General features: G+C 71.8%; 57 protein-coding genes. 35 read left to right on the plus strand and 22 right to left on the minus strand.

Features of this window, described 5'->3' with window-relative positions:
* Nucleotides 1-97: 97 nt before the first annotated feature.
* Together HD595_RS46420 and HD595_RS40260 are read left to right on the plus strand one after the other, a co-directional pair.
* Nucleotides 98-223 carry a hypothetical protein gene (locus HD595_RS46420; RefSeq protein WP_301309725.1) on the plus strand — a complete coding sequence of 42 codons (126 nt, stop codon included), beginning with the start codon at nt 98-100 and terminating at the stop codon, nt 221-223.
* A 73-nt stretch (nt 224-296) separates the two neighbouring features.
* Nucleotides 297-3,437, plus strand: a complete 3,141-nt coding sequence (locus HD595_RS40260) for an AfsR/SARP family transcriptional regulator (RefSeq protein WP_253778731.1) — start codon at nt 297-299, stop codon at nt 3,435-3,437.
* 136 nt (nt 3,438-3,573) lie between these two features.
* Here HD595_RS40260 and HD595_RS40265 read toward each other — a convergent pair whose 3' ends face one another.
* The gene (locus HD595_RS40265) at nt 3,574-4,431 is read right to left on the minus strand and encodes a helix-turn-helix transcriptional regulator (protein ID WP_253778733.1); all 858 of its coding nucleotides are present in this window, start codon (nt 4,429-4,431) and stop codon (nt 3,574-3,576) included.
* 169 nt (nt 4,432-4,600) lie between these two features.
* On the opposite strand from HD595_RS40265, the gene HD595_RS40270 reads away from it, so the two are divergent.
* The 5 genes from HD595_RS40270 to HD595_RS40295 all read left to right on the plus strand — a co-directional run bounded on the left by HD595_RS40270 (nt 4,601) and on the right by HD595_RS40295 (nt 10,021).
* A complete protein-coding gene (locus HD595_RS40270; protein ID WP_253778735.1) occupies nt 4,601-5,662 on the plus strand; it encodes an aldo/keto reductase in 1,062 nt (353 codons plus the stop codon).
* A 20-nt stretch (nt 5,663-5,682) separates the two neighbouring features.
* Nucleotides 5,683-6,015, plus strand: a complete 333-nt coding sequence (locus HD595_RS40275; RefSeq protein ID WP_253778736.1) for a putative quinol monooxygenase — start codon at nt 5,683-5,685, stop codon at nt 6,013-6,015.
* 324 nt (nt 6,016-6,339) lie between these two features.
* Nucleotides 6,340-8,922 (plus strand): helix-turn-helix transcriptional regulator, encoded by a 2,583-nt coding sequence (locus tag HD595_RS46425; RefSeq protein ID WP_301309726.1) that lies wholly within the window; start codon nt 6,340-6,342, stop codon nt 8,920-8,922.
* Nucleotides 8,923-9,067: 145 nt separating this feature from the next.
* Complete coding sequence (locus HD595_RS40290) at nt 9,068-9,319, plus strand: DUF4242 domain-containing protein (RefSeq protein ID WP_253778737.1); 252 nt, start codon at nt 9,068-9,070, stop codon at nt 9,317-9,319.
* A 60-nt stretch (nt 9,320-9,379) separates the two neighbouring features.
* A complete protein-coding gene (locus HD595_RS40295; RefSeq protein WP_253778739.1) occupies nt 9,380-10,021 on the plus strand; it encodes an RICIN domain-containing protein in 642 nt (213 codons plus the stop codon).
* A gap of 126 nt (nt 10,022-10,147) precedes the next feature.
* On the opposite strand, the gene HD595_RS40300 is transcribed toward HD595_RS40295, so the two are convergent.
* The 5 genes from HD595_RS40300 to HD595_RS40320 all read right to left on the minus strand — a co-directional run bounded on the left by HD595_RS40300 (nt 10,148) and on the right by HD595_RS40320 (nt 15,843).
* On the minus strand, nt 10,148-10,660 hold the full coding sequence (locus tag HD595_RS40300) for a GNAT family N-acetyltransferase (protein ID WP_253778741.1): 513 nt from the start codon (nt 10,658-10,660) through the stop codon (nt 10,148-10,150).
* A gap of 234 nt (nt 10,661-10,894) precedes the next feature.
* Nucleotides 10,895-12,271 (minus strand): hypothetical protein, encoded by a 1,377-nt coding sequence (locus HD595_RS40305; protein ID WP_253778743.1) that lies wholly within the window; start codon nt 12,269-12,271, stop codon nt 10,895-10,897.
* A gap of 218 nt (nt 12,272-12,489) precedes the next feature.
* Nucleotides 12,490-13,467 carry a radical SAM protein gene (locus HD595_RS46430; protein WP_301309728.1) on the minus strand — a complete coding sequence of 326 codons (978 nt, stop codon included), beginning with the start codon at nt 13,465-13,467 and terminating at the stop codon, nt 12,490-12,492.
* Between the two features lie 12 nt (nt 13,468-13,479).
* Nucleotides 13,480-14,850: an FAD-binding oxidoreductase gene (locus tag HD595_RS40315; RefSeq protein WP_253778745.1), complete on the minus strand. Its 1,371-nt coding sequence runs from the start codon at nt 14,848-14,850 to the stop codon at nt 13,480-13,482.
* 33 nt (nt 14,851-14,883) lie between these two features.
* Nucleotides 14,884-15,843: an antibiotic biosynthesis monooxygenase gene (locus HD595_RS40320; protein ID WP_253778748.1), complete on the minus strand. Its 960-nt coding sequence runs from the start codon at nt 15,841-15,843 to the stop codon at nt 14,884-14,886.
* Nucleotides 15,844-15,971: 128 nt separating this feature from the next.
* Between HD595_RS40320 and HD595_RS40325 the strand changes: the two genes are divergently transcribed.
* From HD595_RS40325 to HD595_RS40365, 9 genes are all read left to right on the plus strand, one after another.
* The gene (locus HD595_RS40325; protein ID WP_253778750.1) at nt 15,972-16,520 is read left to right on the plus strand and encodes a nucleoside deaminase; all 549 of its coding nucleotides are present in this window, start codon (nt 15,972-15,974) and stop codon (nt 16,518-16,520) included.
* Nucleotides 16,521-16,612: 92 nt separating this feature from the next.
* Nucleotides 16,613-17,167 carry a GNAT family N-acetyltransferase gene (locus HD595_RS40330; RefSeq protein ID WP_253778753.1) on the plus strand — a complete coding sequence of 185 codons (555 nt, stop codon included), beginning with the start codon at nt 16,613-16,615 and terminating at the stop codon, nt 17,165-17,167.
* Complete coding sequence (locus HD595_RS40335) at nt 17,164-17,481, plus strand: DUF952 domain-containing protein (RefSeq protein WP_253778756.1); 318 nt, start codon at nt 17,164-17,166, stop codon at nt 17,479-17,481. The genes HD595_RS40330 and HD595_RS40335 overlap by 4 nt, the downstream gene beginning before the upstream one ends.
* A 491-nt stretch (nt 17,482-17,972) precedes the next feature.
* The gene (locus tag HD595_RS40340; protein WP_253778760.1) at nt 17,973-18,911 is read left to right on the plus strand and encodes a polyprenyl synthetase family protein; all 939 of its coding nucleotides are present in this window, start codon (nt 17,973-17,975) and stop codon (nt 18,909-18,911) included.
* Nucleotides 18,912-19,297: 386 nt separating this feature from the next.
* A complete protein-coding gene (locus HD595_RS40345) occupies nt 19,298-20,065 on the plus strand; it encodes a glucose 1-dehydrogenase (protein WP_253778763.1) in 768 nt (255 codons plus the stop codon).
* A 39-nt stretch (nt 20,066-20,104) separates the two neighbouring features.
* On the plus strand, nt 20,105-21,469 hold the full coding sequence (locus tag HD595_RS40350) for a cytochrome P450 (protein ID WP_253778766.1): 1,365 nt from the start codon (nt 20,105-20,107) through the stop codon (nt 21,467-21,469).
* A gap of 6 nt (nt 21,470-21,475) precedes the next feature.
* Entirely contained in the window at nt 21,476-22,576 is a 1,101-nt protein-coding gene (locus HD595_RS40355) for a terpene synthase family protein (protein WP_253778768.1), read from the plus strand.
* 324 nt (nt 22,577-22,900) lie between these two features.
* Nucleotides 22,901-23,968, plus strand: coding sequence for a lytic polysaccharide monooxygenase auxiliary activity family 9 protein (locus HD595_RS40360; protein ID WP_253778771.1), 1,068 nt, complete (start codon nt 22,901-22,903; stop codon nt 23,966-23,968).
* 422 nt (nt 23,969-24,390) lie between these two features.
* On the plus strand, nt 24,391-24,582 hold the full coding sequence (locus tag HD595_RS40365) for a hypothetical protein (RefSeq protein ID WP_253778774.1): 192 nt from the start codon (nt 24,391-24,393) through the stop codon (nt 24,580-24,582).
* Nucleotides 24,583-24,693: 111 nt separating this feature from the next.
* On the opposite strand, the gene HD595_RS40370 is transcribed toward HD595_RS40365, so the two are convergent.
* Nucleotides 24,694-24,864, minus strand: coding sequence for a hypothetical protein (locus tag HD595_RS40370; RefSeq protein ID WP_253778777.1), 171 nt, complete (start codon nt 24,862-24,864; stop codon nt 24,694-24,696).
* A gap of 427 nt (nt 24,865-25,291) precedes the next feature.
* Here HD595_RS40370 and HD595_RS40375 point away from each other — a divergent pair, with 427 nt between their 5' ends.
* The gene (locus HD595_RS40375; protein WP_253778779.1) at nt 25,292-25,666 is read left to right on the plus strand and encodes a nuclear transport factor 2 family protein; all 375 of its coding nucleotides are present in this window, start codon (nt 25,292-25,294) and stop codon (nt 25,664-25,666) included.
* 64 nt (nt 25,667-25,730) lie between these two features.
* Here the strand turns inward: HD595_RS40375 and HD595_RS40380 are convergent, their stop codons facing one another.
* Nucleotides 25,731-25,871: a hypothetical protein gene (locus tag HD595_RS40380; protein ID WP_253778781.1), complete on the minus strand. Its 141-nt coding sequence runs from the start codon at nt 25,869-25,871 to the stop codon at nt 25,731-25,733.
* A 443-nt stretch (nt 25,872-26,314) separates the two neighbouring features.
* On the opposite strand from HD595_RS40380, the gene HD595_RS40385 reads away from it, so the two are divergent.
* The gene (locus HD595_RS40385; RefSeq protein WP_253778783.1) at nt 26,315-26,809 is read left to right on the plus strand and encodes a ribosomal protein L7/L12; all 495 of its coding nucleotides are present in this window, start codon (nt 26,315-26,317) and stop codon (nt 26,807-26,809) included.
* A 74-nt stretch (nt 26,810-26,883) separates the two neighbouring features.
* Nucleotides 26,884-27,138: a hypothetical protein gene (locus HD595_RS40390; RefSeq protein ID WP_253778784.1), complete on the plus strand. Its 255-nt coding sequence runs from the start codon at nt 26,884-26,886 to the stop codon at nt 27,136-27,138.
* A gap of 117 nt (nt 27,139-27,255) precedes the next feature.
* Here HD595_RS40390 and HD595_RS40395 read toward each other — a convergent pair whose 3' ends face one another.
* Both HD595_RS40395 and HD595_RS40400 read right to left on the minus strand, forming a co-directional pair.
* On the minus strand, nt 27,256-27,669 hold the full coding sequence (locus HD595_RS40395; RefSeq protein ID WP_253778785.1) for an RNA-binding S4 domain-containing protein: 414 nt from the start codon (nt 27,667-27,669) through the stop codon (nt 27,256-27,258).
* An 87-nt stretch (nt 27,670-27,756) separates the two neighbouring features.
* Entirely contained in the window at nt 27,757-28,296 is a 540-nt protein-coding gene (locus tag HD595_RS40400) for an LOG family protein (protein WP_253778786.1), read from the minus strand.
* Nucleotides 28,297-28,690: 394 nt separating this feature from the next.
* Between HD595_RS40400 and HD595_RS40405 the strand changes: the two genes are divergently transcribed.
* The 4 genes from HD595_RS40405 to HD595_RS40420 all read left to right on the plus strand — a co-directional run bounded on the left by HD595_RS40405 (nt 28,691) and on the right by HD595_RS40420 (nt 33,517).
* Nucleotides 28,691-30,394, plus strand: coding sequence for an enoyl-CoA hydratase-related protein (locus HD595_RS40405; RefSeq protein WP_253778787.1), 1,704 nt, complete (start codon nt 28,691-28,693; stop codon nt 30,392-30,394).
* Nucleotides 30,395-30,410: 16 nt separating this feature from the next.
* Nucleotides 30,411-31,940 carry a helix-turn-helix domain-containing protein gene (locus tag HD595_RS40410; protein ID WP_253778788.1) on the plus strand — a complete coding sequence of 510 codons (1,530 nt, stop codon included), beginning with the start codon at nt 30,411-30,413 and terminating at the stop codon, nt 31,938-31,940.
* A 105-nt stretch (nt 31,941-32,045) separates the two neighbouring features.
* A complete protein-coding gene (locus HD595_RS40415; RefSeq protein WP_253778789.1) occupies nt 32,046-33,089 on the plus strand; it encodes a tyrosine-type recombinase/integrase in 1,044 nt (347 codons plus the stop codon).
* 191 nt (nt 33,090-33,280) lie between these two features.
* On the plus strand, nt 33,281-33,517 hold the full coding sequence (locus HD595_RS40420; protein ID WP_253778791.1) for a DUF6289 family protein: 237 nt from the start codon (nt 33,281-33,283) through the stop codon (nt 33,515-33,517).
* 61 nt (nt 33,518-33,578) lie between these two features.
* On the opposite strand, the gene HD595_RS40425 is transcribed toward HD595_RS40420, so the two are convergent.
* On the minus strand, nt 33,579-34,166 hold the full coding sequence (locus HD595_RS40425; RefSeq protein ID WP_253778793.1) for a TetR/AcrR family transcriptional regulator: 588 nt from the start codon (nt 34,164-34,166) through the stop codon (nt 33,579-33,581).
* 91 nt (nt 34,167-34,257) lie between these two features.
* On the opposite strand from HD595_RS40425, the gene HD595_RS40430 reads away from it, so the two are divergent.
* The gene (locus HD595_RS40430; protein ID WP_253778795.1) at nt 34,258-35,202 is read left to right on the plus strand and encodes an SDR family NAD(P)-dependent oxidoreductase; all 945 of its coding nucleotides are present in this window, start codon (nt 34,258-34,260) and stop codon (nt 35,200-35,202) included.
* Between the two features lie 62 nt (nt 35,203-35,264).
* On the opposite strand, the gene HD595_RS40435 is transcribed toward HD595_RS40430, so the two are convergent.
* From HD595_RS40435 to HD595_RS40445, 3 genes are all read right to left on the minus strand, one after another.
* Complete coding sequence (locus HD595_RS40435; RefSeq protein WP_253778798.1) at nt 35,265-35,435, minus strand: hypothetical protein; 171 nt, start codon at nt 35,433-35,435, stop codon at nt 35,265-35,267.
* A 63-nt stretch (nt 35,436-35,498) separates the two neighbouring features.
* A complete protein-coding gene (locus tag HD595_RS40440; RefSeq protein ID WP_253778801.1) occupies nt 35,499-35,996 on the minus strand; it encodes a GNAT family N-acetyltransferase in 498 nt (165 codons plus the stop codon).
* A gap of 195 nt (nt 35,997-36,191) precedes the next feature.
* Nucleotides 36,192-37,169: a GlxA family transcriptional regulator gene (locus HD595_RS40445; protein WP_253778804.1), complete on the minus strand. Its 978-nt coding sequence runs from the start codon at nt 37,167-37,169 to the stop codon at nt 36,192-36,194.
* A gap of 103 nt (nt 37,170-37,272) precedes the next feature.
* Between HD595_RS40445 and HD595_RS40450 the strand changes: the two genes are divergently transcribed.
* A complete protein-coding gene (locus HD595_RS40450; protein ID WP_253778807.1) occupies nt 37,273-38,112 on the plus strand; it encodes a dienelactone hydrolase family protein in 840 nt (279 codons plus the stop codon).
* 79 nt (nt 38,113-38,191) lie between these two features.
* Here the strand turns inward: HD595_RS40450 and rox are convergent, their stop codons facing one another.
* Both rox and HD595_RS40460 read right to left on the minus strand, forming a co-directional pair.
* On the minus strand, nt 38,192-39,688 hold the full coding sequence (rox, locus tag HD595_RS40455) for a rifampin monooxygenase (protein ID WP_301309730.1): 1,497 nt from the start codon (nt 39,686-39,688) through the stop codon (nt 38,192-38,194).
* A 415-nt stretch (nt 39,689-40,103) separates the two neighbouring features.
* The gene (locus HD595_RS40460; RefSeq protein WP_175598220.1) at nt 40,104-40,358 is read right to left on the minus strand and encodes a helix-turn-helix domain-containing protein; all 255 of its coding nucleotides are present in this window, start codon (nt 40,356-40,358) and stop codon (nt 40,104-40,106) included.
* 47 nt (nt 40,359-40,405) lie between these two features.
* Between HD595_RS40460 and map the strand changes: the two genes are divergently transcribed.
* Entirely contained in the window at nt 40,406-41,173 is a 768-nt protein-coding gene (map, locus tag HD595_RS40465) for a type I methionyl aminopeptidase (RefSeq protein ID WP_253778810.1), read from the plus strand.
* An 86-nt stretch (nt 41,174-41,259) separates the two neighbouring features.
* Here the strand turns inward: map and HD595_RS47335 are convergent, their stop codons facing one another.
* The 3 genes from HD595_RS47335 to HD595_RS40480 form a co-directional block, all read right to left on the minus strand.
* Nucleotides 41,260-42,189 (minus strand): MarR family transcriptional regulator, encoded by a 930-nt coding sequence (locus HD595_RS47335; RefSeq protein WP_420540768.1) that lies wholly within the window; start codon nt 42,187-42,189, stop codon nt 41,260-41,262.
* A 210-nt stretch (nt 42,190-42,399) separates the two neighbouring features.
* Nucleotides 42,400-42,912 (minus strand): hypothetical protein, encoded by a 513-nt coding sequence (locus HD595_RS40475; RefSeq protein WP_253778816.1) that lies wholly within the window; start codon nt 42,910-42,912, stop codon nt 42,400-42,402.
* Nucleotides 42,903-43,760, minus strand: a complete 858-nt coding sequence (locus HD595_RS40480; RefSeq protein ID WP_253778818.1) for a MerR family transcriptional regulator — start codon at nt 43,758-43,760, stop codon at nt 42,903-42,905. The genes HD595_RS40475 and HD595_RS40480 overlap by 10 nt, the downstream gene beginning before the upstream one ends.
* A gap of 90 nt (nt 43,761-43,850) precedes the next feature.
* Between HD595_RS40480 and HD595_RS40485 the strand changes: the two genes are divergently transcribed.
* A complete protein-coding gene (locus tag HD595_RS40485; protein WP_253778821.1) occupies nt 43,851-44,612 on the plus strand; it encodes a MerR family transcriptional regulator in 762 nt (253 codons plus the stop codon).
* A gap of 56 nt (nt 44,613-44,668) precedes the next feature.
* A complete protein-coding gene (locus HD595_RS40490) occupies nt 44,669-45,136 on the plus strand; it encodes a pyridoxamine 5'-phosphate oxidase family protein (protein ID WP_253778823.1) in 468 nt (155 codons plus the stop codon).
* Between the two features lie 82 nt (nt 45,137-45,218).
* On the opposite strand, the gene HD595_RS40495 is transcribed toward HD595_RS40490, so the two are convergent.
* Entirely contained in the window at nt 45,219-45,851 is a 633-nt protein-coding gene (locus HD595_RS40495) for a response regulator (protein ID WP_253778826.1), read from the minus strand.
* On the minus strand, nt 45,848-46,966 hold the full coding sequence (locus HD595_RS40500; RefSeq protein ID WP_253778829.1) for a sensor histidine kinase: 1,119 nt from the start codon (nt 46,964-46,966) through the stop codon (nt 45,848-45,850). Before HD595_RS40500 ends, HD595_RS40495 begins: the two co-directional genes overlap by 4 nt.
* A gap of 279 nt (nt 46,967-47,245) precedes the next feature.
* Here HD595_RS40500 and HD595_RS40505 point away from each other — a divergent pair, with 279 nt between their 5' ends.
* Nucleotides 47,246-50,326 carry a Tn3 family transposase gene (locus HD595_RS40505; RefSeq protein WP_253778831.1) on the plus strand — a complete coding sequence of 1,027 codons (3,081 nt, stop codon included), beginning with the start codon at nt 47,246-47,248 and terminating at the stop codon, nt 50,324-50,326.
* Nucleotides 50,327-50,412: 86 nt separating this feature from the next.
* Nucleotides 50,413-51,345 (plus strand): MerR family transcriptional regulator, encoded by a 933-nt coding sequence (locus HD595_RS40510; RefSeq protein ID WP_253778834.1) that lies wholly within the window; start codon nt 50,413-50,415, stop codon nt 51,343-51,345.
* Nucleotides 51,346-51,447: 102 nt separating this feature from the next.
* Here the strand turns inward: HD595_RS40510 and HD595_RS40515 are convergent, their stop codons facing one another.
* Nucleotides 51,448-52,059, minus strand: a complete 612-nt coding sequence (locus tag HD595_RS40515) for a TetR/AcrR family transcriptional regulator (protein WP_253778836.1) — start codon at nt 52,057-52,059, stop codon at nt 51,448-51,450.
* Nucleotides 52,060-52,195: 136 nt separating this feature from the next.
* Here HD595_RS40515 and HD595_RS40520 point away from each other — a divergent pair, with 136 nt between their 5' ends.
* The 5 genes from HD595_RS40520 to HD595_RS40540 all read left to right on the plus strand — a co-directional run bounded on the left by HD595_RS40520 (nt 52,196) and on the right by HD595_RS40540 (nt 56,516).
* Nucleotides 52,196-52,417, plus strand: a complete 222-nt coding sequence (locus HD595_RS40520; protein WP_253778838.1) for a hypothetical protein — start codon at nt 52,196-52,198, stop codon at nt 52,415-52,417.
* Between the two features lie 59 nt (nt 52,418-52,476).
* A complete protein-coding gene (locus HD595_RS40525; RefSeq protein ID WP_253778840.1) occupies nt 52,477-53,979 on the plus strand; it encodes a carboxylesterase/lipase family protein in 1,503 nt (500 codons plus the stop codon).
* Nucleotides 53,980-54,055: 76 nt separating this feature from the next.
* Nucleotides 54,056-55,048: a tyrosine-type recombinase/integrase gene (locus HD595_RS40530; RefSeq protein ID WP_253778842.1), complete on the plus strand. Its 993-nt coding sequence runs from the start codon at nt 54,056-54,058 to the stop codon at nt 55,046-55,048.
* A gap of 306 nt (nt 55,049-55,354) precedes the next feature.
* A complete protein-coding gene (locus HD595_RS40535) occupies nt 55,355-55,891 on the plus strand; it encodes a GlcG/HbpS family heme-binding protein (RefSeq protein WP_253778844.1) in 537 nt (178 codons plus the stop codon).
* A 31-nt stretch (nt 55,892-55,922) separates the two neighbouring features.
* The gene (locus HD595_RS40540) at nt 55,923-56,516 is read left to right on the plus strand and encodes an ankyrin repeat domain-containing protein (protein WP_253778845.1); all 594 of its coding nucleotides are present in this window, start codon (nt 55,923-55,925) and stop codon (nt 56,514-56,516) included.
* Nucleotides 56,517-56,566 lie beyond the last annotated feature (50 nt).

Below are 56,566 nucleotides of genomic sequence, written 5' to 3' on the forward strand. Positions count from 1 at the left end.
GGGAGTACCCCACAAAATTATGCTTGACACAGACTTATGTTTGTCATAATTTTGGACTCGTCGCAAGACGAACAACCACCGACAGAAAGGAGCCCGCATGAACCTGCGCATCACGCCACCGGCGGCGACCCGCGAGAACCAGCGACCCCAGGCAGGCAAACAGCCGCGCCACCACCCCCGCCCCGTCCTGCCCAGATCGCCGCGCGGCACGAAGGGCCGCTGAGCAGAGCCGCTCCCGCACCCGCCCGCCGCCCGGCGGGTCCCGGGGGTGTCCGGGCCACGGCACAATTGCTGTCGTGAAAGTCGCCTTGCTCGGACCGTTCGAGGTCAGGAACCACGATGGGGCTCTGGTGGAGGTTCCCGGGGCCCGGCTACGCGCCCTGCTGGCCGCCCTCGCCCTCGAACCAGGCCGCGTCGTCACCCGCGGCCGGCTGGTCGACTGGATCTGGGGCGAACAGCCGCCCGCCGACGAGGCGAACGCCCTGCAAGCACTGGTGTCCAGGCTGCGGAGGGCCCTGCCCGACGGGGTGATCGAGGCCGACTCCGGCGGCTACCGGCTCGCCGCGGCCCCCGACGCCGTGGACGTGCACCGCTTCGAGCAGCTCGTCGGCCAGGCCCGCGCCGCCGAGCCCGCCGAGCGCGCCGACCTGCTGCGCTCGGCGCTGGCCCTGTGGCGCGGCCCGGCCATGGCCGACATCGCCCTGCAGGGCAGCGACGCCTTCGACGCCGCCGTCACCCGGCTGGACGACCTCCACCTCGCCGCGCTCGGCGACCGGGTGGACGCCGACATCCGCCTCGGCCGCGGCTCGGAGCTGATCTCCGAGCTGACCGAGCTGGTCGCCACCCACCCCCTGCGCGAGGGCTTCGTGGCCGCGCTGATGCGGGCGCTGGCCGAGGCCGGCCGCGGCAACGAGGCGCTGACCCTCTACCAGCGCACCCGCGAAAGGCTCGCCGACGAGCTGGGCGCCGACCCGTCGGCCGAACTGTCCGCGCTGCACACCGCGCTGCTGCGGGGCGAGCTGGGCGAACGCGCCGACACCCGCAGGACCAACCTGCGCGCCGCCCTGACGAGCTTCGTCGGCAAGGACGACGACATCGCCGCGGTCGCCGTCCTGGCCGTCGGGCACCGGCTGGTCACCCTGACCGGGCCGGGCGGCTCCGGCAAGACGCGGCTGGCCACCGAGACCGCCCGCACCATGCTCACCGAGCTACCCGACGGGGCGTGGCTGGTCGAGCTGGCCTCGGTACGGGCGGGCGGTGAGCTGGCACAGGCCGCCCTGACCGCCATCGGCCTGCGCGACCAGGCCCTGCTCGGCGGCGCCCGGGGCGGAGAGCCGATGGAGCGGCTCATCACCGCGCTGCGCGACCGCACGATGCTGCTGGTCCTGGACAACTGCGAGCACGTGATCGAGGAGGCCGCGGCCTTCGCCGACCGGCTGCTGGGGGAGTGCCGCACCCTGCGCATCCTGGCCACGAGCCGCGAACCGCTCGGCATCATCGGCGAAGTCCTGTGGGCGGTCGAGCCCCTCGCGCTGCCCGCCGCGGGAGCCGCCCCCGCCGAGGCCGGCTCCTCAGCCGCGGTGCGGCTGCTGCGCGACCGCGCGGAGCTGGTGCGCAAGGACATCGGCGCCGACCCCGACACCCTGGCGGCCATGACGCGCATCTGCCGGGCGCTCGACGGCATCCCGCTGGCGATCGAACTGGCCGCGGCCCGGCTGCGCACCATGTCCGTCGACCAGCTCGCCCGCCGGCTCGACGACCGCTTCCGCCTGCTGACCAGCGGCAGCCGCACGGCGCTGGCCCACCACAAGACGCTGCGCGCGGTCGTCGACTGGAGCTGGGACCTGCTCAGCGAGGCCGAACGCGGCGTGCTGCGCCGGCTGTCGGTCTTCTCCGGCGGGGCGAGCCTGGAGGCGGCCGAACGGGTGTGCGGCGACGAGACGGCGGGGGAGCAGGTCTTCGACGTGCTCACCGCGCTGGCCGAGAAGTCGCTGCTGATCGCCGACGGCCAGGGCGCGCCGCGCTACCGCATGCTCAACACCATCAGGGAGTACGCGGCGCACCGGCTCGCCGAGGCCGGGGAGAGCGAGACGACGCGCCGGGCGCACCTGGCCTACTTCACCGAGCTGGCCGAGCAGGCCGAGCCGCACCTGCGCCGGGCCGAGCAGCTGAGCTGGCTGGCCACGCTCGAGGCCGAGCACGACAACATCACCGCCGCCCTGCGCGGGGCGATCGCCGAGGCACAGGCCCCGGAGGCGATGCGGCTGGTCGCGGCCGCCGGCTGGTTCTGGTACCTCGGCGGCCACCGCGCCGAGGGCGCCGAGCTGAGCATCGCTGCGGCCTCACTGCCCGGCGAGGTCCCCGACGACGTGCGGGCGATGGCGTACCTCGTGGTGACGATCTTCCTGACCTCCGGGATCGGCGGCGACCAGTACCAGGCACGCGAGTGGATCGAGCAGGCCCACCGGCTCGCCCGCACCAGCGAGTCGCGCCACCCGCTGCTCGGCTTCGTCGAGCTGCTGGCGCGGACACTGCAGGGCCCGATGGACTACCTGCCCGTCTTCGAGCCGCTCATCGCCGACGCCGACCCGTGGGTACGCGCGCAGGCCAGGCTCACCCGCGGCCGCTTCCGGCTCACCCTCGGCGGCGACGAGACCGACGTGGACCTCGACGCCGAGACCGCCCTGGCCGAGTTCCGCGCGCTCGGCGACCGGATGGGCATCTTCTACGCGCTGACCTTCCTGGCCGACCGGCTGGCCATGCGCGGCGAGTTCGCCCGCGCGTGCGAGCACTACGAACAGGCGGCCGTGGCGGTGACCGAGGTGGGCGCGAGCGAGGACGTCGTCGGCGTCCGGGCCCGGCTGGCCCAGCTGTACTGGCTGGCCGGCGACGAGCCGGCCAGCGCCCGCGCCATGGCCGAGGCGCAGCGCAGCGCGGGCGGGATCGTCTGGCCGGACTCGCTCGCCGAGCTGGCGCTGGCCAAGGCCGCGCTGGCGCGCTGGCGCGGCGAACCGGAGCAGGCGCTCGAACACCTGGCCACGGCCCGGGCGGTGCTCGGCGACGGGCAACGAGCCGGCACCGTGCACACCGAGACCATCACCCTGTACGGCTACCTCACCGACGACCTGGAGGAGTCGCGCGCCTACCGGGCCGAGGCGTTCCGCGCGGCCGTCGACCAGGCCTTTCCACCGGCGATCGCCGGCGCGCTGGTCGGCATCGCGGATCTGGCGCTGCGCCAGGGACACTACGAGCAGGCCGTACGCCTGCTCGCGGCCGGCGACGGCGTGCGCGGCACCCCCGACCGTTCGCAGCCGGACGTCGCCAGGATCGCCGCCCAGGCACGCCGGCACCTCGGCGACACCGCGTTCGCCGAGGCGACCAGCGACGGGCAGCGGCGCGACTGGCGCGAGCTGGCCGAGACCACCCTCGCCTCCTGAACGACCCGCGCGCCCCCGCCTGGCCGATCACCGACTGCCGGCGCCGGGGGCGGCAGCGCGGTCAGCACGTCGACCGTCATGGTCCTGCCGGCGCCGTGGCCCCGGCCCGCCCCGCTCCGGCCCGGCCCGCGACGGGTCAGCCGGCGGGCGTCTCCTGCCCGGCCCAGGCCACCAGCAGCCGCAGCGCCGTGTCCGACGGCGACCCCTCCTCGGCGGTGTGCATCACCAGCGCCAGCCCGGGGTCGTCCGGCAGGCGCAGGGCCTCGTAGGCCAGGTCCAGCTCGCCCACCACAGGATGACGGTACACATACCGTCCGTGCCGCTTGTCCTTCACCTCGTGCTCGGCCCACAACGCCCGGAACTGCGCGCTGGCCGCCGACAGCTCCTCCACCAGCTCCGCCGTGGACGGGTCGGCCGGCCGGCGACCGGAGTCCAGCCGCAGGAAACCGACGATGTCCCGGGCCCGCTGCGGCCAGTCGGCGTACAGGCGGCGGACGCCCTCGTCCAGGAAGGTCAGCCGCGCCATGTTGCGCTCCCGCGCGGGCAGCGCGCCGAAGTCGGTGATCAGCGCCGCGGCCGGCCGGTTCCACGCCAGCACCGTGGTGTTGCGGTCGACCAGATAGGCCGGCACGTCATGGATCGAGGCCACCAGCCGCGCGATCCCCGCCCGCAACGGCGCACGCCCGGCCGGCTCCGCCTCTCCCACCGGGGCGGGCCGGGCCAGACGGTGCAGATGCGCGCGTTCGGCCTCGTCCAGCCGCAAAGCCCGCGCCACCGCGTCCAGCACCTCGGCCGAGAAGTGCAGGCTGCGCCCCTGCTCCAGCCGGATGTAGTGGTCGACACTCACCCCGGCCAGCTGCGCCAGCTCCTCGCGCCGCAGCCCCGGCACGCGCCGCCGCTGCCCGTACGCCGACAGGCCGAACTCCTCCGGACGCAGCCGGGCCCGCCGAGAACGCAGGAACTCGCCCAGCTCGGCACGTCGATCCACCACCATGCCCCCAGTATCGCGCCCGCCCGCCGCACGTGCCTGGTCACGGCGTGCCCAGGCAGCGCCTGGCCCTGGCCCGCCCGCGACCGGCCGCCCCACAGTGGACGGCGCCGGAACGCTTCCGGCACCGCCCCGGGGCCAACGCCGCCCCGAGGCGCGCATCGAAGGAGCACACGTGACCACCACGTCATCCCCCCTGCCCACCCGGCGGCTCGGCCGCACCGACATGACCATCACCCGCGTCGGGTTCGGGTCGTGGGCGGTGTCGGGCTCGGGCTGGCGCTTCGGCTGGGGCGCCACCGACGACGCCGAGTCGATCTCCGCGATCCACCACGCGCTGGAGGCGGGAGTCAACTGGATCGACACCGCCGCCGTGTACGGCCTGGGCCACTCCGAGGAACTGGTCGGCAAGGCCGTGGCCGCCCTGCCGCAGGCCGAGCGCCCCTACCTGTTCACCAAGGCCGGCCTGGTCTGGGACCCCGACAACCCGTCCGCCGCCCCCCGGCGGATCATGAAGCCGGCCAGCGTCCGCCGCGAGCTCGAGGACTCGCTGCGCCGGCTGGGCGTCGACCACATCGACCTGTACCAGGTGCACTACCCCGACACCGGCGAGTCGCTGGAGTACGCCGGCGGCGGATTCGGGGCGACCTCGCCCAACGCCACGCCGCTGGAGGAGTACTGGCAGGTCATGGCCGAGCTGAAGGCCGAAGGCAAGGTCCGGGCGATCGGCCTGTCCAACCACACCCCCGACCTGCTCGAAGCGGCCGAACGGATCGCCCACGTCGATGTGATCCAGCCGCCGTTCTCGGCGATCAACCGCTCGTCGGCCGCCGAGATCGCCTGGGCCCACGCCCACGACACCGGCGTCATCGTCTACTCGCCGCTGCAGTCCGGGCTGCTGACCGGCGCCTTCTCCGCCGAACGCGTCGCGGCCCTGCCCGCCGACGACTGGCGCCGAGCCCACCACGACTTCACCACCGGCCTGCCCGCCAACCTCGCCCTCGCCGAGGCGCTGCGCCCCGTCGCCGCACGCCACGGCGTGAGCGTGGCCGAGGTGGCCATCGCCTGGGTGCTGGCCTGGCCCGGCATCACCGGCGCCATCGTGGGCGCGCGCAGGGCCGACCAGGTCGACGGCTGGATCGGCGCCGCCTCGGTGGAGCTGACCGGCGCCGACCTCGACGAGATCGCCGCCGCGATCACCGGCTCCGGCGCCGGCGACGGCCCCGCCCGCCCCTGACCCCGAAGGGAGAGCACGCCATGTCCGTCTGGGTCATCGCCGAATGCCAGGCCGCGCCCGGCCGGCACGACCGACTGCGCACGGCCCTGGAAGCCATGATCGAACCCTCGCTGGAGGAGCCGGGCTGCCTGGCCTACCAGCCCTACGTCGACCCCAACGACGGCGCCCACATGCTGCTGGTGGGGCAGTGGACGGGCCCGGACGCGCTGGCCGAGCACCTGGCCGGCGCGTACTTCCGGCACGCCGACCAGGTGATGCGGCACGTCCTGGCCCGGCCGGCCAGCGTCCGCCGGCTGGTCGCGGCGCCCTTCCTGGACACCGGCCTGCCCTTTGCGGGCCGCCCCTCCACCTGAGGGGCTACCTACCCCTTTGCGGGCCGCCCCTCCATGCGAGGGGCCGCCCACCCTGCGAAGCCGTCCCCCCGCCCAAGGGCCGGTCCGCCTCTGGAGGCCCTCCACCTGGGCCGCCCTCTGGAGGCCCTCCACCTGGGCGGCCCCCTGAAGGCCGTCCCCGCGCCCGGGTCACCCCGCCGCACACGCGCGGGGCGACCCGGGCGGGGGAGCCCGGCCGCCCCCCGCGAAGCCGGCCCGGCGCCCCGGTGACCGAATCCGGCCGACGAGCGGGGCAAGCCCGAAAGATCCCTTACCAGCCGCCCCGCACCGGCGGATACTACGAGCATGCGCTTGCTGGAGCGGGACTCGTCGTTGGCGTCGCTGGCCGAGTACGCGGCCGAGGCCCGCCGAGGTGAGGGCCGGCTGGTCCTGATCGCCGGCGAGGCGGGCGTCGGCAAGTCGGCGCTGGTCGAACACTTCCAGCAGGACCTGCCCGAGGCGCGCTGGTCGTGGGGGGCCTGCGACGGGCTGTTCACCCCGCGCCCGCTGGGGCCGCTGTTCGACCTGGCCGACCAGCTCGGCGGCCCGCTGCTGGAGCTGTGCCGCGCCGGCGCCGGACGCGAGGAGCTGTTCCGGGGGCTGCTGCGCGAGGTCACCGACCCGGCGCGCCTGGACGTGGTCGTCGTGGAGGACATCCACTGGGCCGACGAGGCCACCCTCGACCTGCTGCGCTTCCTGGGCCGGCGGCTGCGCGGCAGCGCGCTGCTGCTGGCCACCTACCGCGACGACGGCCTCGCGGCAGCCGACCCGCTGCGCGTCACCCTGGGCGACCTGGCCTCACAGCGCTCGACCCGCCGCATCGGCCTGGCCCCGCTGTCCACCCGGGCGGTACGCGAGCTGGCCGGCGGCAGCGACGCCGACGCCGGCGCCCTGCACCGGCTGACCGGCGGCAACCCCTTCTACGTGACCGAGGTCGTCCAGGCCGGCATGCACGAGGTGCCCGGCTCGGCCCGCGACGCGGTGCTGGCGCGCGCCGCCCGCCTGAGCGGCCCGGCCCGCCAGGTGCTCGACGTCGCCGCGCTGATGGGCACCCGCGTGGAGTGGCGGCTGCTGGAAGCGGTGACCGACTGCCCGGCCCCGGCCGTGGACGAGCTGCTGGCGTGCGGGCTCCTCACCGGCGACGGCGAATGGCTGCGCTTCCGCCACGAGATCGCCCGGCTGGCGGTGGAAGGCGCGCTGCCCGCCCGCCGCGGCCGCACCACCCACGGCCGGGTCCTGGCGGCGCTGGCCGCGCTGGGCTGCGACGACGACGCCCGGATGGCCTTCCACGCCGAAGCCGCCGGCGACGCCGCCGCGGTCCTGCGCCACGCGCCCGCCGCCGCCCGCCGCGCGGCCTGGCTGGCCTCCCACCGCGAGGCGGCCGCGCAGTACCGGCGGGCCCTGCGCTTCGCCGGCCAGGCCGACCCCGCGACCGTGGCCGAGCTGTGCGAGGAGCTGGCCGACGAGGCGGCCCTGCTCGACCACTGGCAGGACGCGGCCGAGGCGTGCGAACGGGCGCTGGCGCAGTGGCGCGCGGCCGGCGACCGGCTGCGGGAGGGCACCGCGCTGCGCCGCCTGTCACGCATCAAGTGGAACCTGTGCCACGGCGAGATCGCCGACGCCGAGGCCGCCGTGGCGGTCCTGGAGCCGCTCGGGCCCGGCGTCGAGCTGGCCTGGGCCTACGCCACACTGGCCAACCACCGGATGCTGCGCTACGAGCACCACCTGGCCGAGCCGCTGGCCGAGCGCGCCCACGAGCTGGCCGAGCCGCTCGGCGCCACCGACGTGCTCAGCGACGCCCTCAACACCCGGGCCGCCTGCGCCTGGATCCGCGGCGAGGCCTGGGAGGCGCAGATGCGCCGCGCCCTCGACGTCGCCCTGACCGGCCGGCACCAGGACCGGGCCGGCCGCGCGTACACCAACCTGGTCGCCATGCACAGCGGCCGGCGCCGCTTCGCCGAGGCGGAACGGTGCGCGGCCGAGGGCATCGCCTACTGCGACGAGCACGACCTGCCCACCTACGGCACCTGCGTGCGCGGCGAGCTGGCCACCGTCATGGAACGCACCGGCCGCTGGCAGGAATCGCTGGCCATCAGCTCCGCCATCCTGGCCACGGTGGGCCGCTCCCCGTCCAACCGCATGTGCACCATGCGCCGGATCGGCTCGGTCCTGGCCCGCCGCGGCGAGCCCGGCCTGTGGCCGCACCTGGACGAGGCGGCCGAGCTGGCCGACCGCACCGGCGAGCCACAGCAGATCCTCCCGGTACGGCTGACCCGCGCCGAGGCGTACTGGCTGGAAGGCAGGACCGGCCAGGCCCGGCGCGAGGCGGAGCTGGCCCACGACGTGGCCGCCACCTGCGACGCCTGGGACCGCGGCGCGGTCGCGGCCTGGCTGGCGCGCACCGGCTCACCCCGCACCCCGCACGGCCCGTTCCCCGAGCCGTACCGGCTGGAGCTGGCCGGCGACCTGAGCGGCGCGGCCCGCGCCTGGAGCGAGCTGGGCTGCGGCTACGACGCCGCGCTGGCCCTGTCCGGCGCGGACGGCGAGCCGGAGCTGCGCCAGGCCCTGAGCCTGCTCACCGACCTCGGCGCCCTGCCCGCGGCGCGCATCGTCAGGCGGCGGCTGCGCGGGCTCGGCGTCCGCTCCCTGCCGGCCGGGCCGCGCGCGGCCACGCGCCGGCACCCCTCCGGGCTGACCCGCCGCGAGCGCGAGGTGCTCGCCCTGCTGTGCGCCCAGCACACCAACGCCGAGATCGCCGCCAAGCTGTTCATCTCCGTCAAGACGGCCGGCCACCACGTCTCGGCGATCCTCGCCAAGCTGGGCGCGCCCAGCCGCGCCGCCGCCGCCGACCAGGCCGCCCGCCTCGGCCTGACCGACACCGCCCAGTAGACGCCGCGGCGCACGGGCCGAGCGCGCGGCTGAGCGCGCGGCAATCTAGGGAACCCGCGGCGCAACATAGGGACCCGCTCCCGATCCGGCACCCCGGCGCTCGTCCGTACGGTTGGCGCAATCCACCACGGAACGGGAGGCCGGCATGCCGCTCTACATGGACGTCCACACCATCGCCGACGGCGTCGCGATGGCCGACGTCGCCCAGGCGCACAAGGCGGACCTGCAGCACCAGGGCCGCCACGACGTCAGCTACCTGCGCTACTGGGTCGACGAGAGCCAGGGCACGATCTTCTGCCTGGTCGAGGCGCCTTCGGCGGAGGCGGCCGCGGCGGTCCACCGCGAAGCCCACGGGCTGGTGGCCGACCAGATCTTCCAGGTCCAGGAAGGCAGCTGACCCACCGCCGCACCGGAACACCCCGGATCCACACCATCGACAGAAAGCGAGACCACCCCCATGAACCAGACTCCCCGCGGCTCCGCCCGACGCTCGACCACGCCAGGGGCCGGGCGCCGCGCGGCGCCGCTGCTGCCGGCCGCCGCGATCTCCGCGGCCGTCCTCACGGCCGTCTGCCTCGCGCCGGCCGCCGCCCACGCCGCCGACCAGCCCACCCCGGCGCCGGTGTCGGTGCAGCCGACCGGCCCGGCCCCGCAGGTCGTCGGCGGCTTCTTCGAGGTCGAGGAGGCCGAGCTGGGCAGGTGCCTGGACGTCAAGGACGCCTCCACCTCCGACAACGCGCTGCTGCAGCGCATCGACTGCAAGGGCAACGACGCCCAGCTGTGGCAGCCGACCCTGCTGTCGAGCGACGGCGCGGGCACCTTCGTCTACCAGCTGTCCAACCGGGGCAGCGGCAAGTGCGTCGAGGTCAGGAACGAGGTCGCGTCGTTCGGCGCGCAGGTGGTGCAGCGCACCTGCGACCCCAGCCGCCTGGCCGGGGAGCGCTGGCTGCACCAGGGGGAGATTAAGGCCACGGGCGCGGGCTTCGGGACGCTGAAGTCGGCCCTGGACCCCTCCATGTGCCTGGACACGCTGGGGCAGCTCGCCAAGGTCTTCCCCTGCGCCAGCCCCAACGACGCCCAGCTGTGGCGCTTCCAGTGACCGATTGACCGTCACCCCCGGGGGCCGGGCCCGTACCGGATGAGGTGACAGCCGCCGGCCGTGACGCCGGCGCCGCGAGGGCCTCCCCGCCGGGGAGGCCCTCGTCGTCATGCGACTCTCACGCCGTCACGGCCGCACGGGACGGCGCAGCACCATTCCCGGCCATTCGCCGACCGTGAACGGCGCCTCCCGCTCGAACCCCCACTCCTCGTACCAGCGCACCAGCCGCCCGTCCCCACCGGCGTAGCAGTCCACGCGCAGCACCTCGGCCCCCCGCTCGCCGGCCTCGGCCAGCGCCCGGTCCAGCAGCGCGGCCCCCACGCCGCGCCCGGGGAAACGCCGGTCCACCACCAGCGCCTGCACATACAGCTCCGGGACCTGCGCCGGCTGCACGTAGGCGGCGGGGGAGCCCACGCTCAGGCAGCCGGCCGGCTCGCCGTCCACCTCGGCGATCCGCAGCCCGCCGCCGCCGGCCCACCGCTCGACCTGCTCGGTGCGGCGGGCGTCGCCGGTGAACGGCCGATCGCCCCACTGACCCGTGATGCCCCGGCTCACCAGCCACGCCACCGCGCTGTCGAACATCGCCAGCACCGCCGCCACGTCGCCGCCGCCGCCGGGCCGGATCCGCACCCCGCTCACGCCGGCACCCGCTGCCACAGCAGGGCCCGCGCCCGCTCGCCCACCTCGCGCGGCGCCCCGCCCTCCACCTTGGCGGACCCGTCGGTGACGAACCGCCGCACATCGATCACACTCATGCGCCGCACGCTAGCAGCGCCGTCCATCCCCATCTCTCTGCCGGGTGCGTCCCGCCCGTCCCCGCGACCATCCCCCCAGGGACCTTTCCGGGAACGGGCGGGACACCCTGCGGCGAGATCAGGGCGCGGCCACGTACTCATACGCGCCGGCCTCGATCCGCCCGTCCTGACCGACCTTGACCCCGTCCAGGTCGACGTCGTTGAACTTCGTCACGCCCAGCCCGATCGCCGGGCTGGTGCTGAGCAGGTGCAGCGGCCGGTTCGGATCGAACTTCGGGTCCTTGCGGACGTTCGCCGTCCCCGCCGACATCTGGAACTGCCCGCCGTGGAAGACGTTGTGGTCGTGCGCGGTGAACGCCGGGTCGGCGTAGGCGATCTTCTTGGCCGCCGACACGATGTTCTGCGACAACGTCAGGTGCGCGTTGGTGCAGCCCGCGTCGCACACCACGCCCTCGGAGTCGGCGTTGGGCAGGTTCATCGCGTTGTTGCGGAACACCGTGCCGAACACCGGCCCGTTGGTCTCGATCCGCCCGTCGTCGTGCACCGGGCCCCGCGTCACCAGCCCCGACCGCGAGCGCGGCCCGTAGATGCCGTTGTACTCGAACACGTTGCCCGACGTGCCGTCCGGGTCGTTGCTGGTGCCGTCGTCGTTGCGGCTCGTGCCCAGCTCGGTGAACGTGTCGACGTCGAAGGCGAGGTTGTGGTGCACCCGGTTGCGCGACCCCATGAAGATCTCCACCGCCGCGCCGTCGAAGCCGTAGTCGTAGCTGAAGGCCACCGACCCGCTGATGGTGTTCCACCCGATGTTCGCATCGTCGCCCTGCACCAGCATGGCGAACGCCCCCGAGTCGTCGTTGGCGTTCACCTCCTTCGGCGTCAGCGTGCTCATGTGGTTGTTGTCGACGAAGTCGTTGTTCGTCACCGCCGTGTAGCGGGCGCTCGTCTCGATGTAGACCCCCGCCGCCGCGCCGGTGATGAGGTTCCTCTCCACGACGTTGTCGTCGCCGCCCACCTTGATCCCCGCCCACGAGCAGCGGCCCGCGTCCCGGTTCACCCCCACCTGCAGGTTGTAGACCTCGATGTGGCTGCCGGCCAGGTCCACGCACGCCTCGTCGTCGCCCATCACGATCGGCGCGGCGCCCGTGCCGTAGGCGTCCACCACGATCGGCGCGTCCGCCGTGCCCGAACGGCTGAGCGCCAGCTGCCCCGACCACGAGCCGCCCCGCTTGAGCAGCAGCTTCGAACCCGGCTCCAGGGGCGCGGCCGACGCCTTGGCCAGCGTCTTCCACGCCGTGGCCGCCGAGGTGCCCGCGGCCGCGTCGTTGCCGGCGACGCTGTCGAGGTAGTAGACGGTGGCCGCTGCGGCCGCCGCGGTCCGCGCGGTGGAGGCGGCGGCCGTCCCGGCCCCCGCTCCGGCGATCACGACCGCCAGCGCCGCCGCCGAGGCACCCAGAGCCTTCGGCGTGGTGAGGGTCTTCGAGGTTAAGCCAGACACGGGGATTCAGCCTCCTGAACGAAGATCATCCAGCTTGAGGCTGCCACCATAACGGCAAAAAGTGACCAATATCGAGACTGCCGGTCAACCTTTTCGTCCACCCGGACAACCAGGCAGGCGGCACCGCCCGGGGGAGAGGCCCCGAAACCCGCGACCGGGAGGATAGACCCCCAAACCCGCGACCGGGAGGGAAGACCCCTAAACCCGCGGCCGCCCCGTCACACCAGCGCCAACTGCTCCCCGCCCCCGCGACGCCTGCCGACCGGCTCGCCCGCGCCGCACGCCATCCCGTACACCCGGCACAACTGCTCGATCTGCCCCGTGATCCGCCGCTCGTACTCCGGCGACGGCAACCCCGCCGCGTCGTACAACTCCTCATACCGGGCCACCAGCCCCGGATGCGCCTGCCCGAGCCACTCCAGATACCACGACCGCGTCCCGGCCGGCAGCCGCAGCACCACCGGCTCCACCGCCCCCGCGCCCGCCGCCGCGATCCGCCGTACCGTGGCCGCCAGCTGGTCGGCCGCGTCGCTGAGCAGCGGCAGCACCGGCGCCATCAGCACCCGGCACTCCACCCCCGCCTCCACCAGCGCCGACACCAGCTCCAGCCGCGCCTGCGCCCCCACCGCGCCCGGCTCCACCGCCCGCCGGATCCGCTCGTCCACGAACGCGATCGACACCGCCACCCGGGCCCCCGCCCGCGCCAGCAGCGGCGCGTCGCGCAACACCAGCGGGCTCTTGGTGTAGACCGTGAACGGCACCCCCGCCTCGCCCAGCGCCCGCACCACCCCCGGCATCAACCGGTACGTCGCCTCCGCCTCCTGGTAGCAGTCGCCGCCGGCCCCGACCGCCAGCGACTCGCCCTCCCAGCGCGGCAGCTCGGCCCGCAGCCGCTCGGCCACGTTCGGCCGCACCACGATCCGCGTGTCGAAGTCACGCCCCGCATCCAGCCCCAGCCGCCGATGCCCGCCGCGCGCTCCGCACCCCCGGCACGCGTGCGCGCACCCCCGGTAGGGGGAGACACCCCACTGCTGCGACACCCCCGCCGTCACGGGCAGCCGCTCGATCACCGTGCGGGCCTGCATCTCGTAGAACCCGCCCCGCAGCACCGCCCGCCGCTCGATCAGCGGACGATCGTCAACCGCGTCCACCAGCGAAAGCGCGTCCCAGCCCACACCACCCAGTGGAACACGCATTCGACTCCGTTTTCAACCCGACCGCCAGGCCTCACGCGGAAACGGCGCGAAGACGCCGTCCGGGTCCCAGCGCCCCCGCAGCCGCCCCAGCCGCTCCCACGCCGCCGGCGCGAACGAGCGCCGCACCCGATCCGGGCCCGCCAGCAGGTCCGTCTCGGCGATGTAGTGCCCCGACCCCAGCGGCGCGACCCCGTCCATCGCCGTGCGCAGCCAGCCTTCGTTGGCCGCGTCGTCCGCCGGGTCGTCCCAGATCGCGTACCCCACGACATAGCTGGAGCCCAGCACCGAGAACGCCATGTCCGCCGCCCCGCGCCCCGGCCCGGCCGGCGCCGGCGAGGCCAGCACCAGCGACCTGTCCGACGGCGCCCGCGCCAGCTCCCGCGCCAGCGGCGGCAGCACCGCCGCCAGCCCCCGCTCCGACCACAACGTGTCGGCCGCGCAGCGGTCACCGTGCCGCCACACCCCGTCCGAGGCGTCCAGCAGCGCGTCGAACCCCACCGGCTCCTCCCGCGTCCGCTCCAGCGCCCGGCCCGCCCACGGGCACGCGGCGAACGCCTCCAGCGACCGCCCCGCCTCCTCCCGAGACCCGGCGAAGCAGGTGGCCGTCACCGAGACCACCTTGCGCCCGCTCCCGTCCGCCTGCGTGCCCACGATCACGCTCAGCTCCACCGGCGCGGGCAGCACCGCCGCGACCTCCTCCACCCACGACGCCACCCGCTCCACCTCCTCCAGCGCGAAGACGTACGCGCTGCGCACGATCACCGCCGGCGCCCGGCGCAGCGCCAGCCGAAAACGCGTCACCACGGCGAACAGGCCGGCCCCCGCCCCACGCGCCGCCCAGAACAGGTCGGCGTTGTCGCGCTCGTCGCAGCGCACCAGCTCACCGTCCGCCGTCACCGCCTCGACCCCGACGACACCACCACAGGCCGGCCCCCACGCCCCGGGATTCCAGCCCAGGCCGCCGCTGGTCAGGTAGCCGCCCACCGCCACCGACCCGCAGTGCCCCACCGGGAAGGCCAGGTCCCGCCCGGCCAGCGCCGCCGCCAGCTCGCGGCCGGTCACCGCCGGCCCCACCACCGCCGTGCCCGAGGCCGCGTCCACCGCGCACCCGCGCAGCCGCGACAGGTCGATCAGCATGCCGCCCTCCCGCAGCGAGCAGCCGATCCAGTTGTGCCCGCCCGCCCGCACGGCCACCGGCATGCCCGCCGACCTGGCCAGCCGCACGGCGCGCGCCACGTCCCGCTCGTCGGCGGCCCGCACGATCACCTCGGGGGAGCGCGCGGGCTTGCGCGCGTTCCACACCATGCCCGCGCGGACCTCCTCGTAGCCGGGATCGCCCCGCCGTACCAGCTCCAGCTCCCCGGCCTGTCCACCTGCGGACATCGAAGTCCTTCCCGGCCGCGCGGGGCGACCCTGCTAGCGGGCGATCAGCCCGAAGACGGCGACGCACGCCGCATACCCCGCCACCAGCACCAGCGCACCCGCCGCGCTCGCCCGCGCCGGGACTCCCGGCCGCAGCCACCACGCGAACGCCCGGTTGACCAGCGGCATCAGCGCCCACGTCAGCAGCGCCACGCTCGCCATGTTGCCGACGAACAGCACCAGGAAGACCGGCCACCCCGCCCCCAGCAGCACCCGCACCAGCGTCAGATTGAGGACCATCACCGTCGGATACAGGGCCAGCAGCACCGACATGGCCTGCTTCCAGTCGGGCGGCCCCTGCTGCGCGCCGCCGTCGGAGCGGAACCAGCCGGAAAAAGCCGACCTGACCGTGCGCACGTCGAAGTCCAGCACGCAGTCGCGCCCGTCGCGCAGGAGCCGGCCGCGCGCGGCCGAGTCCATCCAGCCGTCCAGATGCTCGCGGGTGTCGTAGCGCAGCAGCACGACCCAGTGCTCCTGGATGCCCGGCACCGGTTCGAACGTCTCGACCCCGAGGAAGCCGGGGAAGCGCTCCTGGGCCTTGCGCATCTCCTCCTGCCAGCGCAGGAACTCGCGTTCGCGGCCGGGGCGCACCCGGTGGGAGATGACCGCCGTCACCGCGTCGCCGCCCGGGCCGCGGCCCGCCAGGACCTCCAGCGCCGACGGCTCCTCCAGCAGCGGCCGGACCTCCGCCAGCAGCCGGGCCCGCACCTCCGAGTCCAGCCATCCGGTCAGCCGCCCGGCGCTGGAGAAACGGCACACGACCACCCACGAGCCTTGTTCGCCGGGAATGGGGGGATAAACCTCCGCGCCCTCGAAACCCGGGAATGCGTGCATGGCGTCGGTCATTCTCCGCTGCCAGCGCCGATATTCCTCCTCGCCACCCTCGCGGACCTTCGAGGAGATCACGACGGTGGCACCGTCACCGTCGCTGCCCGGAATGGCGTGACGTTTCACCTGGTCAAGTGTAGTGCAGGGCAACGAGGGAAGAACAACGGCGACAATCCCGACAAATCATTGTATTAAATCAAAAATTCAGGCGAACTTTACGCATCGGAGGCCACACCATGGGACATCGAGAATTCATGGCAGAAGCCGCACGACTCGCCGCCGAATCCGTCGAAAACGGCTGGGGCGGCCCCTTCGGCACCGTCATTACCATGAACGATGAGATCCTCGCCCGCGGACAGAACCGCGTCCTGCTCACCGGCGACCCCACCGCCCACGGCGAAGTCGAAGCCATCCGCAAAGCCATCCAGATCCTCAACCCCGAAGCACCCTCCATCGCCGAGAACAACAACAACACCTCCACCCTCCAACTCGTCCCACGCCCCGACGGATCACCCGACCCCCTCCCCGAACGCGCCAGAATGCTCATGGGCTGCACCCTCTACACCAGCGGCGCCCCATGCCCCATGTGCATGAGCGCCATCTACTGGTCAAGAATCGACGCCGTCTACTTCAGCGCCGACCTCGAAGCCACCAGCAAAATCGGCTTCAGCGACGCCTTCCAATACGAAGACTTCCAAAAACCCCTCGACCAGCGCAGAATCCACATCGAACAGATCCACCCCGAACTCGGCGAAGAGGCCTACACCCTCTGGACCAACAAACCCGACAACCACCCCTACTGACCACCCACACCCGGGGGAGTGGACGCGCAGCCGCCCACCCCCCACACAAAACCCCTCGCCACCCCCCACCCATCGCCCCCTACACTGCCCCCGTGCTCAAACCCGACTACCCCCTCATCACCCCGCGCCTGACCCTGCGCCCCTTCACCCCCGACGACCTCGACGCCGTCCACGCCTTCGAATCCCGCCCCGACGTCACCCGCTACCTCTACTGGGAAGCCCGCGACCTCGACGCCACCCGCGCCGGACTCGACACCAAGATCAGCCGCACCGCCATCACCGCCGAAGGCGACGGCCTCAACCTCGCCGTCGTCCGCCGCGACACCGGCCACCTCATCGGCCTGGCCATACTCATGTGGACCAGCGAACAACACCGCCAAGGCGAGATCGGCTACATCCTCCACCCCGACCACCACGGCCACGGCTACGCCACCGAAGCCGCCCGCGAGATGCTCCGCCTCGGCTTCGAAGGACTCCACCTCCACCGCATCGTCGGCCGCCTCGACGGCCGCAACACCGCCTCCGCCCGCGTCCTGGAAAAACTCGGCATGCGCCGCGAAGCCCACCTCATCCAGAACGAACACGTCAAAGGCGAATGGACCGACGAGGTCATCTACGCCATGCTCGCCCGCGAGTGGACCCCATGACCATCCTCCACCTCGCCCTGGCCACCGACTGGCAGGCCGCCCAGCACACCGGCGACTACCGCGTCTCCACCCTCGGCCGCACCCTGGACGACGAAGGCTTCATCCACTGCAGCCGCGACACCGCCCAACTCCACGGCGTCCACGACGCCTTCTACACCGCCGTCACCGAACCCCTGCTCGTCCTGGAGATCGACCCCACCGGCCTCGACGTCCGTATCGAGAACGGCTTCCCCCACCTGTACGGCCCCCTCCCACTCACCGCCGTCACCGCCACCCACCCCTACCAACCGCCCCCCGGCCACACCAGCACCTGATGTGGCCGGGGCCGTACCCGCCCCGGACCCGGCGCGGTGGCTGGGCCGGTCCCGCCGCCCTCCGGTCGAGCCGGTCGTCGACGTGCCGGTCGACATCAGGACGCGCGGCGACGGCCCGCTGGGAAACCGACTGGCCATGATGCCCGTCACCCTGCCCTGCGCCGGCAGGCGAGGCAGCACAACGAGCCTCCGCAGCCTCAAGAGGGGGGTCGGCACGCCGATGACGATGGACGCCAGGTGTGCTGAAGCCGCAACGAATGATCCTGTTGATCTCGTCGCGGGGCAGGAGCTTGCCGCACAATCAGGATGCCGTTGGTCAGGGACCGGCCCCCAACCCCGCGTGCAGCCAGACAGGCCTGCCACTGGTGCCAGTCCGCCTTCCTCGTTCACGTGAGATCGGTCGGCGTGCCCGGTCGTGCGGCGTTGACGGTGCGTTCATGCGGTCGCACACTCGGCATCGGGGCAATTCGGCACTCGAAGACGGTGACGTGATGACATCCGATCCGCAGACGTCCACAGTCAACGGGTCCGAAGCCGTCGCGCCCTTCGCACCCGGACCAACCGGGCCCTGGCTGTGCGCGGAGGCCCAGCGCATGATCGGCCCTTCGTATCGCCGGGCGATCGGCAGCCTGCCGGCGGAGCTGGGGCGCGTGGCGCGGTATCACGCCGGCTGGTGGGACGACGAGGGCAGGGCACGCGCCAGGGCCGGCAAGGCCGTGCGGCCGGCGCTGGTACTGGCCAGCGCGCGAGCCGCGGGTGCCGACAGGGGGGTTCCGGTCCCGGAGGTGGTTGAGGCCGCGGTGGCGGTGGAACTGGCCCACGACTTCACGTTGCTGCACGACGATGTGATGGATGGCGACCGCACCCGGCGCGGCCATCCCGCCGCGTGGACGGTGTTCGGCACCAGCCTGGGGATCCTGGCGGGCGACGCACTTCTTGTGCTGGCGCTGAAGGTGCTGGACAACCGCGCGGGGGCCCCGGTCTTGACCCAGGCGCTGCTGGAGCTCTGCGCGGGTCAGGCCGCCGACCTGGCGTTCGAGACCCGCCAGGACGTTGGGCTGCCCGAATGCCTGGCCATGGCCGAGGCCCTCCTGGGGGTCTGGGGCGGCCCGATCGCCACCGGCAAACCCGCGAGCTCAGACCTGGCCTCTCGCAAGAAGTCGTTGCCGGTCGTCGCCGCTCTGACCTCAGGGACCGCTGCGGGGGAGCGTCTGGCCCGGATGTACCAACGTGAGCAAGACATGGACGAGCACGCGATCGCGCACGCCGCCGAGCTGATCGAAGCCGCCGGAGGCAAGACCTGGGCGCAGCAGGAAGCCGAACGGCGGATCGTCGCGGCACTGGATGCCCTGACCGCAGCCCACCCCGACCCGGCCGCCACCACCGACCTCCACGCCCTGGCCGCCCTCATCACCCGCAGAGACCGCTGACATGACCACCCGCCCCTGGCCGGCCACCCGACGACGCAGCCGATCTCGCCTGGGACCTCTTTCGCCGGCTCCCGAGCGATCACCCCCGGGACACCTGTTCCTCTCGGCCCCCGGCCACTCGGTCAGATCAGCGATCTCCTGCTCCTGCCGGGTCTGCTCCGCCTGACGGCGAGCCGCGACCTCCCGCCGCGCCGGCGACTCCAGAACCGAGCCCATCGCCGATGCACTCCGCGCTCGTCACCGGCGCCGCCGCCAGACAGATCCGTGGATCCTCCGGCCCGGGTCGACCGGCGAACGGCTGGGCGGCCACTGGATCCCCCCGGCCGGTACCCGGCCCACCTGCGTCTGCACATCCACACCAGAACAGGGACCCTGAGAGGTGGGCCATGAGCCCGATCCTGGAAGGAAAGACCGCTCTCATCACCGGTGCCGCCTCGGGGATCGGCGCTGCCGCCGCCCGGGTGTTCAGCCGGCACGGGGCACGGCTGGTCCTGGCCGACATCGACGACGAGGGCGGGCAGTCGGTCGCCGAGGGCGTGGCCAAGAACGGTGGCGAGGCCATGTTCGTCCACACCGACATCACCTCCGACCGTGAGGTCGCGGCGATGGTCCAGGCCGTCGTGGCCGCCTATGGGCGGCTCGACTGCGCCTTCAACAATGCCGCCATCGACGGAGCCATGGCACCGCTGCACGAGGCCAGCGCGGAGAACTGGGAACAGGTCCTGCGCGTGAACCTCACCGGCGTGTTCCTGTGCCTGAAGCACGAAATCGCCCAGATGCTCCGGCAGGGCGGCGGCTCGATCGTCAACACCGCCTCAGTCGCCGGCCTGGTCGGCGCCGGCACCACCCCGGCATCGGCCTACGTCGCGTCCAAACACGGCGTGGTCGGCCTGACCAGGCAGGCCGCCCTGGAATACGCCGAGCAGCGGATCCGCGTCAACGCCGTCTGCCCCGGGGCAGTCCGCACGCCGATGACGCAGGAGGCCATCCGGCAGGGCCTGATCAGCCTGGAGGACATCGTCGGCCTCCAGCCGGTCAAGCGGCTGGCCGCACCCGAGGAGATCGCCGAGTCGGCCGCCTGGCTGTGCAGCGGCCTGTCGTCCTTCATCACCGGCCATGCCATGGCCGTCGACGGCGGCTGGACCGCGCAGTGACCGCCGACACATCTGCCCCGGTAGATCCAGAGCGCCCCCATGCCTGATGAAACGACCGTCCCTTGGGCTCGTGGCGGCCTCCCGGCCATCGGTCATCTGCTGCCCTTGCTGAAAGACCCGTTGAGCTTCCTGGATTCGCTTCCCGCTCAAGGCGATCTGGTTCGGGTCGGGATCGGACCGGCGTCGGTGGTCGTCGTGTGCGCCCCGGAGCTGAACCATCAGGTCCTGATCGACGATCGCCTCTTCGACAAGGGCGGCATGTTCTTCGACCGGCTGCGAGAGGTCGTGGGGTACGGCCTGGGCACCGTGCCCCACGCCTCGCATCGCCTCCAGCGGCGCATGCTGCAGCCGGCGTTCGTCAAATCCCGGCTGCCAGGACACGCCGCCATCATGGTCAAGGAGATCTCCAAGGTCGTCGATTCCTGGCAGGACGGCCAGATCATCACCGACGTGCCCGGCGTCCTCCACCACCTCGCCGGCCGCATCGCGACCGCCACGATGTTCACCGCACCGCTTCCCGAACCGCTGCTCGAAGAGCTGACCGACGCCCTCCACGTGGTCATGGACAGCCTGATCTTCAGGATGGCGACACCGCATGCCCTGGCCAGGATTCCGACGCGGGGCAAACGCCGTTACGACAGCGCCCGCTCCCGGCTGCGCGCGGCCACCGGCCAGCTCATCGACATCTACCACCGATCCGGCCTCGAACACGACGACCTCCTGTCGATGCTGCTCTCGGCCCGGGACGACGACGGCCTGCCCTTGTCGCAGGAGCAGATCAGCAACCAGGTCCTCACCATGTACATAGGGGGCGTCGAGACGGTCGCCGTGACGGTGGGCTGGGCGCTGCACTTCATAGCCTGCATGCCCGAGATCCGTGAACGCCTCCACCACGAGGTCGACGCCGCCCTGGCCGGACGCCATGCCACCTGGAACGACCTCCCACAGCTGCCTTACACTCGCGCCGTCATCGCCGAGACGCTGCGCATCCGGCCGCCCGGCTGGGTCCTCACCCGCATCACCACCGCCGACACCGAGCTCGGCGGGCATCATCTTCCGGCCGGAACCACCGTGATCTACAGCCCCTACCTGATGCACCGCAGGGGCGACATCTACCCCACCCCCACGGCCTTGGACCCCGACCGGTGGGACACCCGGCACACCCCGGCACCACCCCACGGCGCGTACGTGCCGTTCGCACTGGGCGCCCGCCGATGCATCGGCGACACCTTCGGCACGACCGAAGCCATGCTGATCGTCTCCTCCATCGCCGCGCGCTGGCACCTGCACCCGCACGGAGCACCCGTACGCCCCAAGCCACGCACGAGCCTCGTACCGGACCAGCTGGACCTGCGGATCACCGCCCGCACACCAGCGCCACATCCCCCACCGAACGAAAGGTAGGGCGCCATGGCAGAACCTGAGATCGTCATGCAACTGCCAGGCATGTACTTCCCCATGCCGTGGCGCACCCACCGGAAGGTGGACCTGCTGGAGAAGCAAGGCCTGGGCTTCATGGAGCGGCACGGTCTGTGCCAAGGGCCGGGTCGCCGCGAGCGCGTCGCAAACACCCGATCGGCGCTGTTCTTCGCCGGCAATTGCCCAGAGGCCGACGTGGAGCGGCTCCAGATGGCGGTGGACTGGACGTACCTGATGTTCGTCTTCGACGACTTCGTCTGTGACGAGGAAGCGCCCGAGGACGCCTTCTCCTTCCTGGACCTGGCCGTGCGCATCATCCGCACCCTCGAATCGCCGACCGCGAGCTTGCTACCGCCCGACAACCCCTTCACCGGCCCGGTCATCGATCTCGCCGAGCGGCTGCACAGCCTCGCCACCCCGACCCAGCGTCGACGCCTGGTGGATGCGCACCTGTCCTGGTATCTCGGAGTGGCCTGGGAGCGCGCCGCCCGCCGGCGGCAGCTGACCCCCACCCTGAACGACTACCTCTACACACGGCTGCTCTATGTGGCCGGCTTCCCGACGATCGCGTGGTTTCAGGTCAGCCAACCGGATGACATCCCCGACACGCAGATCAACTCTCCGGCCGTACACGCGCTGACCGAGATGGCCGGCATGGTCGCCGCCCTCGACGACGACCTGTTCTCCTACGGCAAAGAACTCTGGCACGCCTCCCGTCACCCCCCGACAACCGGTCCCCTCCTCAATCTCGTCGACCTCTACCAGAGCTACGACCCATGCAGCCGTGAGGAAGCCCAGCGGAGCGTCGTGGCACTGCGCGATCGCATCCTGGCGCGCTTCACCGAGGTCCGCGACCTGCTCCTGCCCGGCGCAGCACCACCACTGCGCCGGTACCTCTCCGATCTGACCTGCCTGATACGCGGCAACTACGAATGGGGCATCGGGGCCGGCCGTTACACCAACCCCGACGGCCGCCACCCCGGCGCTGTAAAAGTCACCGGCACGGTCACCGACCGTCCCAGCGCCCTCGGCCCACCCGAAGACATCCCTTGCATCGGATGGTGGTGGCAAGACATGCCCGGACTGGACTGACTGCCTGGTCGCCGTCGGGAGAGGTGAATCAGCGTGGGGCGTTGAGGTAGTCACCCCAGGCGCAGCCTGAGGAGTGGGGGCAGGGCCCGGCGATCACGCTGTCACTGCGCTGGTGGTGGTGACGTATGCCAACCTTTGTGACTACTTACAGCATTCACTAGTCACCAAGAGTAACGACGCGGGTAGCCTCCGAAAGAGGCGTCAGCCGACACTCGCAGGCATCCACTCGCGCGCTGAGCGGAGAGTGCATCTCATCTCATCGCCGTGCTCACGCAGCCACCACCTCTTCAACCACCGCTCGCCCAGCAGCAGAGGGAGACTTCCATGCCCAAGACAGATGCGATCATGCCGCCGCGCGATCTGACAGCACGACCCGTTCATCGCACTGACGACGCTCTCACGCTCCACGGCATCCAGCTGGAGTGGACGGTGGGGCACAACAGCGGCGGCTCCTCCGAGCCGCCCGACTGGAACAACGGACATGCGCCCTACCCCCACCACTACGAGGTGTGGCTGAACGGCGGTGACATCAAGCAGACCGTCGACCTGTACTGGGTCACCTGGTGGGGCGGCTGGAACATGGCCCGAACTCACTGGGTGTGCCTGGGCACCGAGACCGGCGCCGAGTACCGGGTGAAGATCAGGGCCAAGTTGTCCGATGGATCCTGGAGCGACTTCACCAACGAGGCCGGCGTCCGGATCGACGGCTCCCAGCACTACGAACCGCCCGGCATCCGGCCCGCGCCGCAAGCCCAGGCCGCGGCCGCCCAGCCCGCCCCCCGGCACGGCAGCATCGACCAGCCTCCCAGCCGCGCCGTGCGCGCCATCCGCGACAACGACCCCGCCCCCATCTGCGTGGCCGCCAGGGCGCTGAACACCAGCACCACCTGGCAGGAGGTCGTACCCCCGGCCCCGGCGCTGATCGCCGACCCGCCGTGGAACGGCAGCTACCTGGAATACCGCAAGTTCTTCAAGAACACGAACGTGGCCTCCGGCGCCAACCCGGCCTTCGCCGGGCTCGACCTGGCGGCCGACGCCTCCCACGGCGACTGGCCCGTCACCACCCTGGACGGCTCGGCGGCAGAGCACACCTTCTCCTACGACTACATGGCGCACCACGTGGACGGGACCTGGACCCACCAGTGGTTCATCACCCGTAATGGCTGGGACCCCGAGGACGGCCTGTCCTTCGACGACCTCGAACCCGTCCCGTTCATGGTCGAGATCCACGGCGACACCGCTGTCACCAGCTACACCACCGAGGCGCTCACGCGAAAGCGCGGCCGCCACGCCATCGTCGACATCTGGGGCGGCCACGGCGGCCCCGACGACGGCCACGGCAGCAAGACGGGCGAATTCTTCGTCTCCGTCTCCGACGTTCTGTTCACCTGACGCTCACGCGCCACGAGCCCCGGCGCCGGAAGCAGCCGAAAAGGGGCCACGCCGGTGCTCTGGCCGGACAGGAGCGAGGAACTGTCCCATGAGCCCCCTGCCGCTGGTGAGAACCACCAACGGCTCTCTCGCCAGGCGCCGACAGGAAGCGCCCGGCGAACTCCTACCGTGACTGGCCGTTCGGTTGCCGCTCCAGGGCCTTGGCCGCCTCCGGCTCGGACCACATGGCCCGAGCCGGGGCGCCTGGGGGCCAGCAGGCCGGTGATGCCGGCGATGGCTGCCGGTGTGAGGTCAACCTCGCGCCGCAGGCATCTCCAAACGGCCCATGAGAGCTGGTCGTCGCATCGCCGAGAGGGCGTCACGACCCGCCGCGGCGACGGTCGGCAGCGGAACATCAGGCGCGGCAGCCGGCGCGGCGGGGATTGCCGAAACCACCGTCGCCCACCGACCAGCCCACCGAGTGGCGCAGCATCACCACCGTCCGCGCCGCCGAGTTCCCGGCCACCATCCCGGTGGTCAACGCCTCCGCCCAGGTACGGCTGCGCTACGCCGGCGGCACCATCGTCGAGGCCGGGGTGCAGAACCGGGTGCTGACCATCCAGTGTTACGCCTGAATGGTCCCCGGCCATCCAGGCGGGCCTCCCGTCAGGGCAGGCCCGCCGATACGCCGCCCATGGCCCGGCGCCACGTCCTCTTCTGACCGCCGCACCGGGTGCGACGCTCCGTCACAGCGCGCGTCTGGAATCCCTTGTGTGATCTTCAGAGTCGTCGCCGCGCCGGCCGAGTTCATCCGCGAACTCATCGCGGAAGGCACCCACGAGGGCCTGGCCGCCGCCCGCGCCCGCGGCCAGCGACTGGAACGCCCGTCGGCCATGACCGCCGACCAGATCCGGCACGCCCCCGACCCGCTCACCCGGCCGGAGAACACCGTCTCCTCCATCGCCCGTCCACTCCGCGTCAGCCGCTCCACGATCTACAAGTACGTTCCCGAACGTACAACGGACCGACCTGCCGTCGAACCGTCGACAGTGCGAGCCGGACGGGGAGCGGGAAGCTGTCTTCGCAGCTCAGGGTCTATTTTGCGGTTGATGTCACGTTGGTTCACGGCACCCCGAGCCGTCACTACGTTCATCGCCCCGTCATCCGCAATGCCCGCCTCGGCATCCCAAACCCGACCGCCGCAGCTACGAGACCGCCGCACACACCGCCGGCCCTGAGACCACCCGGGGGAGCGGCACCCCGAAACCGCCCGCCGAAGACCACGCCGGGGGAGGAGCACCCCGGACGCCCCCACCGCCCCGCGCCAACCGCCACAATGACCCCATGGACCCGCGAACCGCCGCACAACGCTTCGCCGACACCTGGCAACACGCCTGGACCCACCACGACGTCGACGCCCTCATCACCCTCTACGCCGACGACGCCGAGCACACCTCCATGCCCTTCCGCCCACCGCACCGGGGGAGAGGAGCCATCGCCGACTACATCCGCTGGTCCTTCACCGGCGAAACCGACCCCCACGTCACCTTCGCCACCCCCATCGTCGACGGCGACCAAGCCGCCATCGAATTCCGCGTCCACGCCCACGACAACGGCACACCCGTCACCCTCGCCGGCTGCGTCTTCGCCCACTTCGACGAACACGGCCAAGCCGTACGAACCCGCGACTACTGGCACACCACCGAAGGCCACCACTGACACGGCACAACCCCCGCACCACCACGGGAGCACCCATCAGCCCGCAAACGGGCAGATCAGAACCTCAGCCCGAGATCCGCACGACCGGAGCCAGCCGCGCCTCGGCCACCTGCTCATAAGGCTGCTCGTACGGCTGCTCGTAGGACGCGCCCCGCACCGGACCGCCGTGCCCCGGCACCGCCTGCGCCTGGGGGAGCGGCGTCACCGCGCCACCACCCACAGCGACCGGACCCGCAGCGGGCGCCACACCGGGCAACGCACCGGGCCCCGCGGGAACCTGACGCGGCATCCGCCGGATCGGCTCCGTCGCGGCCCGCCGCTCCTCACACCCACCTGCGCAGTAACCGTTCGTCACGATCAACCGCCCCCGCAGCGCGGTGTACGATTCCCGGCCGGAGGCCGGCAGGACCCCCTGGCACACCGGACATAAAACAGATTCGGTCCCCACGTGCTGCTCCTCTCGCGGCGCGATAGCAGGCTTCCCACCCTAAACGCCACAGGCGCCGGGGGACAGGAAATTCACCGATGGTCAAGCGTTCCGTCATGGTCACGCACCGTCACAACCCGCCTTACTTGACATAATGTTCATTATCGAGCAATCCGACATATCCTGATCACACCCGCATCGCGCCGCCTACGATGAACACCATGAACATCGGCGCGCCCGAGATCCTCGTCCTGTTCAGCTTCGTCGTCCTGTTCGTCGCCGCCATCGCCGCCGTCGCCATCACCCGCGGCGTCCGGAGCGGCACACCGCCCCGGATACCGCACCCGGTGAGCCCGCAGGAACTCGACGCCCGCGTACGCCACCTGGCGGCCACCGGACAGCCCATCCACGCCATCAAACTGCTGCGCCAGCACACCGGCATGGGCCTCAAGGAAGCCAAGGACGCCGTCGACGGCCTGGCCCACGGCCGCCCCATCCGCCACCCCGCCCTGCAATCGCCGCCCGCCCCGCAGCCCGCCCGCCACACCGGCGACCTGGCCTCCCGCGTCCGCGCCCTCAAGCGCGACGGCCGCGCCGACCAGGCGGTCTTCCTCGTACGCGGCGAGACCGGCATGGACCACGACGAGGCCACCGCCTTCGTCGACAGCGTCCGCGACCACCCCGGGGCCGAGGCCGCGCCCACCGGCGACGCCTGAAAGCGCCGCAGGGCCGCTCCCGCTGAGGCCCCCGCGCCCTGACGCCCGCGACGCCGACGGGTTACGATCAGTTCATGCTCAGCCTGGCGATCTCCACCCCGGGCCTCATCGCGCTTACGGCCGTCGTCACCATCGCGATCATCTACCTGATCATCCTGGCGGTCCGCCTGACCCAGCGGCCCCGCAACCGCCTCACCCCCAGCGACGACCTGGTCGACCAGGCTCGCGAGCTCAAGGCCTTGGGTCAGCTCCAGGAAGCCGTCTTCCTCGTGCGCGGCGAGACCGGCATGAGCCATCGCGCCGCCACCCGCTTCGTGAACCGCCTCTGACCACCCCAAACCGGCATGAACTATCCCATACCGGACAGAAGGTGGGTTCTGTTCGGTATGAAATCCGTGCGCGAACTGGCCTGGGCGTCCGCGCGTCCAGGAGGCGGCACGTCGCGTTCACTCCGGGCGTGAGCGGCGGCTCCGCCCCTCGGCCGCCGGACGTCCGAGCAGCCTGTCGAGATCGCGGCGCTCGCGCTTGGTGGGACGGCCCGCGCCACGGTCCCGGACCGCCACCGTGACGATCTCCTCGCGCGGCGGAGGCGGAGGGCTCTTGTCGACGTAGCACTCCGCGGCCACGGCGGCGCCGACGCGCTTGGCGATGATCCGGGAGACGACCACGATGCGTTCGTGTCCGTCGTGCCGCAGCCGGACCTCGTCGCCGGGCCGGACGGCGTGCGCGGGTTTGACCCGGAACCCGTTGACGCGGACGTGCCCGCCCCGGCAGGCGTCGGACGCGATCGAGCGGGTCCTGGTCAGCCGCACCGCCCAGATCCAGCTGTCCACCCGCGCGCTCAGTTGCTCACCCGCCACTCCGCCACTGTACTGAGCCGGTCGTGTCGCCGGCGTCCAGGGCGGGCTGGTGTCGGCGGTGGCTCCGCTCCCCCTCGGGTGGGCGGTTCAGGGGGTGGCGAGGTGCCGGTGCAGGTAGTCCATGACCTCGGCGGGCTCTTCGGCGAAGTACATGAGCTCGGACAGGGGCCGGGGCAGGAAGCCTTCGTCCTCCATCCGCCGGAACTGCTGCTTGAGGCCGTCGTAGAAGCCGGCGGTGTTGAGCAGGACGACGGGTTTGTCGGTGTGGCCGTGTTTCTTGAGTTCGAGGATGTCGGTGGCCTCGTCGAGGGTTCCGGTGCCGCCGACCATGATGACGACGGCGTCGGCCTTGTCGAGCAGGAGGCGTTTGCGTTCGGCGAGGTCGCGGGCGATGACCATGTCGTCGACGCCGGTTCTGACCTTGTCGACGAGGAAGTGGACGGACACGCCCATGAGGCGGCCGCCGCTTTGGTGGACGCCGTCGGCGACGACTTTCATGAGTCCGACGTCGGAGCCGCCCCAGACGAGGGTGTGGCCGCCTTGGCCGATGAGGTGGGCGAGTTGGCGGGCGGGGCGGGTGTAGGTGTCGGCGAGGTCGGCGGCGGACAGGAAGACGCAGATGTTCATGGGCTCAACCTATGGGGCGGGGCCGGGGTGGGTTGGGGTGTGGTGACGGGGTGGAGGCGGGTGGGTTCGGATCGTGGGGGGTTTCGGTCGCGGTGGCCGGTGGGGTGTGGGTGCGTGCGGAGGTGGGAGCGGCCCTCGAAAATTCCGGCATTTCTGGACGTTTGGTGCGGCTCAGGGCGGCTTTTTGCGGGGTTATGTCAGCACTACTTGCCGCGGCATGTAAGCATCAATGCATGTACGGGACATATGTGGCTGTCTTAAACGCGCGGGACCGGTGGGACGGCGTCTCCCGCCCGCCCCGCTGACAGCGCCCCCGCCCGTGCGCCATCGCGGGCCCGCTCCGGCCGGCCCTCTCCCCCACGCATGACGACGTAGATCCGAAGGAAGTCCCCCGTTGCGTATCCTGCTGCTCTGCTCCTCGTTCAACGGCCTGACCCAGCGCGCCTGGCTGGAGCTGCGCCGGGCCGGCCATGACGTCACCGTCGAGCTGGCCCTGTCGGAGCAGGTGATGCTGGAGGCCGCCCAGCTGGCCAAGCCCGATCTGGTCATCTGCCCGTTCCTGAAGGAGAAGGTGCCCACGCGGCTGTGGCAGACCCAGCGCACGATCATCATCCACCCCGGTCCGCCCGGTGACCGCGGCCCGTCCTCGCTCGACTGGGCCATCCTGGACGGCGAGCCGAGCTGGGGCGTCACGGCGCTGCAGGCGGTGGAGGAGATGGACGCCGGCCCCATCTGGGGGTATCGCACGTTTCCGATGCCGGCCGAGCCGCCGCGTAAGTCGGCGCTCTACAACGGGCCCGTGGCCGACGCCGCGGTCGAGCTGGTGGCCGAGGTGGCGGCCAAGGCCGCCGATCCCTCCTTCACGCCGGCGCCGCTGGACTACCGGCGTCCGGAGGTGGTGGGGCGGTTGCGCCCGGCGATGCGGCACGCCGACCGGGAGTTCTCCTGGGAGGAGCCGACCGACGCGGTGCTGCGGCGGGTGCGGGCGGCCGACGGCGCGCCGGGCGGGCGGACGGTGCTGGCGGGTGCCGCTGTGCGGGTGTTCGACGTGTATCGCGGTCCGGCGTTGTCCGGCCGGCCGGGCACGGTGGCGGGCCGGCGTGAGGGTGCTCTGCTCGTTCACACGGGTGACGGGTCGGTGTGGGTGGGGCATCTGCGTCGTGACGAACCGGGCGCGGTGAAGCTGCCCGCGGTCACGGTGCTGGGTGAGCAGGCGGCGCTGGCCGAGGAGCGCAGCGGGTACAGCGAGATCACCTATGACCGCAGCGACAGTGTGGGTGTGGTGAGTTTCGACTTCTACAACGGCGCGATGTCCAGTGAGCAGTGCCGTCGGCTGACCTCGGCGCTGCGGTACGCGGTGGCGCAGGACACCCGCGTGCTGGTGGTGCGCGGGGGTGAGGTGTTCTCCAACGGCATCCATCTCAACGTCATCGATTCCGCCCGGCACCCGCAGATGGAGGCGTGGATCAACATCAACGCCATCAACCAGGTGTGCCGGGAGATCGTCTCCTGTACCGGGCAGCTGGTGGTGACCTCGATCGGCGGGAACGCGGGTGCGGGCGGGGTGATGATGGGGCTGGGCGCCGACCGGGTGCTGGTGCGTCAGTCGGTGGTGCTCAATCCGCATTACCGCACGATGGGGCTGTTCGGTTCGGAGCTGTGGACGTACACGTTGCCGCGGCGGGTGGGCGCCGAAACCGCCCAGCGCCTGACCCAGGACGCATTGCCCGTGGGGGCGGCCGAGGCCGCCGCGCTGGGTCTGGCCGACGAGGTGTTGCCGGGCTCGCGGCTGGAGTTCGAGCGTGCGGTGCTGGACTACGCCGAGCGGCTGGCGCACGATCCGGGGTACGGGCGGCTGCTGGCGGCGCGGCGGGCGCAGCGTGAGGAGGACGAGCGGCGTAAGCCGCTGGAGGCGTACCGGGTGGAGGAGCTGGCGGAGATGAGCCGGGACATGTTCGATGACCGGCACGGTTTCGCCGCGGCCCGGGCGGCGTTCGTGGGCAAGCGCAAGGCGGAGGCGACGCCGGCGCATCTGGCGGCGCATCGGGAGTTGTCCGGCGCGTCGGCAGGGGCGGGCGTGGCCGAATCTCATATGTGAGATATTCTCGGCTCTTGTGACAGATGACTACCTTGTGCGGATCGGCCGGTTGATTCGGGACGCGCGTCAGCACCGCGGTTGGACCCAGCTTCAACTGGCCGACGCCCTGGCCACCAGCCAGAGCGCGGTCAACCGCATCGAGCGCGGCAACCAGAACATCAGCCTTGAGATGATCGCCCGCATCGGCGAGGCGCTCGACAGCGAGATCGTCTCCCTCGGCTACGCCGGCCCGATGCACCTGCGCGTGGTGGGCGGCCGCCGCCTGTCGGGCAGCATCGACGTCAAGACCTCCAAGAACGCCTGCGTGGCCCTGCTGTGCGCCTCCCTGCTCAACTCCGGCCGCACCATCTTGCGCAAGGTCGCCCGCATCGAGGAGGTCTACCGCATCCTGGAGGTGCTGGCCTCCATCGGCGTACGCGCCCGGTGGATCAACGAGGGCAACGACCTGGAGATCATCCCTCCGGCCCGCCTCGAACTGGAGGCCATGGACACCGAGGCGGCCCGCCGCACGCGCAGCGTCATCATGTTCCTGGGCCCCCTCATGCACCGTACCGACCAGTTCCAGATCCCCTACGCCGGCGGCTGCGACCTGGGCACCCGCACCGTACAGCCGCACATGTCGGCGCTGAAGCACTTCGGCCTGGACATCACCGCGACCGGCGGCTTCTACCACGCGCGCGTCGACCGGGGCGCCGCGCCGAGGCGCCCGATCGTGCTGACCGAGCGCGGCGACACCGTCACCGAGAACGCGCTGCTGGCCGCGGCCCGCCACGACGGCGTCACCGTCATCCGCAACGCCTCCTCCAACTACATGGTGCAGGACCTGTGCTTCTTCCTGGAGCAGCTCGGCGTGCGGGTGGACGGCATCGGCACCACCACGCTGACCGTCCACGGGCTGGCCACCATCGAGCGTGACGTCGACTACTCCCCCTCCGAGGACCCGGTCGAGGCGATGAGCCTGCTGGCCGCCGCGGTCGTCACCTCCTCGGAGCTGACCATCTGCCGGGTGCCGGTGGAGTTCCTGGAGATCGAGCTCGCGGTGCTGGAGGAGATGGGCCTGGATCACGACCGCGGCGCCGAGTACCCCGCCGCCAACGGCCGCACCCGGCTGGTGGACCTGACCGTGCGGCCTTCCAAGCTCGTCTCCCCCATCGACAAGATCCACCCGATGCCGTTCCCCGGCCTGAACATCGACAACGTCCCGTTCTTCGCCGCCATCGCCGCCACCGCGCAGGGTTCGACCCTCATCCACGACTGGGTCTACGACAACCGCGCGATCTACCTGACGGAGCTGACCCGGCTGGGCGCCTCGGTCAAGCTCCTCGACCCGCACCGGGTGCTCGTGGAGGGGCCCACCCGCTGGCGCAGCGCCGAGATGATGTGCCCGCCCGCGCTGCGTCCCGCCGTGGTCGTCCTGCTGGCCATGATGGCCGCCGAGGGCACCTCGGTGCTGCGCAACGTGTACGTCATCAACCGCGGCTACGAGGATCTGGCCGAACGGCTCAACGCGCTCGGCGCGCGCATCGAGACCTTCCGCGACATCTGAGTTTCTGTCGGTGGCGGCCGCTACCGTCTCCCTCGTGGATCTTGAGTCGGTCCGTGCGGCCTCGCCGGTCGCGCGGGCCGGCCACCCGAGCAGAGGAGGGGGACGGTGCGGCCTGCGCAGCTCGAACGGGTCACGGTGGCCGAGGCGGCGGACCGCTACGTGGAACTGGTGCGGGCGCGGACGCTGACGGGGGCCCTGTCCCCCGCCACGGCCGAGGTCTACGCCCGTGACGTGGCGACGCTCGTCGACCTGGCCGGGGGCGAGCGGGTGCTCGACGACCTGACCGGCCAGGACATCGACGCGGTCCTGCTGGCCTTCGCCCGCAAGCCCGACGGCCGGCGCGCCCACGCCGGCGACGGCGGCGCGCCGGGCCAGTCGCCGTCCTCCCAGGCGCGTTTCCGGCGTTCGGTCTCGGCGCTGTTCAAGCACGCCCTGCTGGCCGGGTGGGTGCAGCTCGATCCGATGACGGTCTCCACCATCACCGCGCGCGAGCGCGGGGGCCTGCGTCCCGAGCGGCGCGCTCTGACCCGCGAGCAGGCCCAGGGTCTCATCGGCGCGGCCCGCACGCTGGAGGAGGCTCCTCAGCAGGGCCGCCGCGACCAGCGCATGGAGTCGCGTGACGCGCTCATCGTGCTGCTGCTGTCGACCATGGGGCCGCGCGTCTCCGAGCTGGTGCGCGCCAACGTCGAGGACTTCTACACCAACGACGGGGTCCGTTACTGGCGCATCTTCGGCAAGGGCGGCCGCACGCGTGACGTGCCGCTGCCCCAGGCGGTGGCCGAGGCCCTGGACGCCTATCTCGGGCGTGGCCGTCCGCTGGTGGCCGAGCGGGCGACCGGCTCCGACGCCAAGGCGCTGCTGCTGTCGTGGCGGGGCCGGCGGCTGGCGCGCGGCGCGGTGCAGGGGGTGATCGACCGGGTGCAGGCCCGCGTCGACCCGGCCCAGCGCCGCTCGGTCACCCCGCACGGTTTACGGCACACCACGGCCACCCATCTGCTGGCCGACGCCGTCGACATGGACGCCGTGCGCCGGGTGCTGGGTCACAGCGACCTGTCGACGCTCGGGCGTTACCGTGACGAGCTGCCGGGGGAACTGGAGGTGGCGATGCGCGTCCACCCGTTGCTGCGCGAACCCCGCCGCGGCGGCTGACCCTCCCGGGCCCACCCCTTCTCGGCGCGCATCCTCTCGGCCCGCGCCCGTCCGCGCCGGCGGCCTGGCGAGGCCGCCGGCGCGGACGGGCGAGGCCGAAGATGAGCCCCTCTTGCGTTCCCTTCCCGCGGGACGGATCATGTCGATCAACGTGATCTTCGTGCTGCTCCCCGTTCGAGGAAGGACGATCCATGATCCGTCGCGTCCTGGCCGCCGCGGCCCTGACCACCGCCGCGCTGGCCGTCGTACCCACCGCCGCGCAGGCCCTGCCCGCCTGCCGAGCCGGCTACATGTGCAACACCCAGTACTACTCCGACGCCGCCCACACCAACCTGGTCGGGGTCAAGACGGAGTTCTGCGACGGCGAGGTCTCCACGTGGGGGCGCCTGAGCGGCTACGTCGTCTGGTCCACCAGCCCCTGCAACTGACGCGCCTCCTTCTCCGGCAGGGCACGGCACCGGCCCGCCCTGCCGGATCCACGCCGGTTGGTCAGGCGGGCGGGGGCGGCTCGGGCCAGCCGGATTCGAGGAGGTCGAAGACGGCGTTCAGCGCGGCCGACGGGTCGGGTTCCGCGCCCGCGAGCTCGGGGATCTCCAGGACGTAACGGGCCAGCGCGCGGACGGTCATGTCGGCGGGGTCGCGGCCGCTCGCGCCGGCGATCGCCTCGGCCAGGGGTTGCTCGCCGGCGATCCAGAGCTTGCGTGAGTACTCCCGCAGGGCGGGGGTGGCGACGATCAGGTCGCGTTTGCGCCGCTGTTCGGGCGGCAGGTCGGTGGCGAAGGGGCCTCGGGCGGCCATGCATCGGCGCAGGGCCTGCAGCACCGTCTGGCCGGGGGGCCGTTCGCGGACGGCGGCGCTCAGCCAGACGTGGCGTTCGGCGCCGTCGTCGAAGATCAGCGCTTCCTTGCCGTCCGGGACGTGCGCGAACAGGGTGGCGATGGAGACGTCCGCCTCGTCGGCGATCTGGGCGACGGTGACGCCGTCGTAGCCGCGTTCGCTGAACAGCCGCAACGCGGCCTGCGACAACGCCTGGCGGGTCTGTGCCTTCCTGCGCTCGCGGCGCCCCATCGTCGGCATGCGCCCATCGTAGCGAGACCTCGAACGCATCTGAATCTATAGTGATTATAGTTTCAGAATCAGTTCAGGTTTGTTCGAAGGGAGACCCGCCGTGACCCCCACCCCGACCGTCTGGGACGTACGACGCCTGCCGCGCGCCGAGGGCAGGACCTTCCTCGTCACCGGCGCCAACGCGGGCATCGGCTACTTCGTCGCCGAACAGCTCGCCGGCACCGGCGCCACCGTCGTCCTCGCCTGCCGCGACAGCGCCAAGGCCGAAGCCGCGCGGGCCGCGATCCGCGCCCGCGTCCCCGGCGCCCGCCTCGACCACCTCCGCCTCGACCTGGCCGACCTGTCGTCGATCGAAGCCGCCGCGCACTCCCTGCGGCTCGACAGGCTCGACGCGGTCGTCTGCAACGCCGGAGTGCTGCTCGACCAGCCGCCACGGCGCGAGAGCGGCGACGGCCACGAGCTGATGTTCGCCACCAACCACCTCGGGCACCACGCGCTGGTCACCCGGCTCACTCCCCTGCTGACGGCCACGCCCGCCAGCCGCGTCGTCACCACCGGCAGCTTCACGGCCAAGTCCGAGCACCTCGACCTCGACGATCTGCAGAGCACGCGCGACTACCGGCCCAAACGCGCCTACGCGCGATCCAAGCTCGCCCAGATGCTGTTCGGCTTCGAACTCGACCGCCGCCTGCGCGCCGCCGGCAGCAGCACGCTGAGCGTGGTCACCCACCCGGGCGGCGCGCTCGACGCTCTGACCCCCTCACGGCCGCCCGTCCACCGGCGCACCACCGGCGAGCGGCTGCGCGGCCTGCCGGCCGGCGTCCTGCTGCAGGGCAAGCAGGCCGCCGCCTGGCCCGCCGTCCGGGCCGTGCTCGACCCGTCCGTGCGCGGCGGCCAGCTGTGGGGGCCCCGGATGTTCGGCATCCGCGGCCTGCCCGCCCTCGAACCCGTCCGCGGTCACCTGGCCGACACCGAGCTCGCGGCGCGCCTGTGGAGCGCCACCGCCGGCCTGACCGGCCTCGATCCCGGCACGCACCTCGGGTGAACCGCCGGGCGAGCGACAACCCACGGCCGCGTACAGGTTCGCGGCCATCCCGGTGATGGAGATCAGCCTCGGTCGTCGCGGTGATCGCGCGCGACCTCGCCGGGCTCCCAGCGCTCGGGCACCAGGACGACCCGGAAGCCGTCGGGGTCCTCAAACGTCGTCGCGTGCGCCGCCCAGTACGGGTTCGCGGGCGTGACGGGATCGGTGGCGAGGCGGCGCGCGACGACCCCCACCGCTTTGCACCTCGAGCAGCACCCCGTCATAGCCGTCGTGATCGCCGAAGCGGCCGATCTCGGTCAGCCCGAGACTGTCGTTGCCGCGCGGGCTGAGCCCCGCAGGTCGAGGGAGAGCCAGACCTGGTCCCGCAGCGGAATGCCGTCCACCTCCGTCGCGGGATAGCCGGCCTGCGGGGTGAAGACATCCCGCTCCACGCGCAGCAGCCGGAACCCGAGCCGCTGGTAGAAGCCCAGCACGCGCGTGTCGGCAGCCGCGGTCGCGACCAGAAGCGTCGATCGACGCTCCTCCCGGCACACCTCCGCCGCGCGCTCCACGAGCATCCGACCGACCCCGGCGCCTTGACGATCCTCCCGGACCGCCAGGCTCTTGACCTCCGCCTCCCCCGCACACTCACCCGCGATGAGCTGCAGGTGGCCGACGACGGTCCCGCCGTCCCGGGCCACCAGCACCCGCCCCAGCTCGCGGTAGCCTCTCACCGCCACCGGTGAGTCGTCCGCGAGCTCGAACAGGCCGGCCAGCTCCTCACGCGGGCCCTCGAACCACTCGACCGCCACCATCGCACCCACCAGACCACGCGCCCGGGGCACCTGCTGCCCATGCCCTGCGACCATAAGGCCCGGCCCCGGCCCGGCTCCACGGCATTTCCGCCTCGACCCCTCATCGGCGTTCAGCACAGGCGGCCGAAACCCCCGCTCCAACCGCACCCTGCCCACGATCCGCTCCACCCGGCCCGGTGGCCGAGCGGAGGGCCGTCAGGACGATCCTTCAGCGCGCCGGAAGGCCGCGCGGTAGTCCCTCGGACGCCGCCCCGTGTGCCTGGCGAACAGCGCGGCGAACGTGCCGGGGTCGCGGTACCCGACCGCGGCGCAGATGCCGGCGACGGTCCGGTCGGTGGTCTCCAGCAGGTGGCGGGCGCGCCGGACCCGCGCCGCCTGCAGGTACTCCAGCGGGCTCTGCCCGGTCTCCTCCGCGAAGCGCCGCAGCAGCGTCCGCGTGCTGACCTTGAACGTCTCCGCCAGCGCGGCCAGGTCGTAGCGGGCGGCGAGGTTCTGGTCGAGCCGCCGCATGACCCGGTGGGAGAACGCGTTCCCGGGGCGCGGAAGAAGGCGCGGGTCGACGTAGGGGGTCTGCGAGGAGCGGGCGTCGTCCAGGAGCGCCACCCGCGCCGTCGCCCGGGCCACGCCGGCGCCGCTGTGCCGGCGGATCAGGTCCAGCGCGAAGTCGTACATGGCGCTGAAGGCCGCCGTGGTCGTCACCCCCGTGTCGGTGACGACCAGGCGATCGGGCCGGACGTCGGCGTCCGGGCAGCGCCGAGCCAGCTCGCCGGCCAGGAGCCAGGCGGTCGTGGCGCGGCGCCGGCTCAAAAGCCCGGCCTCGGCCAGCAGGAACGCCCCGACACAGATCGAGACGACGACGGCGCCGGCGGCGGCGCACGAGCGGATCGCCGCGACCTCAGGGGCCAGCGGCGCGAGCCTCGCCTCCACGTCGAGGCCCGGCACGAGCTCCAGACCGGGCACCACCAGGACGTCCACCTCGCGCAACGGGACGACCTCCAACGCCGCGCCGCCCGAGGCGACGACACGGCGGCGCGGCGAGACGATCGACACCTCGTATCCGCAGCCGTCCGCTCCGGCGACGTGCGTGGCCATCGTCAGCAGATCGGGGACGCCGAACACCTCGGAGGCGAAGCAGCCCGGATAGGCCAGGACACCGACGCGCAGCGCGCTCACGCCCGCCTCCCCACTCGTACCGGCATGGTGTGGCGAGATTACCCGCGTACCTGGCGATCTGGCCTCTCACCGCCGGCGGCGGCACCGGTCCACGCTGTTCGTCATGAGCGCTACCAGCGGACGACCACTCGACGACAAGATCGCGGACTTCTCCCGCCGGCTCGTGGACGTGGAGGGGGTGGTGAAGACCGTGTACGCCGCGGGCTCCGGGCCGGCCGTCGTCCTGATGCCGGAGATGCCGGGGATCAGCCCGGACGTCCTGCGGCTGGCGCGGTGGGTGCGGGACGCCGGCTTCACCGTGTACGTCCCCTCGCTCTTCGGGATCGACGGCGCCTACCCCACGGCCGAGGCCGGCACCGAGGTGGTGCGCCGGGCGTGCGTCAGCGCCGAGTTCCGCGCCTTCGCCGGGGGCGGCACCAGCCCGGTCACCGCATGGCTGCGGGGCCTGGCGCGCCAAGCCCACGCCGCATGCGGCGGCCCGGGCGTCGGCGCGATCGGGCTGTGCTTCACCGGCAACTTCGCGCTCACCATGGCGCTGGAGCCGGCCGTCATCGCGCCGGTGCTCAACCACCCGTCGCTGCCGCTGGACGATCCCGCCGGACTCGAGCTCAGCGACGAGGACGCCCGCGCCGTCCGAGAGCGCGTCGCACGCGACGGGCTGAAGGTCCTCGCCTACCGCTTCCAGGGCGACCGCTGGTGCACCGGCTGGCGCTTCGCCACCTACCAGGCGCTCCTCGGCGACGCCTTCGACGGCCGCGTCCTGCCGGGCGGCGCCGCCAACCCCAGCCCGCCACCGTTCTTCGCCGACGTGGTCCAGACCCCCCACAGCGTCGTCACCGCCCACCTCGTCGACGAGGACGGGCACCCCACGCTCCAGGCAAGGGACGAGATCATCGCCTTCCTGACGGATCGCCTGCGCCCGTCCGGACAGAGCCGGCCATAGCGCCCGCGCGGCGCGCCGGGGCCGCGGCGTGGCCGGCCGCCCTCCTGGACGGCCGGCATCTCCCCCTCCTCGAACTGCTTCAGGAGGACAAGCCGATGGGCTCGCCGAACCAGCGGGACAGGTGGCCGTCCAGGTCCTGCTGATCGTCGCCGATCCAGGCGACGTGACCGTCGGGACGCAGCAGGACACCCTGGACATCCAGCGCCGCGCAGGGATCGGCGAGATGCTCGACCCGGTCCGACCAGCCGCCGACGCCCAGGCGCTCGGTGCGGTCCAGCAGCAGACCGCGCCCGCGATGCAGCAGGTCGTAGAGGCGGCCCTGCTTCACGTCGATGTCGCGCAGGCGGCGGCCGAGCAGGTCGGGGCCCGCGCCGACGTCGTAGCGGACGCCGAGCGCGGTGATCTTCTCGATCAGACGGCGGTTCACCACGTCGAAGCCCATGAGCTCGGTCAGCAGCCTGCGCACGGCGCGCGGGCCCGGCTCGGGGGACAGCAGCTCCATCTGGGCGCGGGTGTTGTCCAGCACGTCCGCGGCGACCGGATGACGTTCGGCCTGGTAGGTGTCCAGCAGCGTCGGCGGCGCCCAGCCGCGGACCTGCCCGGCCAGTTTCCAGCCGAGGTTGAACGCGTCCTGAACGCCCAGGTTGAGACCCTGTCCGCCGATGGGGGGATGGATGTGCGCCGCATCGCCCGCCAGCAGCACCCGCCCGAGGCGATACCGTTCGGCCAGCCGGGTGGCGTCCCCGAAGCGGGACAACCAGCGCGGGGAGTGCACGCCGAAATCAGTCCCCGCGACGGCGCGCAACTGCTGCCGGAAATCCTCCAGCGTGGGCGGCTCCGCGCGATCACTGACGCCCGCGGCGGGGACGACGACGCTGTACACCCCGCCGCCGAAGGGCCGCAGCCAGAACGGCCGACGGGTCCGGCTGACCTCGGCCACCTTGGCGGCGATCTCCTCCTGCGGCACGCCCACCTCCATCTCGCCCATCAGCGTCTCGGTCCGCGACGGCTCGCCGGGAAAGCCGACGCCGAGCAGCTTGCGCACCGTACTGCGCCCGCCGTCACAGCCGACGAGGTAGCGCGCACGCAGCCGTTCCCCGCCGGCCAGCTCGACGGTCACCCCCTCGTCGTCCTGCTCGAAACCGGCCACCGCGCAACCGCGCCGCACCTGCGCGCCCAGGCCGATCGCGTGCTCTTCGAGCAGGCGCTCGATGACCGGCTGCGGAATGCCCACCAGATAGGCGTGCGCGGAATCCAGGCCCTCGGGCACGGGTGCGTCGATGGCGGCGAACAACCCGCCGGCCGGACGCCGCCTTCCGTGCCGGAGGACGCGATCCAGCAGCCCGCGCATCGCCATCAGTTCGAGGCTGCGCGCATGCAGAGCGACGATGCGGACGTACGATTTGGGCTCGGTCTCCTTCTCCAGGACGAGGACCCGCACGTCGTGCAGCCGCAGTTCGGCGGCCAGCATCGCACCGGTCGGCCCGCACCCGGCGATGACCACGTCGAAGAGGAGGGGCCCGCGATCGGCGCCGGAGGCCGACGACGGCTCGGCGGGGACCTGCGAAGAATGCATAGGTGTTGCCTTTCGGGAGTGCCTTCATGGCGAGGCGCTCCCGGCGACACCTACGTCAATCGCCGGCCGTGACGGGAAGGGGGAGCACCCACATCGCTACAGCGTTCATGGGACTCACCTCCTCGGGCGGTGTCACGGTCACGTGCAAGCTACAAGCCCGCACATCACCCGTCCAATCCTTTTCCAGCCGCATCCGCCGCACCGCTCACACCCGGCCGAGTCGCGACCCTGACCACCGCATCACCCGCGCGGGCCGCGTCACCGCCTGGTCCATCCAGCCTCTCGCCCCGCATGTGGCGAGCGCCGTGACGCGCAGCCCCGCATCCGAGTGACCGCACGGCGCCCCAGACGGCGTGAGCCGATCACCCGCACGCAGCCGACAAGTCCTCCCGCCAGGGCACGGCCGGCTACGGGATCAGCCGGGTACGGCGGGTGTGACGCGGTCCGCCAGACGATCCAGGGAGACGCCGAGCACATCGGCCAGCGCCGCGATCGTGAAGAACGCCGGCGTGGCGATGCGACCCGTCTCGATCTTGCGGAGCGTCTCGGCCGACATGCCCGCCGCGGCGGCGACCTCGACGATGCTGCGCTCGCCCCGCGCCAGGCGAAGGGTCACGCCGAGCTGCTCGCCACGCAGCCGCTCCTCGGGTGTCAGCGGTGGCCGTACCATGCCTCCAGTCTACAGCCCGGTATAGGAATACCGGTATAGTTATCGCCATGGTAGAGATCAAAACCCCGGCCGAACTCGACGCGATGCGCGAAGCGGGCCGCGTCGTCGGCCGCACCATCCAAGCCCTCACCCGCCACGCCGCACCCGGCGTACGCCTCGACGAACTCGACGAACTCGCCGCCACCCTCATCGCCGAAGCCGGCGCCACCCCCGCCTTCCTCGGCTACCACCCACCCTTCGCCCCCACCCCCTACCCGGCCGTCGTGTCCACCTCCGTCAACGACGTCATCGTCCACGGCATCCCCACCCGCTACCGGCTGCGCGAAGGCGACGTCCTCAGCATCGACTGCGGCGCCTACCTCGACGGATGGGCCGGCGACAGCGCCACCACCATCACCATCGGACCGCCGGCACCGGCCGACGCCACCCTCATCGACACCACCCGCCGAGCACTCGACAACGCCATCGCCGCCGCCATCCCCGGCAACCGCATCGGCGACATTAGCCACGCCATCGCCTCCACCGCCCAAGCCGCCGGCTACGGCTACCCCCTCGACTTCGGCGGCCACGGCATCGGCCGCCACATGCACGAAGACCCCCACGTCGCCAACCACGGCCGGCCCGGCCGCGGCCTACCCCTGCGCCCCGGCCTCGTCCTGGCCCTCGAACCCATGTTCATCGCCGGCGGAGCCCACCGCTACCGCACCGCCCCCGACGGCTGGTCCCTGACCACCCACGACCGCAGCCGCGCCGCCCACGCCGAACACACCGTCGCCATCACCGACGACGGCCCCCGCATCCTCACCCTCCCCTGACCCCGCCGCACGCCCTCGCCCAGTCCCTCGACGCGCGGCACACCGGGCCCTGACGAACACCTGTGATCGCACACCTCGTCCAGGCATCATGCGATCAGGTGGTCATGAAGAGCTTTGCTCTCGGGCCGGTGTGGGGGTGCCCCGTGACGATCAGTGACTCCGACGTCCCTAGCGTGCCTTCCGCTTACCTCGACCGTCGTGTTCGTTCCGTTCTTTGCTGACATGCACGGATATCGCCGCGAAGCGGCCACGATCGTGTGACGCCCACCCGGCACGACGTACGTCACATGGCTTTCGAGGGCGGGTCGCGGTGTCAGCGCTTCGGGTCGGCGGACTGCGCGGCCTCGTGGGCCCAGGCGGCCAGACCGGCCAGGAAGCCCGCGCGTTCGGCCGGGGTCAGGCGGTCCATGGCCCGGGTCAGGGGGGCGATGCGCCGGGCGAAGTACGCCTCGAACTGCGGCCGGTAGCGCTCGTGCAGCGCCAGCAGCGTACGCCGCCGATCGCCGGGGTCCCTCGCGGCGCTCCAGCAGTCCGGCGTCGGCCAGCCCTCCCGCCAGTTCGCTGACCGTGGACAGGGACAGGCCCATCCGGCGGGCCAGGTCACGGACGGCGATCATCTCTCCGGGTATGAGCTGGGCCAGCAGCGCTCCGTGCCGGGCGGTCAGCTCGCATCCCGCGCCGCTACCCCTCCCGGAACCTCCTGTGACCGGCGATCCGCACGGCCGCGGCGACGAGCAGGCCGGCAACAGCCGCTCCCAGGTTGCCACCGCCCTGGTCAATCGCGGCTCTTCACGCTCGTGGCGGACCGGGTCGACCCGGCCGCACGCGCCAGGCCGGCCCGGCCGCTGGTGGTCCATCCGGTCACCTGACGCAGCTAGTACGACGGCCTGAAGGCCGTGTCCCAGGCCGCGTCCCCGGGCAAGTCCAAGGCACGCCTGGCGCTCTTGCAGAACCTGGACGCGCTCGGCCCGACAGAGAAGCGGCTGGAGGCGATCCCACCGGGAAAGGCCGCGCATGTCGCGGGCGAAACGCGAGTGACCGACGTCGCCGACCTGCGCAAGGCACTGGATGAGGACAAGCGGCTCACTCTCCGCAAACAAGGCCACGACCACCTCAAGGCGCCGATGGCCTGCGCGTGCAGGAGACCGACGGCCGAACCGATCACCCGACGCCACCCGCCGCCGCCACACCCACACCCCGCGGCGGCGGGACACCCGGCGGCGGCCTCAGCCCCGGCGCACCGGCTGACGCAACACCGTACGCGGCGCCGGATCGTCCAACGGCGTCAGATACACCTCATGATGCGGCCCGTTCGGCACCAGAGCACCCTCCGCCATGAACTCCTCCATCACCTTCAACGTCACGTGCTCCTCGCTGAACGGCCCCTCATGCAGCGCCTCCACACACAACCCCTCCGTGTACGTCACCACCCGCACCCGATCCACCGCCGAACCCGGCGAACGCACCATCTCCCGCGCCGCCTCCACCGCACCCGGCTCCGGCTCCCCCGCCAGCGGCAGCATCAGATGCCACCGCCACAGCTCCCGCTCCACCTCCAGACCCGGCCGCGGATCCTCCACCCACCACTGCCCCTCCAACGGACCCGCCGGCCCGCCCATCCCACCGGCCACCGCGAACAGCGCCCCGATCGCCGACAGATGCTCCGCGCCGCCCGGCGCCCCCATCCCCGTGACGCTCAGACACGTCGCCGGACCGTACGTCTTCAGCTCTACCAGCATGGCTCCTCCTCCAGAGGGATCATCAGATGAGTCACGAGCTCCTCAGGCGCCGTGACGGACGGATCCGACACGTACACCTCACGGATCGGCCCCCGAACCGCGTGGCGCCGCTCCGCGCACCACGCCAGCACCGCATGAACGGTCAAGCCGATCTGGTCATAAGGCCCCACATGCGTCGCACACGCGAACGCACCCCCGGCCAGCACCTCCACCCGGCCACCGGCCGGCAACCCCCCCGACGGCGCCCCCTCCACCAGCAGAGCGACCGCCACATCCATCGCCTCCTGCATGTCCAGCGGGAACAACCCCACCAGCCGCACCCCCTCCGCGACAGCGCCCACCCCGGCCCCAGCCCCGGCCCCGCCTGCCACCGAAGAACCCCGCGCCGCGACGTACTCCAGCAACCGCGCCACCCCCGCCGACGTCGCCCGCGCCACATCCGCCTCCCCCGACGCCCCCTCCCGCACCACCACGGCCAGGCACGCCGGCTCCACCACCACCCGCACCTCAGCCGACGGCAACCCCCGCGCCATCACCCGCTCCAACGACGCCAGCGCACGACGCCGCCGCGCCAACTCCGCCTCCAACCCCTCCCGCACCGACTCCAACGCCTCCGCCGACCCACCCAGCACCTGCGCGATCACCGCCAACGGCACATCCATCGACCGCAACAACCCGATCGACAACGCCACCCGCGCCTGCGACGCCCGGTAATACCGATAACCCGTCGCCTCATCCACCCACGCCGGCGCCAGCAGACCCAGCTCCCCGTAATGCCGCACCTGCTTGACGCTCAACCGCCCCAGCCGCGCGAACGCCCCGATCGGCAACAACTCCTCGTCGTCCACGCACCCCAGCATGGCCTCTCCCCCCATGGGAGAGTCCACCCGCACCGACCGGCTTGAACCTCACGCCACGTCAGGGTGCAAGGTAAGCCCATGAGCCTCTCCGTCGGACAGGTCGCCAAACTCGCCGGCATCACCGTCCGCACCCTGCACCACTACGACGAGATCGGCCTGCTCACCCCCGGCGAACGCACCCACGCCGGCTACCGCCGCTACACCGACGCCGACCTCACCCGCCTCCAGCAGATCCTCCTCTACCGCGAACTCGGCTTCCCCCTCGACGAGATCGCCGTCATCCTCGACGCCCCCCACACCGACGAGCTCACCCACCTGCGCCGCCAGCACGAACTCCTCACCCGCCAAGCCCACCGACTCAACGAGGTGATCAACGCCGTGGAACGCGCCCTCAACGCCCACGCCCTCCAGATCCCCCTCACCCCCGACGAACGCTTCGAGATCTTCGGCGCCTTCCGCCCCGAAGACCACACCCCCGAAGTCGAACGCCGCTGGGGCGCCACCCCCCACTACGCCGAAAGCCGCCGCCGCGTCGCCACCTACACCCGAGCCGACTGGCTCCAGCTCAAAGCCGAAGCCGCCGCCCTCATCGACGACCTCACCGCCGCCCGCGAAGCCGGCGTGCCCGCCGACAGCGACCACGCCATGGACCTCGCCGAACGCCACCGCGGCCACATCAGCCGCTGGTTCTACCCCTGCACCCCCGACATCCACCGGGGGCTCGGCGACCTGTACGTCACCGACCCCCGCTTCACCGCCACCTTCGACCGCCACACCCCCGGCCTGGCCGCCTACCTCCGCCTGGCCATCCACGCCAACGCCACCCGCCACCCCGCCTGACCGGCGCTCTCTATACGATCGGCTCGATCTTCCGACCAGCCACAGGAGCCGACCCGATGACGCCGACGCCGCCCCCCGCCCGATCCGCCCACCAGCGCAAGCGCGACACCCTCCACCGGCTGGAGCACGACGTCGACGCGTGGGTCGCCACCGCCGACCCCGGCACCGGCGAGCCGTATATGGTGCCGCTGTCCTTCCTGTGGGACGGCGCCACGCTCCTGCTCGCCACCGCGGCCGCCAGCCCTACCGCCGCCAACCTCCAGGCGAACGGCAGGGCCAGGCTCGGCCTCGGCCTGACGCGTGACGTGGTGCTCATCGAGGGCACCGTCGAGACCCTGCGCATCGACGACGTCTCCCCGCGGGTCGGGGACGCCTTCGCCGTGAAGACCGGCTTCGACCCGCGCGCGCTCAAGAGCCCGTACCTGTACTTCCGCGTGCGGCCGGAGGTCGTCCAGGCGTGGCGTGAGGTCAACGAGCTGGAGGGTCGTGACCTGATGACCGGTGGCCGCTGGCACGTCGAGTAGGCGGCTCCTCCTCCAGTGGAGTTGTTTTTTCCTGGAAGGAGATGTCGTCATTGCCCAGACCCATCTCCTTTACATTGTAGATTCACTGAGGGCCGGGAAGCCTGATGAGACGCCTCTCCACGGCGGCCGTCACGGCCGCCGTCCGCGTGTCCACGCCGAGCTTGCCGTAGATGTGCACCAGATGCGTCTTGACCGTCGCCTCGGTGATGAACAGCCGCCTGGCGATCTCCCGGTTCCCGGCGCCGCTCGCCAGCAGCTCCAGCAGCTCCACCTCGCGCACGCTCAACGCCGGGGCCGGCGCGCGCAGGCGCCGCATCATCCGGCTCGCCACCTCCGCCGACAGCACCGTCCGTCCCCCGGCGGCGGCGCGGATCCCCTGGAACAGCTCCTCCGGCGGGCACACCTTGAGCAGGTAGCCGGTGGCTCCGGCGTCGACGGCCCGCATGACGTCCGCGTCGCTCTCGTACGTCGTCAGCACCAGCACCCGCGGCGGCGAGGACAGCTCCCCGATCCGCCGGATCGCCTCCACCCCGTCGATGCCGTCGCCGAGCTGCAGATCCATGAGCACGACGTCCGGCTCGCACGCGGCGATCCCGCTCAGCGCCTCGACCACGCCCCCGGCCTCGCCGACGACCTCCATGTCCGGCTCGGCGCCGAGCAGCGCCACCAGGCCCGCCCGCACCACCGGGTGGTCGTCGACCAGGAACACCCTCATCGCGCCTCCACCGCCTCCCGCTGCCGCCCGGCCGGGACCGTGGCCGCGATCGCCGTCCCCTCGCCCACGACGCTCTCGACGGCCAGCACGCCGTCCACCCGCGCCAGCCGCTCCCGCATCGCCCGCAGCCCGTACCCCCGTCCGGGAGCGGGGGCGGGCCGCGCGAAGCCCGTCCCGTCGTCGAAGACGTCCAGCGTGACCTCGCCGTCCAGGTACGACAAGGTGACCATGGCGCGCGCGGCGCCGGAGTGGTCGCGCACGTTCGCCAGCGCCGCCTGGGCGACCCGCAGCAGCGCCGCCTGCGCCTCCGGCTCCAGCGGGTACTGCTCGCCCGCCACCCGGAAACCGACCGGCGGCCCGGTGCCGTCGCCGGCGCTCGCGCACAGCCGGGCGAGCGCCTCGGGCAGCGACGCCCCCACCAGGCCGGCCGGCTGCAGGTCGCGGACGAAGCGCCGGGCCTCCTCCAGGTTCTCCGCGGCGGCCCGAGCGGCCCGCCGCAGGTGGGCGCGGGCCAGCTCCGGGTCGCCCTCCCACACCCGATCGGCCGCCTGGAGCAGGATCCCCATGCTGGTCAGCCCCTGGGCCAGCGTGTCGTGGATCTCCCCGGCCAGCCGCTCGCGCTCCTCCAGCACACCGGTGCGGTGCCGGGACTCGGCCAGCGTCTCCCGCGCGCTGATCAGGTCGTCGATGAGCGACTGCCGGGCGGCGCTTTCGTGCCGCAGCTCCCCGAAGACGACCGCCGTCATGGCGGCCACGCCGATCGGCGCGAGGACCAGGCTGAGATCGACCTCCTGGGCGATCTTGATCTGGGCGGCGATCACCACGAGGGTGAGCCCCGCGGCCGCCACCGCGACCCCGCGCGCGTTCAGCAGCCGCAGGCACACGAACAGCAGCGGGACCGCGCACCAGCTGAACGACGGCGCCAGCACCACCAGCCCGAGCCAGATCGCCGCCACGCATCCCAGCCAGACCAGCCGCCGGCGCCCCAGCCGGTCCCACAACACGACGCCCACCGCGTACGCCGAGGCGAGCAGCCCGCACACGGCCAGGGACGTCACGCTCTGCGCGACCATGCCGTGCCGCGACACCAGCCGCAGGGCCGAGGCGGCGAGCAACAGGTACGGGTCCAGCCGAGATACGGCCAGAACCGGCCATGAGTCGATCTTGAAGCGTTGAGCTCGACTGTCGTCGACCTGCCGGTGTTGGACAGCGCCTTGGTGAGAGAAGCTCATCCGGGGGCGCTGCTACGCAATCTCGGAAGTTGTTTTCTTCGCGCGAGTAAATCATCGCGGGACGAAGATCTTCGCGTGTTCAGCCTTGCATATGGTGATCGTTCGACTACAGTATCGCGCGTTCTGTGGTGATCGGGGGCTGCTGGGAAGGTTGTGCCCCCGATGGCGTCGATCGACAAGACCGCCTATCCACGGTTCAAGCGGACCATCTCCGAGCGGGAACTGCGCGAGGCGTACTCGCCCAGCCTGGAGGAGATGGACTGGGCACGCGAGATGACCGACACCGACGAGAACCGGCTGTCGCTGATGGTCTGGCTGAAGTGCTGTCAGCGGCTGGGCCGGTTCCCGCGGCTGGCCGAGATCCCGCCGCAGGTGATCACGCACGTGCGCGACGAGCTCGGCCTGCCGGAGGAAATCGGGATGGCCGGGGTGGCCGAGCGGACAGGCCGCAACCACAAAGCGCTGGTCCGGGCCCGGCTGGGGCTGGATGGGGATCAGGCGAACGCGCGCAAGCTGGCCGAGCAGGCGATCCGGCTGGCGGCCAAGACCAAGGACCACCCGGCCGATCTGATCAATGTGGCGCTGGAGGAGTTGGCCAAGAACAGCTGCGAGTTCCCGGCCTTCTCCACCCTGGACGATCTGGCCGCTCAGGTGCGAGCGGAGGTCAACGGCGGCATCTTCACACTGGCCTACGGCCGGATGGGCTTCGATGACCACGCGCGGATGCTGGGGATGCTGGAGGTCGATCCGGCCACCGGGCGCAGCGGTCATGACCGGGCCAAGAAGAGCGCGCCGCGGGCCACGGTGACCAAGCTGCGCCTGCAGTTGGACCATCTGGCCTGGCTGGATGGCATGGCCGGGGCCAGCGACGCCTGGCTGAAAGGGGTGCCCGCCTCCAAGATCGCCCATTTCGCGGCCGAGGCGCGGGCGCTGGACGCCTCCGAGATGCGCGATTACGGCGAGGTCAAGCGGATCGTGCTGGAGGCGTGCCTGCTGCACCAGGCGCGGGTGCGGGCCCGCGATGACCTGGTGACCATGTTGTGCAAGCGGATGAACACCATGCACAACAAGGCCCGCGAGCTGCTGGAGACCATCCGGGCCGAGCAGCGCCAGCGCAATGAGCGGATGCTGGCGGTCCTCGGGGATCTGCTGAGCGCGGCCAGGGACGTCGACCTGGCGGCCCGGACCGGGCCGAACCCGTGGACGGCGGTCCGGCGGCGGCACGAGACCGGCCGGGCGGTGCTGGAGACGATCGAGGCTAACGGCGGCCTGGCCGACCTGGTGGCCGAGCACGAGGCGCTGGCCGCCTACCACGGCGACAACTACCTGCCGCTGCTGGACCGCTTCTACCGTTCGCACCGCGCCCTGCTGCTGCGCCTGGCCAGCGTGCTGGTGCTGGAGTCGGCCACCAGCGATCGCAAGCTGCTGGACGCGCTGGAGTTCGTGCGCGCCAATGCCACCCGCACCAGCGAACTCATCGGCGACACCTACGCCGCCGAGGAGGAGGTCGTCGATGAGACGACGGGCGAGATCTCCACGGTGAAGGTGCGTAAGCGGGTGGATGTGTCGTTCGCGCCGGAGGCCTGGCAGAAGGTGATCGCCGACAAGCGCCGCCCCGGAAAGCTGGTGCGCCGGCATTTTGAGATCTGCGTGTTCTCCTGCCTGGCCGATGAGCTGGTGCGCGGCGATGTCGCCGCGGTGGGCTCGGAGGCGTACGCCAACTGGCAGTCGCAGCTGCTCAGCTGGGAGGACTGCCGGCCGCACCTGGCCGAGTACTGCGCCGAGGTCGGCCTGCCCACCACGGCCTCGGAGTTCGTGGCGCAGTTGAAGGCCCAGATGAAAGAGGTGGCCGCGGCCGTCGACGCCGGGTATCCGGACAACGCCGACCTGGTGATCGACGAGCAGGGGCGGCCGACGCTCAAGGCCCGCAAGTCCGCCGGGCACAGCGCCGAAGCGCTCAAGCTGGCCACGCAGGTCAAGGACCGGCTGCCGGAACGCTCACTGCTGGAGATCTTGACCCGGACCACCCGGCACCTGCGCTGGTTCCGCCACTTCGGGCCGCTGTCGGGGTCGGACGCCAAACTGGACGACCCGCTGGAGCGCTACCTCCTGGTGGCCTTCGCCTATGGCTGCAACCTGGGCGCCGCCCAGGCCGCCCGGCACCTACGCGGCCGCGTCAGCGCCCACGAGCTGTCCTACACCCTGCGCAAGCATGTCACCGTGGCGAGCTTGAACAAGGCGATCGCCGATGTGGTCAACGCCTACCTGCAGCTGGACCTGCCCCGGCTGTGGGGCGAGGGCAACGCGGTTGCCGCCGACGGCACCAAGTACGACGTGTACGTGGACAATCTGATCGCCGAGTTCCACATCCGCTACGGCGGCTACGGGGGCATCGCCTACCACCACATTGCCGACAACTACATCGCGCTGTTCTCCCGGTTCATCCCGTGCGGGGTGTGGGAGGCGGTCTACATCATCGAGGGGCTTCTGGAGCAGGAGAGCGAGGCGGCGCCCAAGGAGATCCATGCCGACACGCAAGGTCAGTCGTTCCCGGTCTTCGGCCTGGCGTACTTGTTCGGGTTTGAGCTGCTGCCCCGGATCCGCAACTTCCGGGATCTGACCTTCCACCGGCCCGAGGCCGGCATCGCCTATCGGCACATCGAGGCGCTGTTCGGCGAGCCGATCAACTGGCGGCTGATCGAAGATCACTGGCAGGACCTGATGAAAGTGGCCATCTCCATCCGGGAAGGTGAGCTGTCGTCGATCACGTTGCTGCGGCGGCTGCGGCACGACTCCAAGCGCAACAAGATCTACCGCGCCTTCCGCGAGCTGGGCCGGGTCAAGAGGACGATGGTGCTGTTGCGCTACATCTCCGACGCCGCACTGCGGGAGAACATCACCCGGGCCACCAACATGGTCGAGTCCTACAACAACTTCTCCAAGTGGATCGGGTTCGGCAACAACGGGGTGATCGCCGAGAACGAGCCCGAGGAGCAGGAGAAAACGATCAAGTTCAACACCCTGGTAGCCGACCTGGTCATGTACCAGACCACGCTGGACATGTCCCTGGTGCTCAACCAACTGCGCAGCGAAGGGCGGGAGGTGTATCGCGCCGACGTGGCCGTCATGTCCCCCTACCAGGAAGACAACGTGCGCCGCTTCGGCGATTACGTCTACGACCTGAACGCGCCCCTGGAGGGCATGGAGGTCCACCTCGATCTCGGAGAGGCCGAGGTGACGTGATGCCGCATCTCCACTGCGAGCAGCCCTCGCAGGAAGTCCTGGTCCCCGGTTGAGTCTCCAGTGGGGGGAGACGTCAAGCTGAGGACATGGACAGCAACATGCTCTATTCCATCGGAGAACTATCCCGCAGGACCGGCTTGACGGTGAAGACCATCCGGTTCTACTCCGACAAGGGCATTGTCCCGCCGACCGACCGGAGCCCGGCGGGCTACCGGTTGTACGGCCTCGACGCACTCGCACGCCTTGGCCTGGCCCGCGCGCTGCGCGATCTCGGGCTCGACCTGGCGACCGTGCGCAAGGTGCTGGAGCGGGAGGCGTCCATACCGGACGTCATGGAAGCATGCGCCGACGCCCTGGACGTACAGATCCAAACCCTCCGTCTGCGCCGGGCAGTACTACGAGCACTGGCCAGACGCGACCCCACCACCATGGAGATGGACCTCATGCACCGACTCGCCACACTCTCCCAGGCCGAACGACGCCGGCTGATGGACAACTTCATCGACGACGCCTTCAGGGATCTTCACGCCAACCCCGAGTTTGTGACCCTGATGCGATCCGCCATGCCCGAGCTGCCCGACGACCCCTCACCCGAACAGGTCGAGGCCTGGGTGGAACTCGCCGAACTCTGCCAGAACGCGGACTTCCGCAGGGCGCTACGCCGCGCAGCCGAGGACCAGGCGCAAGAGCCTTCCCCGCACGACGGCAGGAGGGTGCACGACGGTCTCGACCAAGCGATGCGTGCGCGCATCGACGAAGCCGTATCCGCCGGCGTCCTCCCAGCCTCCGCCAACACCGCACCCCTTACCGACTCGCTAGGCAGCCTCTACGCCGACGCGTTCGAGCGTGCTGACAACGGCGATCTGCGCCGCTGGCTCCTCGCCCGCCTGCAGCTATCCGCCGATCCGCACGCCGAGCGCTACTGGCAGCTCCTGGCGACGATCAATGGGTGGCCTGTGTCACCGACGCTCGCTCCCGTTTACACCTGGTTCACCATGGCTCTGCACCGAGAGCGATGACCCGGACAACCCGCGCGCCGCACCAGGGTGGGGCACAGTCGCTCCTCACCCGACCGCGGCGGCACGGCGGGTGACGGGCGCGGAAGGGTTGCAGAGGTGGAGTCATGCGGAGTTGGTCGTGGTGAAGACGCGGGCAAGCTGGTGGTCGATCACGGCTACGGCGTCCTCGGCGGACCGCTGCCTCAGCAGAACGCTGGACTGCATCCCCTCGACGCCTGCCACCAGGAAGGCGGCCTCGGCCGCGGCGTTGATATTCAGGGGCACCTGGCCGGACTCCTGACCTTGCACGATCAGGCCGGCGACCAGGTTCTCCAGCGCACGCGGTGCGTCGCGGGCGACCTTGGCCAGAGCGGGGTCGGTCAGGAAACGGACGAAGTAGGCGGCGTACACCAGGTGTCGGCTGCGCCGTTCCTCATCCAGCGGGAGCAGCTCGAACAGCACTCCGCGCACGATCGCGTGCATACCGGGCGCCTCGCCGAGCTTTGCGAGGCGTTCGCGGGCCCGTTGCTCGGCATCGTCGTTGAGGATCTCCAGCGCGCCGAGCAGCAGCTGCTCGCGGGTGCCGAAGTAGTACTGCAGCAGCCGGGCGGAAACCCCGGCCTCCGCGGCGACCTGCCTCAGGGTGACGTCTTCCAGGCCACCGCGAGTGGCCAGGCGCCAGACGGCTTCGGCGATCTGGCGGCGGCGCTGGTCGTGGTCCACCTGTCGTGGCATGCCATCCGTCCTCGCGACTCGTTTGTGGTGCGATCGTACCAAGACGGATGTTATGGTTCGATCGCACCACAAACCGTGGAGGGCGTGTTCACGCCCGCCGTCACGGCCCTTCGGGGCGATAGGAGACAAAGCGCACATGAAGCACGTCACCGTGCTGATCATCGGCATGCTGCTGCTGGTCCTGGGAGCACAAGGCGGCATCCGGCTGCTGGCCGACCATGACAACGCCGGGCTGCTCGCATGGCTGCCCGGCGGATTCGCGGTGTGGCTGGCGTGTTACGCGGTGGCCGCCATCGCCGGAGCATTGCTGGCCGGCTGGGGCAGCAAGAAGGCCAAGCAAAGCGGGCGTGGGCGTTGACCGGCCGCACACCAGCGCCGGCCGCGATCCTCGCCCTGCTGGCAAGCGCATGGATGCTCGTGGCGGGCAGCACCCCCGCCCATGCCGACGACATCTCCGACCCGATCGTCGTGACGGCGTCGGGCAAGGTCCAGGGCACGAATCAGAAGGGGGTCCACCGCTTCCGCGGCATACCGTACGCTGCCCCGCCCGTCGGGGAGCGGCGCTGGCAGCCACCCCAGCCGGTGAGCTCCTGGACCGGCACCCGCGACGCGACGAAGGCAGGACCGGCGTGCCTGCAGCCGGAGGCGCCCGACATGCCCAAGGGCACCCCGCAGAGCGAAGACTGCCTGACCCTGGAGGTGACCACACCCGTCCGGCCCGGCAAGGGGCGGCCGGTCATGGTCTGGGTGCCCGGCGGCGGTTTCATCACCGGCGCCGGTTCAATCTACGACCCGGCCCGGCTGGTCAAGGCCGGAGACATCGTCGTCGTGACGGTCAACTACCGACTCGGCGTGTTCGGCTTCTTCGCCCACCCCGATCTCGGCGAGGCCAGTAACTTCGGCCTGCAGGACCAGGTGGCGGCGCTGCGCTGGGTGCGCGCCAACATCGCCGCGTTCGGCGGAGATCCCGGCAAGGTCACCCTCGCCGGAGCCTCGGCCGGCGCGATGAGCACCTGCACCCTCATGACCTCACCGGCCGCCCGCGGCCTGTTCCACCGGGCGATCGTCCAGAGCGGATCGTGCCGCACCAGCCACCCGGCCGGAGCGATGGGCACGGGCATGCCCGCAATCTCCTCCTGGCACCCGATCGACACGATCCGAGGCGCCGGCCAGGCCCTGGCCGAGCAACTGGACTGCACCGACGTGGCCTGCCTGCGCCGCAAGAGCGCCGGCGAGCTGCTGCCGCACACCGCCCAGTTCCCGCTACTCGCCTACGGCACCAGCCTCGTCCCGCACGAGCCGGCCAAAGTCTTCGCCGCAGGCAAGCAGGCGGCCATACCGCTGCTGCAAGGCAACACCCGCGACGAGCACGTCGAGTTCACCCTGGCCGTCCACCCGCACGGCATCACCGCCCGCCAGTACCCGGCGCTGCTCAAAACCGCCTTCGGGCCGGCCGCACCACGTGTCGAACGACGCTACCCTGCGCGACGCTTCCCCTCACCCACCGCAGCGACCAGCCGCGTGTTCAGCGACAGCGGCTGGATCTGCCCCTCCTGGAAGTCCGGCCGCGAGCACGCCAGGAAAGCGCGCACCTACGCCTACGTCTTCGCCGACCCATCCGCGCCCACCCCCAGCGGACAGCCCCTGCCTGCCCACGTCCGCCCCGCGACCGCGCACGGAGCCGAGACCTTCTACCTGTTCGACTTCCCCGACGCCCCAGGGCTCACCGCCGGCCAGCGACGCCTGGCCGACCGGCTCGTCGGCTACTGGACCCGGTTCGTCCGGACCGGCGACCCCAACGGGACGGGCAGCACGACCTGGCCCCGTCTCGACACCGCCGACCGCGCGCTCAACCTCGCTCCGGAGTCGGTACAACCGATCAACATGAAGAACGCCCACCACTGCGGTCTCTGGTTCTGACGACCGGATCTCGACCGAGAAGCCTCAGCGTGAAAACTTCCGAGATTAACGCCATCTCGGAAGTACACTCCCAGGTGTGACTTCCGAGATTACGCGCAGCGCGGCGTCACAGGAGCCCGGATCCGCTTCCGAGATTACGAAGCGCGGTCCGGGCGCTCGCCCCACCCGGCTCCCTACCGCCTACGACACCGTCCTCGGCGAGTACGCCGCCGCGCTCGAACGCGCGCCGCTGTCAGCCGAGACCCGGCGCACCTACCGCTCCCGCGTGCGCATGTTCCTGGCCTGGCTGGCCGACCACGCCGCCACCTACACCGCCGGTCCTCTGACAGAGCGCCAGGCGCGTGACTGGGCCGTGCGCGACTACCGGATGTGGCTGCTGCGCGACGGCCCCGCCAAACACAGCCGCATCTACGTCAACTCCGCCCTCACCGCGCTGGACGACTTCTGCACCCGCCGGGGCCTGGGCAAGGCCAACATCGGCCGGGAAGACCTCCCCAAGAACGCGCCCCGCGCACTCGAAGAGCGCGCCCGCATCCGCTGGCTGCGCGCCGTCGAGGCGCACCTGTCCCCACGCAACCGGTGCATCGCGCTGATCCCCTACTACGCCGGCGCACGCATCAGCGAGGTCGTCCGCCTCGACGTCGACGACGTCCACCTGTCGGCCCGCAAGGGCAAGCTGCGCCTGTACGGCAAGGGCGACAAGTTCCGTGAGGTCGACATCCACCCCAAACTCCGCACCGAACTGCAACTCTGGCTCGACGAGCGCCCCAACTGGCCCCACGCCGACGACAACCGAGCCCTGTTCCTCAACGCCAAGGGCGGACGGCTGACCGCCCGCGCCGCCGGCGGCATCATCGCCGCGATCGCCCAGACGGCCGGGCTGGACGACGCCACCACCGCGCACGTCCTGCGCCACACGCTCGCCACCACCCTGGTCCGTGGCAAGACCGACCTCGTCCTGGTCGCCGAGATCCTCGGCCACGCCCGCCTGGAGACCACCCGCCGCTATAGCTTGCCCTCCGACAAGGACAAGGAAGACGCCCTCAAACTGATCACGGTTGACCGCTAACCGCACGTACGCCTGCCTGCGAAAACGGGCGTCAAGATCGACTCATGGCCGGTTCTGGCCGTATCTCGGCTGGACCCCAGGTAGAACCCCACGTGCATGGCCCAGTTGAGCCAGGTGCGCTCCCTCATCACCCTCCCTGTCCGTTATGCCCCGACTTTATGGGGTGGAGATGACTCTGCCGGACCGATGCGGCGGCGCATCAACCGATCGGTTGATCCTGGGCTCGACCATGTTCCCGATGGCTGGGAGCGGCTCGGCTGGGACGCTTCAGGAGCCCGATCCGGCCACCCCGAACTGGAGAAGACCATGAGCCGCACCCTCGGCCGCCTGCTCGCCACCGCCTCGCTGGCGAGCCTCGCCGTCACCGCGCTCGCCGCGGCCCCCGCCCACGCCGCGCCCACCCGCGACGAGCCCGCCGGGCAGGCGGTCGTGCAGAGCGTCACGCTGTCCGCCGACGCCGCCCTGGAGATCGCCCAGGCCGCGATGCGCGAGGCCGCCAGGCAGAAGCAGCGCGTCACCGTGGTGATCGTCGACCGGTCCGGCGCCACCCGCCTGGTGGTCAAGGGCGACGGCGCCGGCCCGCAGACCGAGGAGTCGGCCCGCCGCAAGGCCTTCACCGCGGTCTCCTTCGGCAAGGCGACCGGCGAGCTCGGCAGGAGCCTGACCGGCGGCCGTCCGAGCATCGCCGACATCCCCGGTACGCTCTTCCTCGCCGGCGGCGTCCCGGTCGCCTCCGGCGGCGCCCCCATCGCGGGCGTCGGCGTCGGCGGAGCGCCCAGCGGCGACATCGACGAGGCCATCGCCCAGGCCGGCCTCAAAGCGGTCGCCGGCCGGCTCCGCTGACCGGCACGACGAGCAGCCAGGAGGAGGAGCCGTGCTCGACCAGGAACTGCTGGCCGCCGCCGCGCGCGGGGACGTCGCCGCCGTCCGCGAGGCGCTCGCCGCCGGCGCGGACATCGAGGCCCGCGACGCCCAGCGCCGCACGGCCCTGCTGCTGGCCGCGGCGGCCGACCATGTCGAGGTGGCCGAGGTGCTGGTCGCGGCCGGCGCCGACCCCGACGCGCTCGACTTCCGGCACGACACCCCCTGGCTGGTCACCGGGGTCACGGGCAGCGTCGCGATGCTCAGGGCGCTCCTGCCCGCCGGGCCCGACCTGACCGTGCGCAACCGCTACGGCGGCGTCTCCCTCATCCCCGCCTGCGAGCGCGGCCACGTGGACTACGTCCGCGAGGTGCTCACGACCGGCATCGACGTCGACCACGTCAACGACCTCGGCTGGACCGGCCTGCTGGAGGCCGTCATCCTCGGCGACGGAAGCCGGCCGTACCAGGAGATCGTCGGCCTGCTCATCGCCGCCGGCGCGGACGTGGACCTCGCCGACGGCGACGGCCTCACCCCGCTCGCCCACGCCACCGCCAAGGGCCAGAGCGAGGTGGCGGCGCTGCTGCGCGCCGCCGGAGCGCACTGAGCCCGCCGGCTTCATCCTATGCCCGCCGGCTTCGTCCTATGATCTCGGGC

This window comes from Nonomuraea roseoviolacea subsp. carminata (assembly GCF_024172185.1).
GTDB classification, from domain to species: domain Bacteria; phylum Actinomycetota; class Actinomycetes; order Streptosporangiales; family Streptosporangiaceae; genus Nonomuraea; species Nonomuraea roseoviolacea.

What these genes read in the sequence shown, in the direction of transcription:
- HD595_RS46420 (WP_301309725.1), top strand. Translation starts at nt 98, where the DNA reads ATGAACCTGCGCATCACGCCACCGGCGGCGACCCGCGAGAACCAGCGA.
- HD595_RS40265 (WP_253778733.1), bottom strand. Translation starts at nt 4,431, where the DNA reads ATGGTGGTGGATCGACGTGCCGAGCTGGGCGAGTTCCTGCGTTCTCGG.
- HD595_RS40275 (WP_253778736.1), top strand. Translation starts at nt 5,683, where the DNA reads ATGTCCGTCTGGGTCATCGCCGAATGCCAGGCCGCGCCCGGCCGGCAC.
- HD595_RS46425 (WP_301309726.1), top strand. Translation starts at nt 6,340, where the DNA reads ATGCGCTTGCTGGAGCGGGACTCGTCGTTGGCGTCGCTGGCCGAGTAC.
- HD595_RS40290 (WP_253778737.1), top strand. Translation starts at nt 9,068, where the DNA reads ATGCCGCTCTACATGGACGTCCACACCATCGCCGACGGCGTCGCGATG.
- HD595_RS40295 (WP_253778739.1), top strand. Translation starts at nt 9,380, where the DNA reads ATGAACCAGACTCCCCGCGGCTCCGCCCGACGCTCGACCACGCCAGGG.
- HD595_RS46430 (WP_301309728.1), bottom strand. Translation starts at nt 13,467, where the DNA reads ATGCGTGTTCCACTGGGTGGTGTGGGCTGGGACGCGCTTTCGCTGGTG.
- HD595_RS40315 (WP_253778745.1), bottom strand. Translation starts at nt 14,850, where the DNA reads ATGTCCGCAGGTGGACAGGCCGGGGAGCTGGAGCTGGTACGGCGGGGC.
- HD595_RS40325 (WP_253778750.1), top strand. Translation starts at nt 15,972, where the DNA reads ATGGCAGAAGCCGCACGACTCGCCGCCGAATCCGTCGAAAACGGCTGG.
- HD595_RS40335 (WP_253778756.1), top strand. Translation starts at nt 17,164, where the DNA reads ATGACCATCCTCCACCTCGCCCTGGCCACCGACTGGCAGGCCGCCCAG.
- HD595_RS40340 (WP_253778760.1), top strand. Translation starts at nt 17,973, where the DNA reads ATGACATCCGATCCGCAGACGTCCACAGTCAACGGGTCCGAAGCCGTC.
- HD595_RS40345 (WP_253778763.1), top strand. Translation starts at nt 19,298, where the DNA reads ATGAGCCCGATCCTGGAAGGAAAGACCGCTCTCATCACCGGTGCCGCC.
- HD595_RS40350 (WP_253778766.1), top strand. Translation starts at nt 20,105, where the DNA reads ATGCCTGATGAAACGACCGTCCCTTGGGCTCGTGGCGGCCTCCCGGCC.
- HD595_RS40355 (WP_253778768.1), top strand. Translation starts at nt 21,476, where the DNA reads ATGGCAGAACCTGAGATCGTCATGCAACTGCCAGGCATGTACTTCCCC.
- HD595_RS40360 (WP_253778771.1), top strand. Translation starts at nt 22,901, where the DNA reads ATGCCCAAGACAGATGCGATCATGCCGCCGCGCGATCTGACAGCACGA.
- HD595_RS40375 (WP_253778779.1), top strand. Translation starts at nt 25,292, where the DNA reads ATGGACCCGCGAACCGCCGCACAACGCTTCGCCGACACCTGGCAACAC.
- HD595_RS40385 (WP_253778783.1), top strand. Translation starts at nt 26,315, where the DNA reads ATGAACATCGGCGCGCCCGAGATCCTCGTCCTGTTCAGCTTCGTCGTC.
- HD595_RS40390 (WP_253778784.1), top strand. Translation starts at nt 26,884, where the DNA reads ATGCTCAGCCTGGCGATCTCCACCCCGGGCCTCATCGCGCTTACGGCC.
- HD595_RS40400 (WP_253778786.1), bottom strand. Translation starts at nt 28,296, where the DNA reads ATGAACATCTGCGTCTTCCTGTCCGCCGCCGACCTCGCCGACACCTAC.
- HD595_RS40420 (WP_253778791.1), top strand. Translation starts at nt 33,281, where the DNA reads ATGATCCGTCGCGTCCTGGCCGCCGCGGCCCTGACCACCGCCGCGCTG.
- HD595_RS40425 (WP_253778793.1), bottom strand. Translation starts at nt 34,166, where the DNA reads ATGCCGACGATGGGGCGCCGCGAGCGCAGGAAGGCACAGACCCGCCAG.
- HD595_RS40440 (WP_253778801.1), bottom strand. Translation starts at nt 35,996, where the DNA reads ATGGTGGCGGTCGAGTGGTTCGAGGGCCCGCGTGAGGAGCTGGCCGGC.
- HD595_RS40450 (WP_253778807.1), top strand. Translation starts at nt 37,273, where the DNA reads ATGAGCGCTACCAGCGGACGACCACTCGACGACAAGATCGCGGACTTC.
- rox (WP_301309730.1), bottom strand. Translation starts at nt 39,688, where the DNA reads ATGCATTCTTCGCAGGTCCCCGCCGAGCCGTCGTCGGCCTCCGGCGCC.
- HD595_RS40460 (WP_175598220.1), bottom strand. Translation starts at nt 40,358, where the DNA reads ATGGTACGGCCACCGCTGACACCCGAGGAGCGGCTGCGTGGCGAGCAG.
- map (WP_253778810.1), top strand. Translation starts at nt 40,406, where the DNA reads ATGGTAGAGATCAAAACCCCGGCCGAACTCGACGCGATGCGCGAAGCG.
- HD595_RS47335 (WP_420540768.1), bottom strand. Translation starts at nt 42,189, where the DNA reads ATGCGCGGCCTTTCCCGGTGGGATCGCCTCCAGCCGCTTCTCTGTCGG.
- HD595_RS40475 (WP_253778816.1), bottom strand. Translation starts at nt 42,912, where the DNA reads ATGCTGGTAGAGCTGAAGACGTACGGTCCGGCGACGTGTCTGAGCGTC.
- HD595_RS40485 (WP_253778821.1), top strand. Translation starts at nt 43,851, where the DNA reads ATGAGCCTCTCCGTCGGACAGGTCGCCAAACTCGCCGGCATCACCGTC.
- HD595_RS40490 (WP_253778823.1), top strand. Translation starts at nt 44,669, where the DNA reads ATGACGCCGACGCCGCCCCCCGCCCGATCCGCCCACCAGCGCAAGCGC.
- HD595_RS40495 (WP_253778826.1), bottom strand. Translation starts at nt 45,851, where the DNA reads ATGAGGGTGTTCCTGGTCGACGACCACCCGGTGGTGCGGGCGGGCCTG.
- HD595_RS40505 (WP_253778831.1), top strand. Translation starts at nt 47,246, where the DNA reads ATGGCGTCGATCGACAAGACCGCCTATCCACGGTTCAAGCGGACCATC.
- HD595_RS40510 (WP_253778834.1), top strand. Translation starts at nt 50,413, where the DNA reads ATGGACAGCAACATGCTCTATTCCATCGGAGAACTATCCCGCAGGACC.
- HD595_RS40515 (WP_253778836.1), bottom strand. Translation starts at nt 52,059, where the DNA reads ATGCCACGACAGGTGGACCACGACCAGCGCCGCCGCCAGATCGCCGAA.
- HD595_RS40520 (WP_253778838.1), top strand. Translation starts at nt 52,196, where the DNA reads ATGAAGCACGTCACCGTGCTGATCATCGGCATGCTGCTGCTGGTCCTG.
- HD595_RS40535 (WP_253778844.1), top strand. Translation starts at nt 55,355, where the DNA reads ATGAGCCGCACCCTCGGCCGCCTGCTCGCCACCGCCTCGCTGGCGAGC.